Source organism: Allofournierella sp., assembly GCF_048388525.1.
Lineage (GTDB): Bacteria > Bacillota > Clostridia > Oscillospirales > Ruminococcaceae > BQOK01.
Window position 1 is genome coordinate 56,643 of record NZ_DBGCTQ010000004.1, and the last position, 44,066, is coordinate 100,708.

Annotated in this window: 34 protein-coding genes and 1 tRNA gene (1 of these 35 only partly in view); 8 read left to right on the top strand and 27 right to left on the bottom strand. The window is 60.8% G+C overall.

Features of this window, described 5'->3' with window-relative positions; genetic code table 11:
- Nucleotides 1-77, top strand: the 3' portion of a protein-coding gene (locus ACMLHZ_RS00615) for a DUF3842 family protein (RefSeq protein WP_177563373.1). It extends 328 nt beyond the left edge of the window; 77 of the gene's 405 nt are visible here — the last part of the coding sequence; its start codon lies beyond the left edge, outside the window; the stop codon is at nt 75-77.
- Between the two features lie 137 nt (nt 78-214).
- Here the strand turns inward: ACMLHZ_RS00615 and ACMLHZ_RS00620 are convergent, their stop codons facing one another.
- The 17 genes from ACMLHZ_RS00620 to ruvC all read right to left on the bottom strand — a co-directional run bounded on the left by ACMLHZ_RS00620 (nt 215) and on the right by ruvC (nt 15,653).
- A complete protein-coding gene (locus tag ACMLHZ_RS00620; protein WP_418665916.1) occupies nt 215-556 on the bottom strand; it encodes a phage holin family protein in 342 nt (113 codons plus the stop codon).
- 189 nt (nt 557-745) lie between these two features.
- Entirely contained in the window at nt 746-1,264 is a 519-nt protein-coding gene (locus tag ACMLHZ_RS00625) for a CarD family transcriptional regulator (RefSeq protein WP_418665884.1), read from the bottom strand.
- 143 nt (nt 1,265-1,407) lie between these two features.
- Nucleotides 1,408-2,571: a DUF2974 domain-containing protein gene (locus ACMLHZ_RS00630; protein ID WP_418665885.1), complete on the bottom strand. Its 1,164-nt coding sequence runs from the start codon at nt 2,569-2,571 to the stop codon at nt 1,408-1,410.
- A gap of 123 nt (nt 2,572-2,694) precedes the next feature.
- Nucleotides 2,695-3,069: a hypothetical protein gene (locus tag ACMLHZ_RS00635; RefSeq protein ID WP_418665886.1), complete on the bottom strand. Its 375-nt coding sequence runs from the start codon at nt 3,067-3,069 to the stop codon at nt 2,695-2,697.
- Nucleotides 3,062-4,102: a hypothetical protein gene (locus tag ACMLHZ_RS00640; RefSeq protein ID WP_418665887.1), complete on the bottom strand. Its 1,041-nt coding sequence runs from the start codon at nt 4,100-4,102 to the stop codon at nt 3,062-3,064. The genes ACMLHZ_RS00635 and ACMLHZ_RS00640 overlap by 8 nt, the downstream gene beginning before the upstream one ends.
- Nucleotides 4,089-4,604, bottom strand: coding sequence for a sigma-70 family RNA polymerase sigma factor (locus ACMLHZ_RS00645; RefSeq protein WP_418665888.1), 516 nt, complete (start codon nt 4,602-4,604; stop codon nt 4,089-4,091). Before ACMLHZ_RS00645 ends, ACMLHZ_RS00640 begins: the two co-directional genes overlap by 14 nt.
- Nucleotides 4,605-4,798: 194 nt before the next feature.
- Nucleotides 4,799-7,099, bottom strand: a complete 2,301-nt coding sequence (locus ACMLHZ_RS00650; RefSeq protein WP_418665889.1) for an AAA family ATPase — start codon at nt 7,097-7,099, stop codon at nt 4,799-4,801.
- Nucleotides 7,100-7,166: 67 nt separating this feature from the next.
- Nucleotides 7,167-7,853: a hypothetical protein gene (locus ACMLHZ_RS00655; protein ID WP_418665890.1), complete on the bottom strand. Its 687-nt coding sequence runs from the start codon at nt 7,851-7,853 to the stop codon at nt 7,167-7,169.
- Nucleotides 7,854-7,886: 33 nt separating this feature from the next.
- Nucleotides 7,887-9,095, bottom strand: coding sequence for a DUF5711 family protein (locus tag ACMLHZ_RS00660; protein WP_418665891.1), 1,209 nt, complete (start codon nt 9,093-9,095; stop codon nt 7,887-7,889).
- A 22-nt stretch (nt 9,096-9,117) separates the two neighbouring features.
- Nucleotides 9,118-9,864 (bottom strand): tRNA pseudouridine(38-40) synthase TruA, encoded by a 747-nt coding sequence (gene truA / locus ACMLHZ_RS00665; RefSeq protein ID WP_418665892.1) that lies wholly within the window; start codon nt 9,862-9,864, stop codon nt 9,118-9,120.
- Between the two features lie 2 nt (nt 9,865-9,866).
- Nucleotides 9,867-10,685: an energy-coupling factor transporter transmembrane component T family protein gene (locus ACMLHZ_RS00670; RefSeq protein WP_418665893.1), complete on the bottom strand. Its 819-nt coding sequence runs from the start codon at nt 10,683-10,685 to the stop codon at nt 9,867-9,869.
- A complete protein-coding gene (locus ACMLHZ_RS00675) occupies nt 10,679-11,560 on the bottom strand; it encodes an energy-coupling factor transporter ATPase (RefSeq protein ID WP_177563392.1) in 882 nt (293 codons plus the stop codon). The genes ACMLHZ_RS00670 and ACMLHZ_RS00675 overlap by 7 nt, the downstream gene beginning before the upstream one ends.
- A gap of 70 nt (nt 11,561-11,630) precedes the next feature.
- Nucleotides 11,631-12,461, bottom strand: a complete 831-nt coding sequence (locus ACMLHZ_RS00680) for an energy-coupling factor transporter ATPase (protein ID WP_418665894.1) — start codon at nt 12,459-12,461, stop codon at nt 11,631-11,633.
- Between the two features lie 34 nt (nt 12,462-12,495).
- On the bottom strand, nt 12,496-13,365 hold the full coding sequence (locus tag ACMLHZ_RS00685; protein ID WP_418665895.1) for a class I SAM-dependent methyltransferase: 870 nt from the start codon (nt 13,363-13,365) through the stop codon (nt 12,496-12,498).
- Between the two features lie 117 nt (nt 13,366-13,482).
- Nucleotides 13,483-14,529 (bottom strand): Holliday junction branch migration DNA helicase RuvB, encoded by a 1,047-nt coding sequence (gene ruvB / locus ACMLHZ_RS00690; protein ID WP_418665896.1) that lies wholly within the window; start codon nt 14,527-14,529, stop codon nt 13,483-13,485.
- Between the two features lie 3 nt (nt 14,530-14,532).
- Nucleotides 14,533-15,141, bottom strand: a complete 609-nt coding sequence (gene ruvA, locus ACMLHZ_RS00695) for a Holliday junction branch migration protein RuvA (protein WP_418665897.1) — start codon at nt 15,139-15,141, stop codon at nt 14,533-14,535.
- Between the two features lie 14 nt (nt 15,142-15,155).
- Entirely contained in the window at nt 15,156-15,653 is a 498-nt protein-coding gene (gene ruvC / locus ACMLHZ_RS00700; protein ID WP_418665898.1) for a crossover junction endodeoxyribonuclease RuvC, read from the bottom strand.
- A gap of 284 nt (nt 15,654-15,937) precedes the next feature.
- Here ruvC and ACMLHZ_RS00705 point away from each other — a divergent pair.
- A tRNA-Val gene (locus ACMLHZ_RS00705) sits at nt 15,938-16,013 on the top strand.
- A gap of 112 nt (nt 16,014-16,125) precedes the next feature.
- Here the strand turns inward: ACMLHZ_RS00705 and ACMLHZ_RS00710 are convergent.
- A complete protein-coding gene (locus ACMLHZ_RS00710) occupies nt 16,126-18,354 on the bottom strand; it encodes a helix-turn-helix domain-containing protein (protein ID WP_418665899.1) in 2,229 nt (742 codons plus the stop codon).
- Between the two features lie 55 nt (nt 18,355-18,409).
- Nucleotides 18,410-20,026, bottom strand: coding sequence for an extracellular solute-binding protein (locus ACMLHZ_RS00715; RefSeq protein WP_418665900.1), 1,617 nt, complete (start codon nt 20,024-20,026; stop codon nt 18,410-18,412).
- A 204-nt stretch (nt 20,027-20,230) separates the two neighbouring features.
- On the opposite strand from ACMLHZ_RS00715, the gene ACMLHZ_RS00720 reads away from it, so the two are divergent.
- From ACMLHZ_RS00720 to ACMLHZ_RS00730, 3 genes are read left to right on the top strand one after another with little or no spacing between them, the layout of a single operon-like run.
- Nucleotides 20,231-22,117: a hypothetical protein gene (locus ACMLHZ_RS00720; protein WP_418665901.1), complete on the top strand. Its 1,887-nt coding sequence runs from the start codon at nt 20,231-20,233 to the stop codon at nt 22,115-22,117.
- Complete coding sequence (locus ACMLHZ_RS00725) at nt 22,114-23,982, top strand: family 20 glycosylhydrolase (RefSeq protein ID WP_418665902.1); 1,869 nt, start codon at nt 22,114-22,116, stop codon at nt 23,980-23,982. Before ACMLHZ_RS00720 ends, ACMLHZ_RS00725 begins: the two co-directional genes overlap by 4 nt.
- Nucleotides 23,983-23,993: 11 nt before the next feature.
- Nucleotides 23,994-26,534 carry a glycoside hydrolase family 3 C-terminal domain-containing protein gene (locus ACMLHZ_RS00730; protein ID WP_418665903.1) on the top strand — a complete coding sequence of 847 codons (2,541 nt, stop codon included), beginning with the start codon at nt 23,994-23,996 and terminating at the stop codon, nt 26,532-26,534.
- Between the two features lie 126 nt (nt 26,535-26,660).
- On the opposite strand, the gene ACMLHZ_RS00735 is transcribed toward ACMLHZ_RS00730, so the two are convergent.
- From ACMLHZ_RS00735 to ACMLHZ_RS00770, 8 genes are all read right to left on the bottom strand, one after another.
- A complete protein-coding gene (locus tag ACMLHZ_RS00735; protein ID WP_418665904.1) occupies nt 26,661-28,544 on the bottom strand; it encodes a beta-N-acetylhexosaminidase in 1,884 nt (627 codons plus the stop codon).
- A 14-nt stretch (nt 28,545-28,558) separates the two neighbouring features.
- A complete protein-coding gene (locus ACMLHZ_RS00740; protein WP_418665905.1) occupies nt 28,559-29,980 on the bottom strand; it encodes a serine hydrolase domain-containing protein in 1,422 nt (473 codons plus the stop codon).
- 176 nt (nt 29,981-30,156) lie between these two features.
- A complete protein-coding gene (locus tag ACMLHZ_RS00745; RefSeq protein ID WP_418665906.1) occupies nt 30,157-31,017 on the bottom strand; it encodes a carbohydrate ABC transporter permease in 861 nt (286 codons plus the stop codon).
- A 16-nt stretch (nt 31,018-31,033) separates the two neighbouring features.
- Entirely contained in the window at nt 31,034-31,984 is a 951-nt protein-coding gene (locus tag ACMLHZ_RS00750; protein ID WP_418665907.1) for a carbohydrate ABC transporter permease, read from the bottom strand.
- Nucleotides 31,985-32,204: 220 nt separating this feature from the next.
- Nucleotides 32,205-33,539 (bottom strand): extracellular solute-binding protein, encoded by a 1,335-nt coding sequence (locus ACMLHZ_RS00755; protein ID WP_418665908.1) that lies wholly within the window; start codon nt 33,537-33,539, stop codon nt 32,205-32,207.
- A gap of 399 nt (nt 33,540-33,938) precedes the next feature.
- Entirely contained in the window at nt 33,939-36,968 is a 3,030-nt protein-coding gene (locus ACMLHZ_RS00760) for a DUF4855 domain-containing protein (RefSeq protein WP_418665909.1), read from the bottom strand.
- 205 nt (nt 36,969-37,173) lie between these two features.
- Nucleotides 37,174-38,463 (bottom strand): Gfo/Idh/MocA family protein, encoded by a 1,290-nt coding sequence (locus ACMLHZ_RS00765; RefSeq protein WP_418665910.1) that lies wholly within the window; start codon nt 38,461-38,463, stop codon nt 37,174-37,176.
- 331 nt (nt 38,464-38,794) lie between these two features.
- A complete protein-coding gene (locus ACMLHZ_RS00770) occupies nt 38,795-40,717 on the bottom strand; it encodes a sensor histidine kinase (RefSeq protein WP_418665911.1) in 1,923 nt (640 codons plus the stop codon).
- Nucleotides 40,718-40,875: 158 nt separating this feature from the next.
- Between ACMLHZ_RS00770 and ACMLHZ_RS00775 the strand changes: the two genes are divergently transcribed.
- The 3 genes from ACMLHZ_RS00775 to ACMLHZ_RS00785 form a co-directional block, all read left to right on the top strand.
- Nucleotides 40,876-41,598, top strand: coding sequence for a LytR/AlgR family response regulator transcription factor (locus ACMLHZ_RS00775; RefSeq protein ID WP_418665912.1), 723 nt, complete (start codon nt 40,876-40,878; stop codon nt 41,596-41,598).
- Between the two features lie 382 nt (nt 41,599-41,980).
- The gene (locus ACMLHZ_RS00780; protein ID WP_418665913.1) at nt 41,981-43,039 is read left to right on the top strand and encodes a tyrosine-type recombinase/integrase; all 1,059 of its coding nucleotides are present in this window, start codon (nt 41,981-41,983) and stop codon (nt 43,037-43,039) included.
- A gap of 148 nt (nt 43,040-43,187) precedes the next feature.
- A partial coding sequence (locus tag ACMLHZ_RS00785; protein WP_418665914.1) for a signal peptidase I occupies nt 43,188-44,066 on the top strand: 879 nt, incomplete at its 3' end.

Consider the following 44,066-nt stretch of genomic DNA (forward strand, 5'->3'; position numbering starts at 1 on the left):
CAATCGCGGGGCTGCCGGAGCTGCCCCTGGCCGACTACATTGCCGACGCCGCCAAAAAAATCCTGGCGCTGCTGTGACCCGCAGACAAGATACCAAAAGCCCGGCCCGCTGCGTTTGCAGCCGGCCGGGCTTTTGGTATGCTCTTCCAATAAAAAGCAGCTTCAAACGCATCTTCATCCACCCCGGGGCGCGGGCGGGCCCAAACGGTCCTCCCCTATTTCAAGGGCCTCTGTGCAGGGTTTGGGGCCGCCTGCCCGGAGGATTGTTTTGCTTTTTTGTGCTGATGCCCCAGCTGGTGCACATACACCGACTGCCCCGCCACCAGAATGCCCTGCACAATGGCTGTGAACCCTGCGGTGGCCCATTCCTGCAAGGTGGCCGGCGCAGTGGTCGAAATCACCCACAGCAGCGCTAAAAACACCCCAAACGCCCCCAGCAGCAGCGGAATTAATGAATCCGGTACCTCCCGGCTGCGCTTGAGCGCGCTCCCCACCAGATACAGCACCGCCACCAGAAGCATCAGCTCCGGCCGGATATACCCTTCCAGCAATTCCATCCCCACGCGCAGCGCCCCTCTCCGAGTCTCTTCTTTTCAGGATATGAGGCGCCCGCGGAGGTTATGCCGCAGGGCGGCCTGCCCTGCGGTCAGCGCCGCTTTTGCTGCGGCGCGGCAGTACTGTATTTTTAAGCGCAGCGCAAAGAAAAGCGCCGCCCGGCAAAACAGGGCGGCACAGCACAAGATAGATCATTGGGGGAACATCCCGCTCTCCACGCGGCTTCGGATATATTCCTCCACCTCGTCCACCGGGATCTCCAGCGCCACGGCAAGCTCGCCGTGCAAAAGGCCCTCGGCCCGCTTCATATACTCCTGGTCGGTCTTGCCCGGTTTTTTACCACTGCCCACCAGGGCCTGGTTTTTGCTGTACACACTTTTGATCAGCTGTACCAGGTCGGCGCACTCGTGGGTATTCAGGGTGGCGCGGTATTTCTCCGCCAGAGCGCGGGGATCCAGCCCCTGGCTGCTCTCCTCCTTGATCTGGGGGATCTGTTCGATCAATGCCTCGGCCTCCGCCCGCGTGAGCACCGGCCGCATGAACACCTCGGTCTCCACCGGGATATAGATAAAACCGGAACCATACAGCGGCGCAAGCTTGTAATACAGCCGCTCCTTATCCCCCGAAGAGAGGTGGGCCGCCGGGGCCACATCCTCCACCCGGCACACGCCGGTATTGCCGTACACGATCAATTCACCTTTGCAGAACATCTTTCGCTCCTTCCGCCTCGCTTGCCTGCGCGCCGGGGCCAGTGCCCGCGCGTTCTTTTGATCTTGCATATGCTTCTATTATAGCACAGTCCAGGGGCAAAATGTAAGCCAAAAGGATAACAAAACCCTGCGCGGCCCGCCCTTCAGCCGGGCTCTGCCGGTTCTTGCTGCCCGGCGGCGCCCCCCGGCAGCGCCGCGCCGTCCCCCGTTTCCGGCCGCAGCCGGTGGCCCGGCGCAGCCGCCTGCCGCACTGCGCGCCCCGCACTGGAGGCCAAGGCACTCAGCACCCGCAGCAGCATCGCCCGGGTTTTTTCGTCCACCCCGGTCATGGCGCGCACCAGCACCCGCGCATTATGCGGGTCCACCAACTGGCGCACCGTCACCGCGCCGGTGGCTTCAAGCACCCCGAACACCGCGTCCACAAACCGCTCCCGCTCCTCGCGGGTAAGGCCGGCCAGCCAATCCTTTAAGGCGCGGTCCACCAGCCGGCTGCCCGCCGTGACCTGTTCCAGCCGCACAAAATCCGGCCCCAGCACCTGCCAGGTATAGGGGTCGTGCTGCATGATTCCCATCTGGTCGCTGCGCACCACGGTATAATCGTCGCCGTGGCCCATCAGCATCCCCACGATCGAGGTTTGGGGCACAAAGGTCTGCACCCGGGGCAAAATGTTCCGGTACCCCCCGGCTTCCAGCACCTCCGGCGCAAAGCCGGGCCCGTCGTTATTGAATACCGCCTCAATGCGAGCCTGGGTTTCGGGCGCGCAAAAAGCCCCGGCATACACCGCCAAATTGCCTCCCTTCGAGTGGCCACCCAGCCGCAGCGGTCCGGGCGCCATGCCAGCCGCCCGTTCCAGGTATTGCACGGCGCGGCGCTGCCCCGCCACCACCGGGGCAAAGCTCATATTGAGATCCTCTTTCCAGCCCACCAGGGTGTTGTCGGTACCCCGGTAGGCAACAAACACCGCGCCGTCTCCCGTAAGGGCGGTAAACGCGCCGAACTGCATTTCGCGGCGGGGGTCCACGCACTCCTCGCAGGCCAGCAGCCGCATCCCGCAAAACCTGGCCGAGCCTGCAAGCGCCTCCAGCAACCGCCGGTCGGTCCTGCTGCGTGCGCCCGGCTCGCCCTCCCCGCGCGCCAGCAGCGCCTGTGCGGCCGTGCCAAGCTCCACCGCTTCCCCGTCGGGCGCCGCATCCCCAAAGCTCATATAGGCCAGCACGCTCAGGATCAGTGCGTCCACACAATTGAAAGGGCTCTGTGCCAGGGTCAGCTCGCCCCGCCATGCCAGGTAATCAAACACGTCAGCCATATTCTCTTCGCCTCTTTCCGCGCCCTTGCACCGCTGCTTCCAGCATAGCACTGCCGGGCTCTTTGTGCAACGAAAAAGCGCCGCCGCGTTCGCGGCGGGCGCTTTTTTAAATCAACGGCTTTTTTATGAGGCCGTCCGCTCCATGGGCAGCTCCCTGCCGTTCAGCAGCACCCGGTCCACCTGGGCAAGGTCAATCACCTCGTCGAACACATTGTGGCACACGATGTCCTCCCCGTTGGTACTGGTGCTGGCGCTGCTGGCGCGCACCTCGGCGCCGTTTTTCAGGAACACCCGCACCTCGGCGGACTGGCTCTCGGCGCGCATTTCCCCTGTGCCGGTCATGGTCACTGCCACGGGCGACACCTGCACGCTGGTCAGGATCCAGGGCTGCATATCCTCATTGCATTCAAAGCGCAGCGCGTCGCTGGCCTCTTCCAATTTAAAGGTAGTCGACCAGTTGCCCTCCACAAAGCTGCGGTAGGTTATGCGGTCAACCATGATGCGCAGGCTTCCGGGATCTGCAATCTCCCTTGGCGGGATCAGCACATATTCGGTCAGGTCGTTGTAAGACTGAAAGCGCCCCATCTCGTGCCGCTCGCCCAGCTCCATATTTACCTGGGTGCAGTCCACCGGCTCCCCCGCTGCCGTTTCCAGCGAAAAATACAGCCGGTTTACCCGGCCCATGCCCTCGTCCGGCGCCACCTGAACATGTACCTGGCCGTCCACCACACCGGCGGCGGTCACAGCAGCCCAATCCACCCCCGGCAGGCTCACCGGCTCGCTCCAGGCCTTCAGCGCGGGCATCTTGCCGGTTTCCAAAAGCCTGCTGAACCGGTCCATCTCCGGGCCGCCCACCATGCTGCCCGCCAAATTCTGGGGGGTACTGAATGGCCGCGTCGCCCGTGGCGGCCCGCAGGCTCGCCACCGTGTAACCGCTGTAGGTGGGCGCATGCCGGTCCTCCCCGCTCAGGATGGACTTGCTGCTCACCGTGATCTTCTTGCCCGCCATGCTCTCGCTGGCGTCGGCCACCAGGCGCAGCACCGTGGTGCCTGTGGCGGCGTCGTAGTCCACCACCTCGCCCCGCGTAAAGTTCGCGCCGGATATCTCAGAATCATACAGCTGGCTGGTGGGTTCCACCCGGCCCTGGCCCGCGGTGTCCTGCAAACTCAAAAACACCACTGCCACCTGGCCGTCGTTCACAGCCGCCAGCACTTCCATGCGGATGCCCTGGTCCTCGCTGACCTGGTTGATGGGCTGCAGCTGCTGCAGCGTTTCAGCCCCCAGAATGGAAAGGCTTTGGCGCAGCTCCGGCGCAGCGGCCAGCACCCCGCCTCCAATCGAAAAGGCCACGGCAAATGCCGCCGCCACGGCCAGCACGCGGCGCAGCGGGCGCGCGGCGCGCCGGGGCGGCGCCACCGCCACAGTAGGCCTGCATTGGGCCAGGATAGCCTGCTTTTGGGCGGCATCCAGCTGGATGCCGCCGAGGCCGCTGTCGACAGCGGCGCGGACGGTTTCGTCACAAATCTTCATACGGCCCTCCTTCCAAACGTTTTCGCAGCGCTTCGCGCGCACGGCGAAGCCGGATGCTCACGGTCGACTGGGGCGCCCCCAGAACCTCTGCGATCTCATTCACCCGGAGCTGCTGGTAATAATGCAGCAGAACCACTTCCCGATATTTGGGCTTCAGAGCCATGATCTCGGCCAAAAGCCGCCCCTCCTCGTTTTTCGGGGGATCCTCCGAGGCGGGCAGCTCGGGATACTGCTCCACCAGATTCACCTTTCGCTTCCAGGCGCTGCGCAGGTAGTCCTTGCACACGTTCACGGTAACGCGCATCACCCAGGCTTTTTCCGCGGCGGGCCCATCCATGGGGTGCCAGGCGCGGTAGATCTTGATAAAAGAGTCCTGCACCGCATCCTGCGCGAGATGCTGGTCGCCCAGGTAAACGCAACACATGCGAAGCATCCCTGTGCCGTATTGATCCACCATGCGCTCCATTTCAGAGGTAGGGCATACCTGCTCCTGCACCAACATTTCTCACGCTCCCCCGCACGGGGACCCATACGCACTAAGAACGTGTGAGCCCCGGGCAAATATTTCAATTTTCTAAAACTTCTTAACGCTTTCTGAACATTTTCGATACCCGGCCGTTACAACTTCGTTACAACCCCGGTTTCCGCCCCAAACGGCAGTGCCCCGGCCGGGTTTTCCCGGCCGGGGTCGCTGCGTTATTCTTTAAAGATCAGTTGGCCGTCCTCGGCGTCCAGGGTCACCGCAGCCCCCAGAACGCCCGCCACAAACCGCCCGGCCAGTTCGTCCTCGACCTTTTTGCGGATCACCCGGCGCAGATCCCGCGCGCCGAACTTCACCCCGCCGCACTCTTTCACCAGCGCCGCGCAGGCCTCGGGGGTATAGCTCAATTCAACCCCCTTGTCCAGCATGGGCTGCCTGTACTCGTCCAGCATCAGGCCCGCGATCCGGCAAAGGCTCTCTTCCGACAGGGGCTTAAAAGCCACCACCTCGTCCACACGGCCCATAAATTCGGGCCGCAAAAATTCCGAAAGAGCCTTCATCGCTTTGTTTTCGCTCATCTGTGCCGCCGTTTTGTTAAAGCCGGTCTCGCCGCCTTTCTCGGTGCTGCCCGCGTTGCTGGTCATGCACACGACCGTGTTTTCAAAATTCACGGTGCGGCCCTGGCTGTCGGTGATGCGGCCCTCGTCCAAAATCTGCAGGAGAATGTTCATCACGTCCGGGTGGGCTTTTTCGATCTCGTCGAACAGCACCACGCTGTAAGGCCGGCGGCGCACCTGCTCGGTCAGCTGGCCCGCCTCGTCAAACCCCACGTAGCCCGGCGGCGCGCCGATCAGCCGGCTCACGGCATGTTTCTCCATATATTCGCTCATATCAATGCGGATAAGCGGGTCCGGCGTGTCGAACAGCTGTTGGGCCAGCTGTTTTACAAGCTCGGTCTTGCCCACCCCCGTGGGCCCCACAAAGATAAAGCTGGCCGGCCGCCGCTTGCCCGAAAGGTCGGCCCGGGCGCGCTTCATTGCCTTTGCCACGGCCTCCACCGCTTCGTCCTGCCCAATAATATGCGCCTTAAGGCCCTCTTCCAGCGCAAGCAGCTTTGCAAATTCGCTCTCTTTTACCTTTACCGCGGGGATGCCGGTCCACAGCTCAATGACCTTGGCCACGTCCTCCATCTCCACTTTAATGCCGCCCGCCTTGAGCTCCAGCTCGGGCAGGCCCTCCCGCAAGCGGGCCAGCTCGGTCTTAATTTCGGCCAGCTTCTCGTAGTCCGGGCCCTTTTCAGCCTGTTCCTGGCTCAGCTCCTGGGCCTCCAGCATGGCCATCTGTTTGCGCGCCACGGCCAGGTCGCTGATCTCCGGGTGGCGCAGGTTGCAGCATGCGCAGGCCTCGTCCAAAAGGTCGATGGCCTTATCCGGCAAAAACCGATCCGAGATATAGCGCTCGGCCAGGTTCACCGCCGCGGTCACGATGGTGTCCGGCACCTCCACACCATGGTGCTTTTCGTAATATTTTTTGATGCCCCGCAGCACGCCGATGGCGTCCGCAATGCTGGGCTCGCCCACCTTCACCGGCTGGAAGCGGCGCTCCAGCGCCTGGTCTTTTTCGATATACTTGCGGTACTCTGCAAAGGTAGTGGCCCCGATCACCTGGATCTCCCCGCGCGACAGCGCGGGCTTTAAGATGTTTCCCGCGTTCATCGCCCCTTCGGAATCGCCCGCGCCGGTGATGTTGTGGATCTCATCAATGAACAGGATCACGTTGCCCAGGTGCTTGACTTCGTCGATCAGGCCCTTGACCCGCTGCTCGAACTGGCCGCGGAACTGGGTCCCAGCCACCAGGGCGGTCAGGTCCATCAAATACAGCTCCTTACCCTTCAAACAGGCGGGCACCGCGTCGCGCACAATGCGCTGGGCAATGCCCTCGGCAATGGCTGTTTTGCCCACGCCCGCCTCGCCGATCAGGCAGGGGTTGTTTTTCTGGCGGCGGGCCAGGATCTGAATGGTGCGGTAGATTTCCTGCTCCCGGCCGATGATCTCGTCCAGCCTGCCCGCGCGGGCCTTCGCCGTCAGCGACTCGCAGTATTTATCCAGGAATTTGGTCTTGCCGCCGCGCCGGCCGTTTTCCTTCTCCTGCTTTTTTTCCCGGTTCGCGCCAATGCCAAAGGGAAAGGTGGCGGACCCGCCGGGGGTAAAGCCCTCTTCGCCGCCGTCCTCTTCGCTGCCCTCGCCGGTTTCTTCCTCCCCGCCGCCCACCGGGCCGAAGGGGAACATGCCGGCCATGCCGTTTTCCCCGGCTTCCTCCATAAAGCTGCTCATGCGCTCCTCCATGCTCTCCAGATCCTGGTCGGAAACGCCGAACTGCTTCATCAAGTCATCCACCGGTTTGATGCCCAGCTCCCGCGCGCAGGTAAGGCAGTACCCCTCCTGCTTGGGCTGGCCGTTTTCCAGTTTTTGCACGAACACGATGGCCGTGCGTTTTTTACAGCGTACACAAAGCATAATCTCGATTTCCCTTTCTTTGGGGCGCCGGGCGTGCCGCCCGGCGGTATAGTGATAGTATAACCCTTTAATAGAACGGATTCAACCGCCCAAAGATTCCGTAAGCCACGCTGCCGGAAAGGGCCGTATCATTCAAAAAGCTGATGGACCCACCGGTGATCACAATAATGGCCCATACCGCGCACAGCAGCAGGTACAGATCCACTGTGCCCGCCAAAATCCCCATCGCAAATCCCAGCATCCGGTTCACGCCGCCCACCAGGGGGATGCGGTTGAAGTTGGTGAGCACCGCCACCACAAAGCTCACCACCAGCCGGCACAGTGCAAAAGCCACAAAGAACACCACAATGGCAATGATGGGGGTCAGCAGCGGGGCAATGATCTCCTCCACCAGCTTTGCGGCAAGATCCGGCGCGGTGCTACCCAGCATGTTCTGGGCAGAATCCAAAAGGCTTTGCTTCACGCTGGCCGGCAGAAAGCCCGCGTATTTTTCGATCGTCTGCCCCAGATCCACCGTGCCCTCGGCGGTGAGGGTCTTTTCAATGCTGCTCACAAACCCGCCCTCAAAAAAGCGCGCGAACACCAGCGGGGCAACCTTGTTGCTCAGCAGCACTGCGCCCACCAGGCTGGCCAGGTTGCCCACAAACTGCACCAGGCCCGCCGCAAAGCCGCGGCGGGCATAGGCAAACGCCACCAGCAGCAGCACGGCCAGAAGCACCAGGTCAAAAATATGGGCTGTCGTCAAAAAATCCATTGCGTCACACTCTCTCCCTTTGGGCGGCGCGGGCTATTCCTGCGCGCCGCCGGTCTCGGGCCCGGTAAGGGCCCGTGCCTCGCCGCCGGCAAACACCAGCAGCTGTTTTGCGTCCAGCACCGCCAGGGGCGGCGCATCCAGCGCTGCCTCCCAATCGGCCTCGCCTGCCAGGGTATAGGCGGCCACGCTGCTCTCCCGTAAGATATATGCCGCCGTGCGGGTACACACCACCCCCCGTGCCGGGGCCGGCACCCGTGCGTCGGCCAAAAGCTGCATCTGCGGGTCCAGCACCACCAGCCTCGCGGGCGAATCCGCCAGCTCCGGCCCAAACAGCAGCGCCGCGTTCTGCCCGCACACTGAGGCGCTCACCAACTGTTCGCCTCCATAGCTGAACACCGCCTTCTGCTCTCCTGTGGCGGGGTCGTACACAGCCGCCATGTGATCATAGATCACCAGCAGCTTGTCCGCTGTGAGCCAGTGCATCTGCAGCACCTGGCCCCCGCTGGCGGTAATGCGGGCGCTCACCTGGTCGCTGCGGGTGTCCAGCAAAAAAATATTGCTGGTCAGGCTGCCGTTCTCTGCGGTAAGGCAGGCCACGGCAAAGCGCTTGTTGTCGGCCGCAAAGGCAATGCGGCTGGGCAGCCCTTCTTTTTCGGTGGGGTTCCACGCATAGCGGAACCGGAACGCCGGGTCGTAGATCGTCAGCTCCGCCATGTACCGGCTGGAATCGGTCACCACCGCCAGGCTGCCGTTGGGGCTCATCTCGGCCAGCAGGATGGGCCGGTCAAAGGTCTGTGTCGAAAGGGTGCGGCTGCGGCTCTCCACCCGCAGCTCATACCCCGCCCGGCTGTAAATGCAAAAGCGGCTGTTGCCGGCGCTCAGGGCGGGGCGCGCATAGCCGTGCTGGATGCTGCGCAGCCGGTTTCCCCCGCCGGAATAAACCACCAGGTCCTGCTTGCCCAGCTCCACAAAACCGCCGGCCAGCCCCTCCAGCTGCACCACCTCGGGCACGCCGGTCTTCACCGGCCAGCCCGCCGCCGGCGCCAGCGCGATCCGCACCGAATCAAACGCCTCTCCCGCCGCGGCCAGCGCCTCACTGTAAACGCCTGTAAAATACGCCGCCACCGCCAGCACTGCCGCTGCCAGCAGCAGCGCGCTGCGCAGCTTGCGCGCCCTGCGCCGCCGGCGCAGCTCGGTAATGCGGGTCAGGTTCGCGCCCTCGCCGTGTGTCTGTTTGCTCAAAGCGCGCAGGCCCTCCCTCGTGTCAGATTTCATATTCCACGCTCTTTAAAAACAAGCCCTGGGCAGGCAGCGTGGGGCCCGCCTTCGCCCGGTCCCGGGCCTCCAGCAGCGCGGGCACCGCCCCGGGCTCCAGCTTGTGCTGGCCCGCCCGCAGCAGGGTGCCGGCCAAAATGCGCACCATGTTGTATAAGTAGCCGTCCGCGGTCACGGTAATGCTCACCAGCGCACCGGCCCGTTCCACCTCACAGCGGGTGATGGTGCGCACCGTGCTGCCCCGCTTTGCCGCCTCGCAGTTCGCCGCGCACAGGCTCAAAAAATCGTGCCTGCCCACAAAGTGGTCCGCCGCCTGCTGCATGGCCGCAACATCCAGCGCTCCGGGCGCCCTGTAATAATACCCGGCCTCAAAGGGGCTGTCGATCGGGCTGTTCCAGATGCGGTACACATAGGTCTTGGCGTGGGCGGCGTACCGGGCGTGAAAGCCCTCCGGCGCCTGCCGCGCGCTGTTCACCCGAATGGCCGGGGGCAGGTTCTGGTTCAGCGCCAGTGGCAGCTTTTCCAGCGATACCGCGGGCGCGGCGCAAAAGCTCAGGGCATAGTGCAGCGCGTGCACCCCGGCGTCGGTGCGGGAGCAGCCCTTTACGTCCGGCCGCTCGCCCAGCACCGCCTCCAGCGCGTTTTGCACCGCCTCGCACACCGAGCGGCCGTTTTTCTGCACCTGGAAGCCGCAAAAGCCGCTGCCGTCAAAGCTCAGATCAAGCAGGATGTTCATGGCTAGATCACCCGTGGCAGCAGATAACGGGTGGCCCATACCGCCCCGAACGCCGCCAGGCACACCGCCAGCACCAGCCAGTCGCGCCCCTGGAATTTAAGCACCTTCAGCCGGGTCCGGCCGTCGCCGCCCCGGTAACACCGGCACTCCATGGCCATGGCCAGCTCGTCCGCCCGCCGAAAGGCCGAGATGAAGAGCGGGATCAGAATGGGCACCATCGCCTTGACCCGCTCGGTCAGCTTTCCGGTGTCCAGCATGGCGCCCCGGGCCTTCTGCGCGTTCATGATCTTGTCGGTCTCCTCGATCAGGGTGGGGATAAACCGCAGCGCGATGGTCATCATCATGGCCAGCTCGTGCACCGGCAGGTGCAGCTTTGCAAAGGGCTTCAGCAGCCGCTCAATGGCGTCGGTCAGCACAATCGGGCTGGTGGTGTAGGTCAGCAGGCTGGTTCCCGCGATCAGCGCCACAATGCGCACGCTCATAAACACCGCGTACACAACGCCCTCTTTGTAGATCTTGAATACCCAGAACTGCCACAGGGGCTGCCCCTCGCCCCCCATAAAGAACAGGTTCAGCACCGCCGTGAAGATCACGATGGGCAGAATGGGCTTCAGGCTTTTCAGAATAAGCTTCAGGGGGATCTTTGCCACCAGATACAGAACGGTCAGCAGCGCAAGGCTCAGCGCCAGCCCCAGCAGGTTCGTCACCGTGAACAGCAGCACGATATAGCCAATGACCAGCAGGATTTTCAGCCGCGGGTCGGTGCCATGCACCACCGAATTGCCCGGGAAGTGCTGGCCGATGGTGATATCCCTCAGCATCCGGCCGCCCCCTTCCCGCGTTTTTGCTCCAGCGCGGCCAGAATGGTCTTCACCGCATAGGGCACGGTATAAACGTCCTGCGGCAGCGCAAGGCCCATCTGCCGCAGCTTCAAGAACACCTTGGTCACCTGCGGCACCGAAAGCCCCAGCCCCAGCAGCTCGTCCGCCCGGGCAAACACATTCTCCACCGTGTCGTACATGGCCACGCTGCGCTGATCCATCACCAGCACCCGGTTTGCGTATTTTGCAATGTCTTCCATCGAGTGGCTCACCAGCAGCACCGTGGTGCCGGTCTCCTTGTGGTAGCGCTTCACCTGGGTCAAAATGGTGTCGCGACCCTCCGGGTCCAGGCCCGCGGCGGGCTCGTCCAGCACCAGGATGCGCGGCTCCATCGCCATGACCCCTGCGATCGCCACCCGGCGCTTCTGCCCGCCCGAAAGCTCAAACGGGCTGCGGCCAAGGTATTCCTCCGGCAGGCCCGCAAAGGCGGCGGCCCGGTGCACCCGGCGATCCACCTCTTCTTCGTCCAGCCCCATGTTTTTGGGCCCGAAGGCAATGTCCTTGTACACCGTTTCCTCAAACAGCTGGTATTCGGGGTACTGGAACACAAGCCCCACCATAAAGCGGAACCGGCGGATGTCGCCGGGCTTTTCCCAAATATCCTGCCCAGCCACCAGCACCTGCCCGCTGGTGGGCTTCAAAATGCCGTTGAAGTGGGTGATGAGGGTGGATTTTCCCGACCCTGTGGAGCCGATGATCCCCACAAAGTCGCCCTCCTCCACCGCAAAATCCACATGTTCCAGCGCGGTGGTGGCGTCCGGCATCCCTGCGTTGTAAATATGGGTCAGGCCCTTTGTTTCAATAATGGCAGCCATATTGCTCACGTCCTATCTCTTTCCCACGGGGCGCCCGCGCCCCCTCTGGCCCGCCCCGGGCCCTTTTTGGCTATTTCAGCAGCTCGTACAGCGCCGCCGCGCACTCGTCCTCGTTGATGATATCCCCCGGCAGCTCCACCCCGGCCTTTGCCAGCTCACAGCACAACTCGGTGGCCTGGGGCACGTCCAGGTGCAGCCCCCGCATGCGCTCGGTCTGGCGGAACACCTCCTTGGGGGTACCCTCCAAAACCACCCGGCCCTCGCTCATCACCAGCACCCGGTCGGCCTGGGCCGCCTCGTCCATATAATGGGTGATCGCCGCCACGGTGATGCCAAAATCCCGGTTCAGGCGGCGGATGGTCTCCATCACCTTTTCCCGGCCCCGGGGGTCCAGCATGGCGGTGGCCTCGTCCAGCACCAGGCAGTCCGGCCGCATGGCGATCACGCCCGCAATGGCTACCCTCTGCTTCTGCCCGCCCGAAAGCTTGTGCGGCGCTTTTTCCCGGTGCTTGTAAATGCCCGCCATCTGCATGGCGTCGTCGATGCGGGTGCGGATCTCGGCCGGGGGCACGCCCAGGTTCTCCAGCGCAAAGGCCACGTCCTCTTCCACCACGGTGGCCACGATCTGGTTGTCCGGGTTCTGGAACACCATGCCCACCTTCTGGCGGATGTCGTACAGGTGCGCCTCGTCCGCGGTGTCCATGCCCTCCACCAGAACGGTGCCGGCCTCGGGCAGCAAAATGGCGTTGAAGTGCTTTGCCAGGGTGCTTTTGCCGCACCCGTTAGCTCCCAGCACCGCCACAAACTCCCCCTTCTTCACCGTCACGCATGCGCCGTCCACGGCCCACGGGCTCTCGGGTGAATAGCGAAAGCGCACGCTGCGCGCCTCGATCATCTCCATGCTTTTCCCGCCCCTCTCTCGTTGTGCCGCCCGCTCAGGTTTCGTCCTGCCAAAGGGCGGTGGCCCCGCAGGGCACCACCCCGCCGGTGCTGGTCACCGGCAGGCCGATCTCGTCGCAGCCGGTCGTGCCGCCGTGTTCTTCACACAGGGTGTCCCGCAGCATGTATTCCATCACCGCGGGCGAAAGCCCGGTGGTGTAGCTGTTCACCGCCACAAAGAGCGGCCTGCCGCTCAGTACCCCCGCGCACAGGCGGATCAGGTCGTAAATGCTGTCCTCCAGCTTCCAAACCTCGCCCCCCGGGCCGCGGCCGTAGCTGGGCGGGTCCATAATCAGCGCGTCGTACCGGCTGCCGCGGCGCGCCTCCCGCGCAACAAATTTGGCGCAGTCGTCCACGATCCAGCGGATGGGCGCGCCCGCAAGGCCGCTGGCCTGCGCGTTCTCCCGCGCCCAGGCCACGATCCCCTTGCTGGCGTCCACATGGCATACGCTGGCCCCGGCGGCGGCGCAAGCCAGGGTTGCCCCGCCGGTATAGCCGAACAGGTTCAGCACCCGCACCGGGCGGCCGGCGCCCCGGATTTTCTGCCCATACCAGGCCCAGTTCACCGCCTGCTCGGGGAATACGCCCGTGTGCTTAAAGCCGGTGGGGCTTACCACCAGGGTCAGCTCCCCGCAGCCGATCTTCCATTTTTCCGGCAGGCGGCGGCGGTACTCCCACTGGCCGCCCCCCTTTTCCGAGCGGTGATACACCGCGTCCGCCTTTTGCCACAGGGGGCTTTTTTCAGCGCTCTTCCAGACCACCTGGGGGTCAGGGCGCACCAGCAGCGCGCTGCCCCAGCGCTCCAGGCGGTTACCGCAAGTGGCGTCGATCAATTCATAGTCCTGCCAGGTGGTGGCGGCGCGCATAGGCACTTCTCCTTTTTATCCCGCGCCGCCGGGGCCGGCTGGCCCGCGCCGCGGCGCTTTGAAAGAATTATTGTAAGCGATAAATGTGAATTTTTCTTGTTGGCGCCTTCCCGCGCTTTAAAACAAGGTCTGCTGGCCGCCGGCCTCGTCCAGCCCGCGGGGCAGCTCCAGGCCCAGGTGGGTCCAGGCCAGGCGGGTGGCGCAGCGCCCCCGCGGGGTCCGGGTCAGAAAGCCCATCTGCATCAGGTAGGGCTCGCACACATCCTCCAGGGTCACGGCTTCCTCGCCCAGGGCGGCGGCCAGGGTATCCAGGCCCACCGGGCCGCCGTTGTAAAGTTCAATGATCGCCCGCAAAAGGCTCCGGTCCAGCTCGTCCAGCCCCAGCGCGTCGATGTCCATGCGCTTTAAGGCCACCCGCGCGGCCTCTTCGTCAATGGTGCCGTCGCCCAATACCTCGGCAAAATCCCGCACCCGTTTCAGCAGCCGGTTCGCCACGCGGGGGGTGCCCCGGCTGCACTTGGCCAGCTCCAGCGCTCCCTCGGGGGTGCAGGGCTGGTTCAGAATGCCCGCCGAGCGCAGCACGATGCGCGCCAGCTCCGCCGGGCTGTACAGCTCCAGCTTTAAAAGCACGCCGAACCGGTCGCGCAGTGGGCCGGTCAGCTGGCCCGCACGGGTGGTCGCCCCGATCAGGGTGAACCGCGGCAGGTTGATGCGAATGGACTGGGCGCTCGGCCCCTTGCCGATCATGATATCCAGCGCGTAATCCTCCAGCGCGGGATACAGCACCTCCTCCACCTGGCGGGAAAGGCGGTGGATCTCGTCGATGAACAGCACGTCGCCCTCCTGCAGGTTCGTGAGCAGCGCGGCCAGATCCCCCGGCTTTTCAATGGCGGGGCCGCTGGTAATGCGGATCTGCACCCCCATCTCCTGGGCCACAATACCGGCCAGGGTGGTCTTGCCCAGGCCCGGCGGGCCGTACAGCAAAATGTGATCCATCGGCTCGCCCCGGCGCTTTGCGGCCTCCAGGTAAATGCGCAGGTTTTCCTTTACCTTTTCCTGGCCCACATAGTCCGCAAGGGTGCGCGGGCGCAGGCTCAGCTCCTCGGCCTCGCCCTGGTTCACCTCCGGGTTTACCAGGCGGGCGGCCGCTTCAAAGTCTTCCATGGGTTACCTCCTTGCCATGCCCCGCAGGGCCAGCTTGATGATCTCTTCCACCGGCAGGCTTTCGTCCAGCTTGGCTACCGCCGCCGCGGCCTCGCTTGCGCTGTAGCCAAGGCTGGCCAGCGCGGCGATGGCCTGGCTCAGCGCGCCGCCGGCGGCCGCCGGCGCGCCCATGCCGCCCACGTCCCCCAGCGAGAGGCCCTCCGCCAGGCCCTTGCCCACCTTGTCCTTCAGCTCCAGGGTGATGCGCTGGGCCAGCTTCGGCCCCACGCCGTTTGCGGCGGTGAACGCCTTGTGATCCCCGGCCGACACCGCCAGCGCAATGCGCTCCGGGCTCAGCACGTTCAAAATGGCAAGGCCCACCTTGGGCCCCACGCCGGAAACAGCGGTGAGCATTTTAAAGCAGGTTTGCTGCTCCTCGGTGGCAAACCCGAACAGGGTCACGTCGGTTTCGGTCACGTTCATCATGGTGTACAGCATCGCTTCGCCGCCCACAGCGGGCAGCGCGGCCGCCACGCTGGTGGGCACCAGCACCTGGTAGCCCACCCCCCCGCAGGAGATCACCACCATATCCAGTGTTTTCTTTATAAGCTTGCCATTCAGGCAGTAAATCATTTAAAAGCGCCTCCTTAACGGATGGGTGTGCCCTGCAGCCGGCTGCGGCTGCAATGGCAGTGGGCAATGGCCATGGCCAGCGCGTCGGCGGTGTCATCGGGCTTCGGCACCTTTTCTAAGTGCAGCAGGATGCGGGTCATCTCCTGCACCTGCTTTTTCACAGCCTTGCCGTAGCCGGTCACCGCCTGCTTCACCTGCATGGGGGTGTACTCGAACACCGGCAGCCCGCATTGGGCGGCGGCCAGCAGAATGACCCCGCGGGCCTCGGCCACGCCGATCACCGTAGTCTGATTGTGCTGGTAAAACAGCTGCTCAATGCTCAACGCCTCCGGCTGGTGGGTACGCATGACCTCCAGAACGCCGTCGTACACCTGGGCCAGGCGCCGCTCAAACGCCATCCCCGCTTCGGTGGTCACCGCGCCGAACGCCACCGGCGAAAAGCGGTTGCCCGTGTAATCCGTTACCCCCCAGCCCACAATGGCATACCCGGGGTCAATGCCCAAAACTCGCATAGCTGCACCTCTCCATATTAACCGATTTAGTATACCACAAAACCCGTGCCGGGGCAACAAAAACCAGGTCGGTTTTGGGCGCCGCCCGGCCCGGCAGATCCTTCCAGCCCGGCCGGGGCCGCGGCGTGCCCCGGCCCTTTGCCCGCGCCCTGCCATGCGCTTTCCCCCGCCGGCCCCGCCCCCAAAAGCGCGCCTCTTTCAAAAGATTTTTGCAAAACCCCTTGCTTTTTGGCGGCGGATTCGTTATACTATTTTAGCGCCGTAGTTTCCATGGGCATTTTTATGGGCGGTTAGCTCAGCTGGTAGAGCATCTGCTTGACGTGCAGAGGGTCAGGGATTCGAGTTCCTTACCGCCCACCAAAACAAAAAGCCCCGCGTACAGCTTGATTTGCAAGCCTGTACGCGGGTTTTTTTTATGTCTCGGCGCGGAGCATGGGCGCGGATCGTTTTGCCAAAAGGGCGGCCGCGCTTTTTATGAATCCTGCGGCAATCCGCTTTCCTGGCTGTTTTCGAACGATTCGGCACCGTTTTGCTGCTCCACATATTCTCTTGGGTTCATGCCAAAGGTGCGCTGAAATGCCCGCTTAAAAGAATATTCGCTGTCGTATCCAACTTCTGCCGCGATTTCCGCCGGGCAGTAGCCCCGCAGGCGCAGCAGCTCTTTTGCGCGTTCTATGCGCTTTTCAGTAATGTAGCGGTAAAAGTTGCTGCCCGCAGTCTTTTTAAAAATACGGGAAACACTCGCGTTGGAAACGCCAAAAAGATCGCTCAGCTGGTTCAGTGAAAGATTGGGGTCAAACACATTCTCATTCACATAGCCCACCAGCGACCGGTTCACATTTGTGGCCGCCTCTTCCTTTTTGCGGATCATCTCCTCGCACAGCTTTTTCACCAGACTCTCGGCGCTGCGGAACATCTGTTCCAGGCTCACCGCATACTGCGGCTCGGTGAGCTCCTGGAACATCCGGTCCGGCAGCTTTGCCTCAATCACGATGCGGCGCATGGTTTCATACAAAAGTGTCGCCACCCGCTTGACCAGGTCGCGCCCCAGATCCAGCCGCTTGTTTTCTTCATACAGCTGGTGCAGGATCACCTTTGCCTGTGTCACATTGCCCTCGCGGACCGCGCGCGCCAGTTGCCCCTCCCAGTCCAGAGGATAGTAATATTCCATCTGCGGGTGTGCATAAACAACACCGCGCACATGTTCCTCCCTGCGGATAGTTTCCATGGCCGCCTGATACGAGGTGCTGATGCCCGCCAGCCCTTTGCAGGGCCGCCCCACATAAATGCAGCATTCAATGTCCTGCTCTGCAAGCGCATCGTACATCGTTCCCGCCAGATCCATCACCGCGTCTTTGTCCGGCAGGGTTGGAAACTCTGCAATAACAGCGGTATTACCCTCCACATTTTCCACCAGCTCGCAATGGCTCTGGCCCAGATGCAGGTTTTCGATGATCTGCTCCACGATCAGTACAAAGCGCAGATTTGCCTGCGTTTCTTCGGTCACGCTCTCCATCCCATCGTGCCTGCGGTGCAAAACGAGCACTGCATAGGCATAATCGCACACGAACGGAATCTCCTGAACATCCAGCAGATCGGATACATCGTCGCCAAAAAAGCCTTTTAAAAGCTGAACATTTCTTTGTTCGCGCAAGGTGTAGCGGTAGGAAGAAACAGTCTGCTCCAGTCTTTCTTTGTCGTTGAACAGCTCGTCGATACAGGTTGCAATTGCATCCATGTCCTGCTTTACATTCTCGCCGTTTGTTCTTTCCTTGACCTTGCACAAAAGCTGGTTCACCGGCGAATATTGAACGATCGCCAGCACATATGCAAGGAATGCGCCCAGCATGGCAAACAGCAAAAGCAGCAGATACCCGCCTGCCCCCTGCATAAAAGGCAGCGGGCGGTTTTGAAAAACGACCTCATAAGTAAGCAGCATGTTCTGGCTGGGGACCGTTTGCCGCACGACCTCTGTGCCCGGTTGTGCAAACTGGCCGGTCCAGCATTCGTTCCCGTTCTCGTCCAGCACGCGCACGCCCGCAACCTGCTCGCTGCAAACCTGGCCCACCTTTTTTGCCAGGCTCGATTTATCCAGATACATCACAGCGACCACCCGGGGCGGATCCATGATGTCCAACTGGCACACATAGACCAAATGCCCCTCGTTCACACCGGCAAACCCGCCGGGGCGCTGCTGCCCAAAGCCGCCTTGCAGGCCCAGCACATTGTTTTGAATAAAGCCGTCTGCCACCTGCAAGCGCTGCGCGGCATAGGCTTGATAGTCGCTCAGGGAAAACCAGCCCTTGGGTGTAACGGCAACATCCTTTCGGTGGTATAGAACCGAAATATCCCGGATGGTGGTGTTGAAAGTGCACACCTCCCCCAAAAACTGCGATATCTCGCGCTTTTGCAGCACATCAAATTCCGCGTCGAACACACTCGTATCGGATTTGTATTTCTCCACCCAAACCGCATTGTTTAAAATATCCCCGATTGAGGCGGCCGACTCCCAGGTGCTGTCCAGCACTTCCGTGATCTTTTCCGTCTGCGCTCTTCGCTGCTGCTCCGCCGCGCTGTTGCGCGCTTTTTGCGAGATATGCGCCACCAGAATAACGCCCGCCGTCAGCATACCTGTAAACAGCAGAATATACGTTAAAAAGTAGCGTTGAAAATCCTTGGATTGCCAAAAGGACCGACGCATTGTAACTCCCCTTTCCGTTGACCGTGATTGTTTTTATCCTGCGCCCACGGCCTTGTCACGGCATTTTTTCCAGATACCGGTCGTAACGGGCCTGCGCGATCCCCATCAGCTCTGTCAGTCCCAGTTGATCCAGCTTCTCCACCTCTTTTTCCAGCTCAGACAGCGGGATCTGCCCCAGGGTAAGCTTCCATGCAAGCTCTTGGGAAGCAATGTCCAGGTTTTCCTGCAGCTCGTTGATCCGCGCCGATTCTTCGCTGGTTGGCAGCGCAAGGAAATTGTTGATCTGATCCGGGTAGGTCTTTTCGTAACCGACCAGTGCCAGGGCGACGTTGCGCTTTTCCGCATCACAGGTATCGCTGCCGGTCCCCATGTTCACATATTGCACACGGGGCAAAACGCCATTCCACAAAATCGCCCCCTCGGCAATGCGCTGTTTTTTCAGCACATCGAAAGTGAGGTTGGGCAGGGGCTTTATCTCGCCCTTTTCGTAAACAAAGTTGATTCCCTCCTGCCCATACGTTGTGAGAATGCTGTATTCTTCAGAACAGATAAGGTCCAAAAGGCGCGCAACCGCTTTAAGGTCTGTGCATGCCCGCGTAACGACATACCGTTCCCACACCATATCGCCCGGTTCGCTCATTGCCGCAGGTTGAACGCCCGGCACGGCCGGCAGCGGCATTAAAGGCACATACCGCGCCTCGGGTGCCACCGGCTGTACCGCGGCGTCGTTCCACATTGCGTCGGGGTAATCCCAGATAGCCGATATCTTGTTTTGTGCCCGCTTTTGTTCCAGCAGATCATAGTTTCCTGCCACATCGGGGTCAAGGATGCCCTCGTTCACAAGGCCGTTCAGATATGCAAAATAATCCTTCACATAAGGGCTCTTCCATGGGCTCGCGATTCTCTGGTTTTGCGGATCCAGCCCAATGGTCCCGGTGGGCAGATCAAACCATTGTGCGATGGCTGTTCGGAACGAGCCCGGGTCAATAAACAATATCTCATCTTTTTCCTGGTTCCCGTTGGCGTCTTTTTCCCGGAAGGCCCGCAGCATTTCCGTAAACTCTTCCAGCGTTTCCGGTTCGGGAATGCCCAATTGATCCGCCCAATCGCGCCGGTACTGAATGGAAAAGCTGCCGTTCGCATTTGGGTTTCCATTATAAAATTTATTCTGCATGTTGCAGAACCAATAGATATTTCCATCCTCCGCCGTGGTGAGCGGGCGCACAGTGGGAAACAATTTATCAAACGCTTCCCGCGCGGGGCCTGCCGAATATTCTTCCACGATCTTGTTGATGGGCAGAATAACCCCCTGCTTTGCCAGCTCCAAAAGGGCCGCATCGTCCATGGTGTGGGCCTTTGCAATATCCGGCAGATTTTTGTCTGAGGCAAGGCGCGTCTGCAGCATCATGGGATATTTTTCTGTGGGGATCACCTCCCACTCAATTTCCAGGTCTGCCTGGGCCAGAAGCCCCTGCAATTTTTGAAAAGCGCTGTATTCCTCCACCTCATTCCAGTTGTTGCAGGGCACCCACCCCTCTGTTCCCAGTATCTTAAGGTGGCTCATCCGCTGCCCCTCCGGCGCCTCCTCCGCGGGCCCCCTGCCGCATCCTGCCAGCGGCAGGGCCGCAATGCAGCCCGCAAGAACGAGCGCTGCAAGTTTGGTTTTTTTCATAGCGTCCTCCTTTGATTCTTCTCTTCGCCCGCATTCTTTTGGGCCTGCATCTTTTTTTATCCGGCCCAAAACAACGCGAAAAAATTGTGTTTTACGGCGCGCAAAATTTCCATTTCAAGCATTTTTTCCATTTTATTGACTTCCGCTTCCCCCTGTCTATAATGAAGCTAACACTGAGTGGCTTCATGCCGGAGAGGAAAACATATGCCCATTTCTATTGCTGTGCTCACCCGGGACCAAAACGATCTGTTGTCCCTGCTGCAAAATTGCAGTGCGGTAAACGTTACAGTGTTTGCGCCCGACGCGCTTATCCCTCATTGCCTGGATAAGTTTGATTGCGCCTGCGTGTTGGGCGGCACCCAAACCGAACCCTTGGTTCTTTCTGTGGGCTGCCGAGAAATCGTGGAGGATTTTTCAGCCTCCGGAAAGAGAGTGTTTTTTGAATACACCCTCAGCTTTTGCCAGAACTACTGCATGCCGCCCCAGTCCACGCGTTTTCTGCGCTTGGTCTGCGCAGACAGCACGCTGGCCGGGCTGCCAGAGGGCACCCTGCTGGACGATCAGTGCAACCTGCACGCCGCTCCCTATTATTCCTGTAACCTGGCAAAGCCCCTTTTGGTGTACAAAAAAGGCTTGTCTGAGCACTCCCGGCAGCTGCTTTCCACCCAGGACCTCGCGGATCACCAGCAGTACGGTCTGTGGCTCGAAACCCCCACCGTGGCTGTCTGTTCGTTCTGTCTGTGCAATTTTGTCCGCGCGCGTTTTGCCCCCGTCGGTGCATGGCGCCGCGTGATCGCCGCCCTGCTCACCTGGCTGTGCGGCGCCGAAATCGCCCTGCCCACAGCCGGCTGCTCCTATTATAGCACGGATCGGCCGGGCAGTATAAACGACGCGGCGGCCGCGGCCATTGGCTGGTTCGAGCGCTCCGGCGTCCTGCTGAACGAGGGCCGCGAAGGCGTGCTGGAGGGGCTTGCCACCGAGATTCTGCCAAACGGCGTGCAAAAAAGCGCCACCCCCATTCGGACCGACTGCGCCGGCGAAACCGCCCTCGCCTATTTCTTCCATCACCTCGCCACCGGCAGCGAAACAAGCCTGCGGCGCGCCGATGCCCTGGAAGCCTTTGTCTATGACAAGATGCAGATCAAAACAGGCCGCTTTGCCGGCATGTTGCGCTGGACCAACATCGCCTGGGAGGTGTGCTACCAGGACGATATGGCCCGCGCCATGTTTATCACATTGTTCAAGGCGTTTTACGGCAAGAGCCGGGAATATCTGCCCCAGTGCCATGCAGCTCTTGAATTTTTAATGAACACCACCGGTCCCGACGGCCTGCGCCCGGCGCGGACCGACAACCTGAACATGACCGAACAGGACTTTGCCGGCCTTTCGGCAAAGGACGGGGCGTTCCCCTGCGCCCACTACAACGCGTTTTACCTTGCCTGCCTGTTATTGTACGGCAAGATGGAAAACGACGCCCGCTGCCTGGCGGTGGGCGAACGGGGGATGCGCTCACTCATGAAGGCTTACCCCGGCACGGTGCGCGAACAAAGCGAAACGCAGGAGCTGTGCCGCCTGCTTCTGCCGCTTTCCTGGCTTTACCATGCCACCGGCCGCGAGGACGACAAGCAGCTTTTGTACACCGTTGTAAACGATCTGGAAAAGATGCGCCATTCCTCCGGCGCTTACCTTGAATGGGACAGCGACTACTCCGCCGCATGCAGCAAGCAGGAGGGCGGCGAGTGTTCCCTTTTAAGCCGGAACGGCGATCCCGTGGCCGATCTTCTTTACAGCAACAACTGGGTGCCGCTGGGGCTGATGCAGGCCTATTTTGTAACAGGCGACGAAACCTTTTTCACCCTGTTCCGCGCCCACGCGGACTTTTTGATCCATTCTCAAATTCACAGCGCCGACCCCCGCATCGACGGCGCCTGGGCACGGGGCTTTGATGTGAATCTGATGGAAGTGTACGGCCTGCCCAACGACGTGGGCTGGGGCCCCTGGGCCATCGAGAGCGGCTGGACCGTTGCCGAAATCGCCGCCGGCCTTTACAGCGGCTTGCTCAAAGAACAGCTGAAAGGATTTTATCAATGAAGATCGTTCGGGTTTGGCCCTGCGGCCTGCCGCAGGAACTGCAGGCCGGCTTCGCGGAAATGACCGCTCACGAGGGCTTTGTCTGCGCAGAAAACGGCATTCGCATTACCGCGCACCGGGCCCTGCAGTTTTCCGCCCGGTGCCAGGACCGCTGCCTCACGGTGGGTTACCAAAATATCGTTCAGTTTTTTCGCGCCCTGTCTTATTTAAAGGGAAATGGATCCGCCCCTTTTTTCGTCGACCGCCAGCCGGTTTTCAGCGAAAACGGCGTCATGCTGGACTGTTCCCGCAACGCCGTTCTTGCCCCGCACTCGGTCTGCCTGCTGCTGCGCAAAATGGCATTGATGGGGCTCAATACCGCCATGCTCTATACCGAGGATACATACGAGATTCCCGGGCAGCCCTATTTTGGATATCTGCGCGGCGCGTACACCGCACAGGAGCTCCGCGCACTGGACGCTTACGCCGCCTGCCTGGGCATCGAGCTCATCCCCTGCATCCAGACCCTTGCCCACCTTGAGCGGGCGCTGCACTGGCCTCAGAACGACCCCGCCCTGCGCGACACCGAGGACATTTTAATGGTGGGCGAAGAAAAGGTCTACGCCCTCATTGAGCAGATGATCCGGGCAGTGAGCGGCGCGTTCCGCACAAAGCGCATCCACATCGGCATGGACGAAGCCTGGTCGCTGGGGCTGGGCAATTACCGCTTTAAAAACGGTTTTGTCCCCTCTGCCCGGCTGATGAAAGAGCATCTTGCACAGGTGTGCGCCATCACACAGAAATACGGGCTGCAGCCCATGATGTGGAGCGACATGTACCTGCGGGCCGCTTCCCCCACGGGCGAGTATTACCACGTGCCCGACCGCCTGCCGCAAGAGGTGCTGAATGCCGCCTCCCCCGGCGTGGCCCTGGTCTACTGGGACTATTATCACCAGGACCCCGCCGTGTACCGCCGGCTGCTTGAAGTGCATGCACAGTTTGCCTGCCCCACCATCTTTGCGGGCGGCCTCTGGACCTGGACCGGCCCCGCGCCCGCAATGGGCAAGATGCGCAGCAGCAGCCTTCCCGCGCTGCAGGAATGCCGGGCCCGGGGCGTGCGCTCGGTCTTCGCCACCGCCTGGGGCGACAACGGCGGCGAGGCAAACCTTTTGACCGCTCTTTACGGAATGCAGTTTTACGCTGAATACGATTACACCGGCTGCACCGACGAACCCGTGCTGGCCGCCCGTTTCACTGCCTGCACCGGGGAGATTGCCGATGCCTTTTTCCAGCTGTCGGCCTTTAACACCCCACCCGGTGTCCTGCCCAAAACCGAAGACCCCGTGAACGCCGCAAAATTCCTGCTGTATGAGGACCCCCTGCTGCCCCTGTTTGCCGCCGACACGGCCGGAATGGACTTTGTCCGGCATTATCGTGATCTGGAAACGCTGTATGCCTCGTTTTCCAGCCAGGATTCCGTGTTTGAAGCTCTGTACCGCTTTTATGAGCAGCTCGCCCGCCTGCTGGCGCTGAAGAGCGCCTGGCGCAGCCAGGCCCCCCTCGCCCAAAAAGCAAGCGCCGCTGCCGCCGGGCTGGCACTGCTTGCCCAGCAATGTGCCCGCCAGTGCCTCGATTGCAAGCTGGCCTGGGAACTTGCCTGGGAAAAGACCAACAAGCCCTTTGGCTTTGAGATCATTGATCTGCGCCTTTCCGGCCTGAAGGGCCGCTTTGAAACCGCCGCCCGCCAGATGCAGCGTCTTGCAGCGGGCGAGATCGAACGCATTGAAACTCTCGCCTGCCCAAAGTTGCGCTATCTGACCAATCAGGAGGGCCGGTTTTCCGGCTGCTATTCCTGGGGCGAGTGCATCTCTGCCTGCCGTATTTAAAAGGAGATTCCATGCAACAGTTTTTTCAGACCGCCCCCTTAACAGGCTTTCCCGACCCCGCGCCCCGCAGCTACGAGGCGCGGCACGCCGCACTGGCCCGCCGGGCCGCCGCCGAGGGCATAGTCCTGTTGAAAAACGAGAAAAACGCGCTGCCGCTTGCCCCGGGCTGCCGCGTCGCGCTGTATGGCATGGGCGCCTTGCATACCGTCAAGGGCGGCACCGGCTCGGGCGACGTGAACGCGCGGGCGAGCGTGAGCATCTGCAGCGGCCTGCGCGCGGCCTCACTCACCATTGCCAACGAGGCCTGGCTCGAGCGCTGCGAAGCTATCTATGCAAAAGCCCGCGCCGGCTGGCGGGCCCTCATCTGGAACAAGCTTGAAACAAAACAGCAGCCCCACTTTTTTGCCTCTTATGTGAACACCCCTTTTGAAATGCCCCCCTGCCCCCCGCCCGAGTTCTGTGAGTGCGACGCCGTGTTTTATGTGCTCAGCCGCACCGCGGGCGAGGGCGCGGACCGCCGGCTCCGGCCGGGCGACTACCTGCTCTGCGCCGCCGAGCGCCGTGATCTCGAGCAGCTGTGCGCGCTTTATTCTTCGGTGATTCTTGTGCTGAACACCGGGGGGATTCTCGATCTCTCTTTTCTGGACGAAATGCCCCGGATCCGGGCGGTCCTGCTCCTTTCCCAGCCGGGGATGGAGGGCGGCCACGCCTTTGCCGACGTAGTGCTGGGCAAGGTATCGCCCTGCGGCAGGCTCACCGATACCTGGCCGCTGCTGCCGCAGGACCACATCTGCATGCGCCCGGAAAACCGCAGTGCCGTCTGTGCCGGAGCCGTACCCTACCGCGAGGGCATCTATGTGGGGTATCGCTATTTTGATACCTTTGGCGTCCCCGTGCGCTACGGCTTTGGGCATGGCCTTTCTTATACAGAGTTCACGGTGGAAACGCAGAGCATCTCCCTGTGCCCTTCGCCCCAGGCCAGCGCAGAGCTCACCGTGACCGTGCGCAACACGGGCGCGCGATATTCCGCGCGCCAGGTGGTTCAGGTCTACGCCACCTGCCCGCTGGGCGGGCTTCACAAAGAAGCCCGGCGGCTGGTCTGCTACGGCAAGACCCGCACCCTCGCCCCGCAAAGCGCCCAGTCCCTCACGCTGCGCTTTCCCCTTGAGCGCTTGGCCTCTTATGATGCAGCGGGGGGCGGAAAAACGCTTTGCGCCGGGAATTATCATTTGTGGGTGGGCGCCTCGCTGGCCGGGGCGCGGCACATCGGCGCGCTTTCCCTGGGCCAGCCGGTGCTGGTGGAAAAGCTTGATCGCCTGTGGCCCGAATTTGACGGTGTGGACACGCTCTTTCCCAGCGCTGAACGCTGCGCCGCCTGGCGCCAATCGCTGGACGAAGCCCTCCTCGCGCGGGCGCTTCCGGTGATCCGGGTGGACCCCTGTGTCTTTTCCGAAACGCCAAAAATGCCTCACACGGAACCGGGCCCTGGCGCTCTGCAGCGTGCCGGGGCAATCGCCGCGGCCCTTTCGGATGAGCAGCTCATCCGCCTTTGCGTGGGGCAGTGGAGCCGCGAAACCGAAAGCCAGCTTGGCGCCGCCGGTGTAAGCGTTCCGGGTTCCGCCGGCGAAACCAGCGCCGCCGCCGGGGATGCGGGCGTGCCGCCCATGGTCCTGGCCGACGGCCCCGCCGGGCTGCGCCTGAACAAGGTCTATTTCGAAAAGAACGGCGTTCCCATCATTGCCCCGCTGGAGCAATGTTTTGAGGGCGGTTACCTGGCCCTCTCCGAATACGACCCCGGCGGTACCCGGCGCTACCAGTATTGCACCGCTTTCCCCATCGGCACGCTGCTGGCCCAAACATGGGATACCGCGCTGCTGGGCGAAGTGGGCAGGGCGGTGGGCCGCGAGATGGAGCTGTTCCGCGTAAGCCTGTGGCTGGCGCCCGGCATGAACATTCACCGGGACCCTTTGTGTGGGCGCAATTTCGAATACTTTTCCGAAGATCCCCTCCTTTCCGGCCTCACCGCGGCGGCCGTTGCCGGGGGCGTGCAGTCCTGCCCCGGCCGCGGCGTGACCATCAAACATTTTGCGTGCAACAATCAGGAACAGCTTCGCACCGAATCCAACAGCATCGTAAGCGAGCGCGCCCTGCGTGAAATTTACCTGCGCGGTTTCGAGATTGCCGTTAAAGCTGCCCAGCCCATGGCCATCATGACCGGCTACAACCTTGTAAACGGCGTCCATGCGGCAAACAGCCGTGCCCTGTGCACCCACATCGCGCGGGAGGAATGGCGCTTCAGCGGCCTGTTCATGACCGATTGGGACTCTACCTCCAGCCTGCGCTGCACCCCCGAGGGCTGCATCCTTGCGGGCAATGACCTTATGATGCCCGGCAGCCGCCGTGAGTGCGCGGCCCTTGCCAGCGCCCTGGAATCCGGCGCGCTTTCCCGTGCCGCGCTGCGCCGGTGCGCCGCCAATGTGATTTGCGCCGCACTGTGTTCGGGCGCTGCACCGGGCGGTTCCCGCCATGCGCATGGCCCCGCCGGGCAATGACCGGCGGTTCAGGGCCTTCCATTTTATTTCAAAAAGTCCGGGGCTGGCATTTCACACCTTGCCGGCCCCGGTTTTTATTTTCAAAGGCCCCTCCCCCTTCCCCCTTGTTTTTCCGGCGGGCCGCCGCTAAACATCGATCTTGCAGGCCGAAACAATCTCCCCCACGGCGTAGCTGCCCATCAGCGCGCCCCCGGCTGTTCGGGTATAGGGCAGCACCCGCTCCAAAAGCTCGGGCGGGGCCTCGCCTCCCTCCACCCATGCCTGCACACGGGTGCAGGCGGTTTCCATGCGGGCGCAAACGGCGCCCATGCGCCCGTCGATCACCTCAAAGCCAAAGGGCTTGTTGGTGCTGTTCCACAGCTCCCTCCAGGTCGCGCGCAGCCGCTTGGCCCGGGCTTCGGCCTCCCGCAGCCGCTCGGTCATTCGCTGCGCCGTTTGCTTATCCCCTCCGCGCACCGCGGGGCCGATCCTTTCATGCCACTCGCATTTGCATGCCAAAACCCCCGCCAGCTGCCGGTAGAACTCAAAAAGCGGTTTGTATGTTTCGCTCGCCTGGGCATACGCGGCATACTCCCTTTCCAGGGCCGCAAAATGCTCCCCCATGGCGATGCCCTGGGTATCGCCTTCGTAAAGCTGCACCAGCGGGTCCTGGTAGAGCATAAATTTTACCGTGTTTACCGGCCGCATGGGGCCGCTGCGCATCCCCGGCGCCGTGTTGAACGCGCTCAGCCGCAGGAACGCCCGGGCGTCTGCTCCGCAGCACACCTCAAAACGCCGCGCAAGGCGTGTTGCGTCGTAATTCCCGCCATAATTGAACTCGGCATAGAGCTGCATTCCAAGCAGCGCCGTTTGCAGGTTGGCCTCCGCGCCATTATCGCCCCATGCCGTTGCCAGCACCAGCGGAACGCCCGCCTCTTTTGCGGCCTCCAGGCCGGGCACGGCACAGGCAAGCGTTTTGTCGTAATCGGCGGCCGGGCCGGCCCAGGTCCATATTCCCCCGGCAAAGGCTGTGGGCGCCCCCAGCGCCCGGTGCTTTTTGAACATCTGCGCATAGTCGGCCTTGTCCTCGTGGAAATAATCCCAATACACCAGCGTTACGCCTTTTACCACCGCGTCCATGCTCTTTTGCGAGGGCATTCCGCTGTCATAATAGTCACCCGTGGGCGAATCGGGGCGGAAATACATGTCGCTCCACATCATGGCATTCAGCCCCAGCCGGTCGGTGATCGCTTTGACCCGCTCAAGATGGCGGCGGATGATCGCGTGCGGGTCCTCGTACCCAAAGCGGGCGAGATGCGTGCCAAGGCCAACGCCGTCGGCCTCGTCCATGCCAATGTGGATGCGTCTGGAGTGGTAAGGGGCCGCTGCCGCGGCAATGGCTTTTTCCAAAAAGGCATAGGTGTGCTCATCGTCGGCCAGAATGACCTCTTCGTTCTCTTTCAGATGCGCCAGCGCGGGCCAGTGCAGCGCCCGGTTCAGGTGGCCCAGGGTCTGAATGCAGGGGCACAGCTCTATGCCCAGCGCAGCGGCATAATCGTCCAGCTCCTTCAGCTCGGCAATGGAATAGCGGCCGCGCATCCAGCCAAAATACGGCTGCTCCGGGATCTCGTAGGTATCCTCGGTGTACATCATACCCAGATCCATGCCCATCAGCGCCATTCTTTCCAGCATCGTCTTAAGGCTCTCCGGGCGCAGCACCGCATTGCGCGAAACATCCAGCATCATGCCAAGCGTTTCAAAGCAGGGCTTTTCTTCCACGCGGAACTCCGTTTCGTTCCAGCGCTCGCACAAAATGGAAAATGCACGGTACAGCTGCACCGGTTTTTCCCAGCGCAAAAAAATGCCCTGTGCCGATTTTTTTACCAAAAGCCCGTTTTCCCCCTGTTCAATCTGCACCCGCTCGCCCCGCTCCGTGCGCACAAAGCCCAAATGCCTTGCCACGGCCTCAAACGCCTCACCGAACCTGGGCGGCAACGCGCCGCAGGGAAAAATACTTTTCTCCTGTTGCATAAACATTTCTCCTGTCACTGTGTATTTGTCCGCTTTTTCTCAGCGTTTTTATAAACGGCGTTCCACGCCCTGGCGCCGCCCATGGCTCCCGCCAGGGTGTCAATGTTCATTGCAAGGCCGTTTTCGGTGCGCCGGATGCTCCACCGCAAAAGATGCGGGGTGTTTCGGGTGCGGCATTCCAGCACCCAAGCGCCCTTTTCCCGGTGGCACGCCACCGCCATTTCCAGCAGGGTGTTTTCGTGGCGCGGCATCTGCCGGAACAAAAGCGGGCGGAATTCCTTTGCCCAAAACCGGTTCTCTGTCCACCCGCCCTCCCGGGCCTCAATGGTCTGAAAGCGCTGTGCGTCGCAGATGAAAAGCTGCCACGCGTCGCTTTGCGCCCTAAGCCGCACCCAAGAAAAGCCCATGGGGTTTTCCTCGCAGCGCAGCCAGCCGCTGTCCCATGCTTCTCCCTGATCGCCGCGCTGCGGAAGGTACTCCAGGGGCAGGCCGCCGCCCCGCCCCACCGTCTTATATTCCTCCAGCAGGGCCCACACGGCGTTTAGCTCGGCGCTCATGTCGCCGCTTTCTGCCATAAGGCAAACCACCGTTTCCCGCTCGGGCAAAACAGCGCACAGCTGGCCGAACGCACCATCCGCGCGGTAGCCACCGGCACTGTTTTGCCAAAAGTGAAAGCCATAGCCCGCACACCAGTCCGGCGTGCCGTTGTCCGGGGTCCCGGTCTGCCGGGCAGTTGCCATCTCCACCCACTCTTCCGAGAGCAGGCGCCGGCCTTGCCACATCCCTTTTTGGCAATACAGCAGGCCCAGCTTTGCCACATCGTCGCAGGAGGCTTTAAGGCCTGTTCCGCCCTGGCAGCTGCCGTCGGCACAGCCCTCCCACCAGATATTGCCGATCTCCATGTGGCAAAACAGTTCCTGTGCCAGCAGTTCGGCCGCCGTCCGCCCCGTGGCGCGGCGCACAAGCTCTGCCAGCACACAGCTCGCACCGGTGCTGTAAACAAACCGTTCCCCCGGCTCGTACGCCAGGTCCGTTTCAAAGAAGGCCCGCACCGGATCCTGCGCATGCGCCATACCGGCCATGGGGCATGCCGCGTGCCCGGTGGTCATGGTAAGCAGATGCCGTACCCGCACCCGCCGCCAGCGCTCATCGTACTGGCAGGCAACATGCTGCGGGAAATAGCGGCTCAGAAGGTCCTCGGGGTCAACAAGGCCCCTGTCGTACGCAAGCCCCACCGCCGTTGCGGTAAAGCTTTTGCTCAACGAATAAGCCTCTCTTTTGTCCCCGCAGCGATAGGGCTCAACGCCCCAGCGCACAAGGCAGTTTCCCCTTTCAAAAATTTCCATGGCGTGCAGCTGTGTCCGCCCCTCTTTTAAGCGGTTTACAAACCGCTCAAGTGCCACCGTGCTCACGCCCGGATCGATCCATCGTTCCATTTGCACCTGTCCTTTTTATTTTATTGGCGGCCCCCTGCGGGGCGTTTTGCCCCCGCCGCCGTTCTTTCCAGCGCCGTTTCTGCGTGTTCTCCCTCCCGAAAGCCGCGCTGTGCCTAGACCAAAAAGCCCCGCGTACGGCGAGGCTTTTTGAAAGCGTCTGTTCAGGAAAACTCATTTTATTTCAAACCCGAGGTTGTGGAAATGCCGCCCAGGATCTGCTTTTGCGCAAGAAAGAAAATAACCACAAGCGGCAGCGTAAACAGAGCGCTTGCCGCCATGAGCAGATCCCATTCGTTCTGCGTTCCGGTAAGGAACATCTGCAAACCGATCGACAGGGTGTATTTGCTGCTGTCCTGCAAAAACAGCAGGGGGCCGTTCAAATCGTTCCAGCAGCCCATAAAAATCAAAACGGTAATGGTTGTTAAAACCGGCTTGCACATGGGGTACACAATGGTGTACAAAATGCGCACCTCGCCCGCGCCGTCAATGCGGGCCGCCTCAATCACGCTGTTGGGCAGCCCTTTGATAAACTGGCGCATCAAATAGATGTAGTACGCCCAGCCGAAAAACGCCGGCAGGGTAAGGGGAATAAAGGTGTTTACCAGGCCCAATTTGCTCCATGTCGCAAACATGGGGATCTGGGTGACCTGCCAGGGGATCATCATGGTTGCCAGAATGATGGGGAAAATGTATTTGGGGCCTTTCCAGGGCACCTTGGTCAGGGAATAGGCGATCATGGGCGCCGCAAACAGTTCCCCCAGCACCGGTATCACCGAAACGATCAGGGTGTTCACAATGTAATCGTTCAGCGGCATGCGCTTGAAAATCTTTATAAAGTTTTCCCAGTGCACGGGATCGGGGATCCACTGCGGCGGATTCAGAAAAATCGCATTGGGAGATTTCAGGGCCGTGGTCACCATCCAGTAGAACGGCATAAAAAAGACAAATGCAAAAAACGCTAAAACAAGGTATGTAATTGCCTTTTTTGTGTTCTTGATCAATCGGGGAGAAAAAAGGCCGCATTTTTTTGTCTGCATCGATCCTGTCCCTCCTTTATTCCACATCATAGTTCACTCGTTTTTCCATCACGCGCAAAGCAAAGAAAGAAACGAGCATAACAATCACAAACAGGATCAAAGCCATTGCGCTGGCGTACCCCATCTTCAGGTAGCTGAAGCCCTGCTGATACAGGTACAGCGAATAGAACAGCATGGAATTGCGGGGGCCGCCCGGTGTGAGCACATTCGACTGCGAAACGCTGCCGAACACAAACGCCTGCGTAAAATATTGAAACGAGCTGATCAGCCCCATGATGGTGGTAAACTGAATGGTCGGCGAAATATAGGGAATTGTGATCTTCCAAAACTTTGTCCACCCGTTGGCTCCGTCCAGATCCGCCGCCTCGTAAAAGGTGTCGGGAACGCTTTGCAGCGCCGCCAAAAAAATAATCATCGTGCCGCCGCAGCGCCACATATCCATCATAATCAGCGACAGCTTGGTAAACCGCGGGTCGCTCAGCCATGCGGGGCCCTCAATGCCAATCGCGTGCAGCGCAACGTTCAAAATACCGTATTCCGGGTTCAAAACCCACATGAACAACATCGCGCTGGCCACAATTGGCACAACGGTGGGCAAATAGAACATGGTGCGGAAAATGGGCAGCCCTTTCACCTTTTGATGCAAAAGCAGCGCCAGGCCCAGCGAAGCCGCAAGGGTCAGCGGCAGGCCGATCACCGTGATGTATGCCGTGTTCAGCAGGGATTTCCAGATCAGCTTATCTCCAAAAAGCTCCTTGTAGTTTTCCAGGCCGATCCATTTGGGTGCGGTGAAAACGCTGTAATCCGTAAAGCTGTAATAAATTGCCGAGCAGATCGGGAAAACGTTAAACACAAGAAAGCCGATCAGCCAGGGGGAAACGAACAGCATTCCAAGCCAGAAGAAACGGCGTTCCCGCTTGGTGGCCCTGGGTTTTATATGAGGTTTTTTTGCAGCCGACAGTTTCAAGGATAAAGCCTCCTTTTTGTGATGCGTGTTTTTCTTTTCGAGGCACATCTAAAACGCGCGCAGCCTTTTATTGATTTGCAATGCGTCGCGGCCCAAAACAGCCCGCTTGCCCTTTTTACAAATCAACAAAAACTGCGCCCGAACCCCTTGTGGAAACAGCAGGGGCCGACTGGAAATTTGCCGGCCCCTGCGATCACGCTCCACGTTCAAAACAGCATTCTTACTTTATAACGGCTTCTACTTGCTCCTGAATATTTTTTGCCGCGTCCTCAACGCTCACATTGCCCATCATGGCCTCGGTCATCTCAGCGCTGATAATGTTCAGGTATTCGCCGATGTAGCTCAGCATGGGGAAGTGCGTCAGGTTATCGTTCAGCAAGGTTTTGGCATTCTGCTTGGTGTAATCGCCCACATCCAGGTTGTCGATCAGGTGGTTCAGCGCGCTCCTGCGGGGCATAAAATTGCCGTTGTTGTGCTCGCCTTCCGCCATGTACTTCATGTTCTCTTCACCGGTCAGGGAAGCCAGCACCTTCCAGGTGGCCTCGGCGTTTTTGGTGCGGGCGTTCACTTCCCACACGCCGCAGGTCAGCATCTGCGCGCCCTTGCCGTCCGCCGGGTAGGGCATGGGGGCCATTGCCCAGTCGATGCCCTTGCCGTTTTCCACCATTGCCGCCAGGCCCGAGTCAGGCAGCCAGCGCATTGCAACCTTGTCTTTAAACAGGGGATCTTCGGAGGTGCCGCCCGCGCCGAAGGAATCCACAAAGCGGCGGACCTTTTCATAGCCGAACTCATCAAAAATGGCGCGCTGGAACTCGTAAGCCGCCAGTTGGCGCTCGTTCACAAAGTCCGGCTTGTCACCGTCCACCCAAGTGCCGCCGAACGCCGCGGGCCACAGAATGGTGTCCAGCCAGTAATAGTCCGGCACAAGGCCCATCTGAACGATGTTGCCCTTGTCGTCAAGCTTGGTGCAGTCGATCGCGCACTGCAGCAGCTCATCGGTATCCTTCGGGAAGTGATCCCAGCCATTCTCCGCCAACAGGTCGGGGCGATACACCATAAAGGTGGTGCTCATGCTGTAGGGCACAGAGAAAATCTTGTCGTTGTAGGTGCACAGGCCCCAGCAGGCGTCCACAAAGTCGCCTTTGTTCCACTCCTCATCGCTGTTCACAAACTCAGTCAGGTCGTACAGCGCGCCCTTATCCGACCAGGTAGCCGCGTTGTTCCAGTAGTTCATAAAGATATCGGGGGTGCTGCCGGAAGCAATGGTTGTCAGGATAACCTCAGGCGATTTTGCGCCCGCAACCTCCACGGTAATGTTGTCGGTGTTTTCCGCATTGAACTTTTCCGCCCAGCGCAGCAGCCGCTGGTGCTCGCTGGTTTCCTCGGTGTCTTCGGGCTTCAAGTGCCACACGGTAACGGTAATGGGGTCTTTCGTGCCCCCCTGCTCCCCGCTTGTTCCCGATGCGTTTGCCGGGGTACTGGAAGCGTTGTTTCCGCATGCGGCCATAGCCAGCGCCATGGCACAGGCAAGGATCATTGCCAGCAATTTTTTCATGATGTTTTCTCCTTTTCTATTTTTCAAGGCACAAGCTCCGGTCGGTGGCCAGCGCCTTAAATTCCACATGCCGCGTTGCACAAATCACGTGTTTGTATGGGTCGCGCGCCCCCTTGCTGCGGGGTGGCGGAACAGTCAACTGTTTTTTCGTTGTGCCGGGCCCAAGAATCACTATACAGGCTGTTTTGGCCAAATACAATCAACAAAATTTTCATTCCGGCAAGCAATTTTTTTGCGCCCGATTTCTCGGTTTTCACCATTTTTGCAGTGTCAAAGGCATTTTTTGCAGGCGCTTTTCAGGGCCTCCAACATACAAAAAAACCGGAGAACGGCCTTGCGGCAATTCTCCGGTTTTTAATCTCCCCGCCATCCGGGGCTGTCCTCTCCCGGCTGTGCGGGTCAGAACCCGCCTCTCACCACCACCTCGTCCAACCCGATCCAGCTCCAGCGGGCGGGCTGCTGAGCCCCGGCGGTTGGGTCGTTGGGGGCGAGCCCCCGCTCAAACACGGCTTTTACCGCATTGGCCCGAACCGCAGCGGGCAGCGCCAGCTCGTAATAACAACTGCTGTCCACGTCGCTCAGCGCCGTTTCAACGGCCTGTTCCTTTGTAACCTCGCCCGCCTTTGTCCAGTTTGCGCCGGCATCGGCAGAGTAGTAGTAAGTCACCTGTTCCGGTGCGGCAATGCCCCAGCTGGTGCGGTCCAAAAAATCAATGCCCAGCACATTCACCGTCACCAGGCTTTCAAACCTGGTTTCAACGGTGTAGGGGCCCGCTGCGGTATCGGCGTGCAGGCCAATGTAATCGGCCGCCCACTCGCCTGTTTGCATCCTGCCGTCTTTCAGCAGGGGATTCGCCTTGCTCTGAAGTTCTGCAAAGGCGGCCTCATTGCCCACCTTCTCGCTGCGCAGCGTCACAGTGCCCAGCGGCGCCAGGGCTTCCGGCGCTGCGGCGGGCGGGCTGCCCTCCAGCACAAGCTCGTCCGCCCCCATCCAGGTCAGCAGCTCGCCGGGCTGGTCTGCCGGCGCATAAGCAAACTCGGCCTTTACATACTGCGCCGTCACCGGCGTGGTGACCTGGAAAACCAGATCCGCCAATCCCTCGGCGGATTCGATCCTTGCCGCCTGCTCCCGCGCAATGGTGGCAAGCGGCTTCCAAACGCTTCCGTCTGCCGAGGTGCTGAACGCTACCTGCCCCGGCGCGCCGATGCCCCAGCTCAGTTCTTCCATCATCCTCAGTTCTATGTTTGTCAGGTTGCTCAGGCCGTTCAGGTCGGCAACAATGGAAACCCGCCCGCCCAGCTCGTTCTTATTCAGCTGCACACAGCCGCTGTTCCAATTGCCGGTCTGCCCGTCGGTAAGAAGCGAAAGATCCAACTGCTCCACCGTCCCCTGGTTCCAGATATGTTCCGCCGCCAGGGTGATTTTGCTGTTTTTGGCAAGGTTCCCGCCGGGCTCTTCCAGATTCGTTTCCCTGCCCTTGAAAAAATCGAACATTGCATCATAAACATAACGGGTGCCCGCTTTATTCCTGCATGTTTCGTAAATGCCGGAAGTGCTCGTATACCAGGCGATCAAGCTGTCATGCTGGTATTGCTTTTTATCCGCCTGCCCTTTCACAAGGTAATCGCGGAAGCTGGCGATGAATTGGTCCGAAATACCGCCAAGCTCCATTTCAACACCCAGGCCGTACTTCTTGCACAAATCCGCGCAGTCGTCCACCCGCTGGCCCGTGGCGTTTGCGTCGAACGCATAGTTGGGTTGCATAATCGCATAATCAAAGCCCAGGTTCTTCCACTCGCGGAAGCCGGGTGCCTGGTAAGAGGGAATCCAGTAAATTTTGCGGGCGGGCGCTAAACTGTGCACATACTCGGTAATGCTTTTAACGGAATCGGCCGCCAGGGGATCCACATCGTAGTCAATGCTCTCGTGGTGCCAGTAAAAGCCGTCCAGCCGCAGGTTCTGGTAGTTCTTTGCATTAAACCGTTCAATCACCGTATCAACATACCATTTAACCGCGGCCAAACGGTCTGCCCCGGCCTGCGCGTAAGAGTTTGTTTGCGATACCTCAAAGTTCAAAGACCGGGTGGTGCCGGGCAGCGCCCCAAAATCGTTTTGGCACAAAATAGGCGCCAGAATGGAGACCTTCACGCCAATTTTGTAGTTGGGGTCGTTTGTTGCAGCCTTCACGGCCGCCGCGGCCGCCTCCAAAGCGTCCAGGTTGCAGGGGTTCCCGTTTTCATCCTTAAAATCGAACAAAAAATCCAGCCACAGCTGCCATTCATTGATGCGGGCGCACATCTGCGCGGCATTGGGGTTCCCCACCATATCGGTGATCGAATACACCACATAGCGTCCGTCGGTGGGGTCTGCGGTGGTGGTATCCGGCAAAAGCAGATGGGGCAAAAAGGTAATGGACTCAAAGAACTTGTCCCGGATCGTTCCCTGTTCATCCAGATAGGCCACGACCGGCAAAATCTGTTCTTCCGTTTTGTGTGTTGTGATAAAGGGCCCGCCCGCTTCCGTCTGCTGGTAGCCCGCATACACCAGGCTCTCGTGCTGAATGCCGCCGGAAAGCGCGGGCGTGGGGTAAGCGTTCACTTTTTCATACTCACTGCCGGGCGCGTCGGGCAGCGGGGCGGCGTCAGCAGCCGGTTGCTCCAGGCCGTTCACCCTCATTTCGTCCATAAAGGCCCAGGTTCCGGTCAGCTCAAAGGCCACCTTAACATAGCGGGCGTTGTAGTTGATTCCCGTAAGGGTAAAATCAAAATTGACCAAAGAGTTTTGGTCGTCGCCCCCGGTGTGTTCGGGGGTTTCGTCCCGGGCCGCGTCAAATCGGCTCACACGGCCCACACGGTTAAAATTCATCCCGTCAGCGGACAGATAGTAGGTAAACACAGCCGGCGCCGAAATGCCGTACATGGGGTGCTCCTGCACATGCATCGATATCTCTTGGATGTTCCGCTCCGCGCCCAGGTCCAAAATAATACCGCGGTCAATGTTGCGGTACGCTTCGTAATACTTCGAGCGCTCTCCCGTGCCGTTCCAATTGCCGTCCAGGATCGCGCCGTTGCCGTATACCCCGTCCGTCAAACGGCAAAGAATAGCTTGCTCTTTATCCCGGATGGATATATCGTTGGTCGCCGGGTCATAATCGGTGCCGGGGCCCTCCATGGTCAGGGTAAAGCGGTCCACCCCGGCTGCCAGGTTTACAAGCGCCTGGCCCGGCTGCGGCGCGGTCAGGGCCTCCGGGGCTCGGCTTTTGCCCTGGGGGGCGGGCGCGGCGGCGCAGGCGCCTTGATCTGTTTGCGCAACGGTGGGCGCGCACGCCCCCCTCTCCCCGCCGTCGTTTTCCAGGGCAAAAACGCCGTAAGGGCAAAGGCATGCCATTGTCAGGCAGCCTGCCAGGAGCATACTGATGATTCTTCGCATGGGTGGTGGTTCCTCCTTTTTTATTCTGTGCCTCCGATCATAGCACAGCATTTCGGCAATTGAAACAAACATTTTTTCCACTTGAAACAAAATACTGTGCAAAAATTGTGAGCCCGCTTTTTGGCGCAAACCCAAACGAAAAACTTCCTGTAAAAAACAAAAAGCTCCTCCAAAGAAATTTCCCTTTTCTTTGGAGAAGCCTTGGTCAGCATTCAGAAAAACGATCCAGCTCTATGCTTGCGCCGCCCGCCAGGCGGGAGGCCTCTGCCGCAAGCGCCATAATATGGCTGTCCACCGAAGCGTCCACATTGGTGAGCGCTTCGCCCTCCGGCTCCCCATCCCGGAACAGGCTGCAAACATATTTCATCATCTTTGCATCGCCGCCGCCATGGCCTGCAAAACGGTCGGTGATGGGGTCCAGGCCGATCGCGCGGTCCGGCTCGCCGAAACGCCGCAGCACCAGCGTGTTTGTGTCCATATTCCCTTCGATCTCCCCCACGGTGCCCATAATTTTAAGGGTGCGGTAGCACCGCCTTGTAAAAGCGCTCATGGTAAACACCGCGGTCGCGCCGCCCTCAAATTCCATGTTCACGGTTTGGTGATCCACCACATCGTTGTCGCAGTGGTAAACGCAGCGGCCATACGCGCCCGTGCGCAGCGCCTGGTAAAGCTTTTCCGCGGTTGGGTCGGCGCACAGCGCCGTAAGCGGCCACTCCCGGTTGCCGCACCCATAGCCGCTCTTTTCGTTGTGCAGGTAGATCTTCTCCGCGTCATAGGGGCAGCTGTCTTTTGCCTTACAGCCGTCCAGGCAGCGCTTTGCGGCGCCCCTGGGGGCATTTTCCCGTTTAAACCAGTCCAGGCCACCGTAAGACGAAACCCGTTTGCAGGGCGCGCCCACAAGCCAGCGGAGAATATCCATGTCGTGGCAGCTTTTTGCAAGGATCATGGGGCTGGCCGCATCGGTGCGGCGCCAGTTGCCCCGCACATAGCTGTGCGCGTAGTGCCAGTAGGCAACATTCTCGGCCGCCTCAATCGCCTCAATGCGGCCAATGGAGCCCCCGGCAAGCAGCTGTTTAACGGTTCCGTAAAACTGCGTATAGCGCAGCACATGGCACACAATAACGGCCCGGTTGGTTTCATGCGCTTTTTCGCGCAGGGCAATGCATTCCCTCAGGCTGGGCGAAATGGGCTTTTCAAGAACCAGATGGTATCCCTTTTCCATGGCGGGAATGGCCTGTTCCACATGCTGGCGATCCTGGGTGGCAACAATCAGCACATCCGCCAGCCTGGGCTGCTGCAAAAGCGCCTCTGCCGTTTCGTAACAGCGCATGGCCGGCACCCCATACTCCTGCTGTGCAATCGCCCGGCGCGCCGGGTCAGGGTCCGCCACCGCAACAATGCTCATTTCGTCGGGGTGTGTTTTTTGATAACTGGAATACGCTTCCATTCCACGGATGCCAAAACCGCAGACGGCAAAGGTAACGGGACGTTTCATTCCGTTCTCCTCCCTTTCTGAAAAACAGATTTTTTGTATGCTCCGTCCAATCCTGGAACAGGGGGGCGGCTTGAACTGGGAGCCTTTGCCCATTATCCACCAAGCCTTTTTTGTTTTCAATATCTTTTTGGCAATTTGCCGCAAGCAATATTTTCACGGCCCGCACAGGGCAAAAAAATTGTTTTAATCCGCCTTTTTCCCGCTTTTCAACTTTAAAAAGGTTCCCGCGCAGGCCTTTTTTCCTGTTTGTGCATTGCTTTTTGTTCCTCTTGCCCTGTGCGCTGCGCCCATCGCGCCCATATATAACAAGCCTTGCATGCCTCGTTTTTTCTCAAACGCTTCCCTTTTTCGCAAACAGGTCGGGCCTGTCTTCCCCTTCCCATGCCTCCTCATCCCTGTCGCGCAGCGGCAGCACCGCCCAAACGCTGAACTGCTCGTCGGAATATTCGACCGCCATGTCCCCGCCGTATTTTTTGACCGCCCGCCGCACCAGCATCAACCCAAGGCCGTGCTCCTGTGCCTGTGGCTTGTCCGAAAGCAGCCTGCCGCCCCGCCGCTTTACCGGGCTCGCCTTGGTGTTGCCGCACCGCAGCCGCAGCGCCGCCCCGCCGTATTCCAAGCCGAACCGGATGCTCCGCCGTTTGCCCGCGGGCAGCTTTTCACAGGCCTCCACCGCGTTTTGAAGCAGGTTCATCAGCAGGCAGCACACATCCTCGTCTTCGCAGGGCAGCTGGGCGGGCAGGCCGCTCAGCTCGGTCTGCAGCTCGATCCCCCGTTTTTCGCACATGGCGGCAAAATCCGTAAGAACCGCGTTCACCAGCGGGTTGGCCGAAAGCGCCCGGGGCGGCGCCGTCTGCTCCAGCAGCTCCCGGAAAACACTCTCGCATTTTTCCGGCCTTCCGCTCTGCCGGTAATACTCAAGCAAAAACAGCTTGTGCCGCACCTCGTGCTGGAATTCGCGGGCCTTCTTCTGGCGCCGTGCCAGCTCGTTGTAATAGTTTTTTTGGCTGCGCAGCAGCCGGCGGGCGGCCTTTTCCCGCTCGGCCGCCTCGATCCCCTCGTGGAACCTGCGCACCCCGTGCGCGCACAGCACCGCCGTCAGGGTCAGCAGCAGCAAAAAACTGCACAGCGAAAACGGGTCCGGCAGCCGCGCGCCTCTGTACGGCCCCCCCAGCCGCTGCGCCGCAAGCGCGCAGCCCAGGCCGGTAAAGGCTGCCGCCAAAGGCAGCGTGAACGGCCGGCCCCTGTAAGCCGAAAGCACAGTGGCCCCCGCAAGATAGATGCAAGCCGCCGGCAGATACAGCTCCAGCCCCTTTTCGCATATCCACAGCAGCCCCCGCGGCAGCGCCGCCCCCTGCAGCGCCGCCGCCCCCACCGGCAAAAGGCCGCTGTAGATCAGCCAGGGGGGTAGCTCGCCGCACAGCTCGCACAAAACGCCCGAGATCCATTGCAGTGCAAAAATCATCACATAGGGCGCCAGCCTTTGAGCCATCACGGCTGCCCCGCTCCCCGGCCACAATGCCAGCAGCACTCCGCCGCCCACCTGGGCCATACAGCCCGCACAGAACAGCCCAAAGGTCACCCCCAGCTCCGGCGCGCGCACCCGCACGCTCACCGCCGGCACCACCACCCCCAGCAGGCCCGCCACGCTGCAAATGGCAACGCACACCGCCAGCCGCGCGCTCAGCAGCGCGTGAACGGCGGCGGGCGTTCCCAGCGCGGGCGGCGCGGCGGTCCGGCCCCTTGGGTCCTTCCCGCCCCCGGTGTAGACCACAATCTCAATGCGGCCGGCCGCTTCAAACCGCACAGCCTGCCCCTCGGCCTGCGGCGGCTGGGCGGCCGGGCCGGCCGCGCCGTTGACCCACACCTCGCTCGCCGCCTCCCCGGGCAGTTCCAGCATATAGGCGGCCGGCTCTTCGCCCGCCCGCAGCACCAGGCGGTAGGTGCCCGCCCGGGTCGTTTCCTCCCGCTCCGGCAAAACAGCACGGGTGAAAAGCGCTTTTTCCTCGGCCCCTTTCTCCGGCGCAAAATCGGCCGGCGTCAGCCGCACGCCGGGGTAAAACTCCCACCCCTCGCACAAAAACACCACCCCGTTCTGCGCCAGCTGTTCCGGGCTCACCTCGTAGCCTCCCGGGGCGGCCGCGGGCCGGGGCAGCCGGTACCGGTTGTCCGCCCGGTCCAGCCAAAACCACCCGGCGGCGCAGGCCAGCGCCGCGCACAGCACCGCCGCCCAGGTTTTTCCTGCTTGTTCCACCCGCTTCCCCCTTTCCACGCGCGGCAATGTGGTATATGATAGGATCGTTCCTTGCCCGCATCTGCGTTCGTTTTTAACCTTAAATATTATAAAATAGCAGCGCTTAAAAAGCCGCAGGGAATGTTTTCCACTTGCATTGTCAGGGAGTGAACCACTGCTTGTACCGCATTGCGATTTGTGACGATGAGCCCGAGGCCCGGTCCGCGATCCGCGGTTTGGCACGGCAGATCCTGCTGGCCGAGGGCCAGGCCTGCGAGATCACCGAATACGCCGCCCCCGAAGCCCTGTTGCAGGCGCTGGGGCAGGGCTCCGGCCTGTGCGACCTCATCCTGTTGGACATCATGTTTCCCGGCCCCGGCCAGGACGGCCTGGCGTTTGCCCGCCGGCTGCGGGAGCTCAGGCTGGGGGTGAGCATCGTTTTGATCTCGGCCAGCCCGGACTACGTGCTGGAGGGCTATGGTGTACAGGCGGTACGGTATCTGTTAAAGCCTCTGGAGCCAGAAAAGCTGCGCGCCGCCCTTCTCTACGACCTTCACAACCACTTTCCCCACCGCGCCCTGACCCTGTTCACAAAAGGGGGGCAGGTCACTGTGCACCAGCAGGACATTCTTTACCTCGAGTCCCACGGGCACTCCACCTGTGTCCATCTGCTGGGCGGCCGGGTCATCCCGGTGGCGCAAAAGCTCTCGGCGCTGGAGATCCTGCTCGACAGCCGGCATTTTTGCAGCTGTCACAAGAGCTTCTGTGTGAACCTGAATCATGCCGCAAGCCTGCGGCGGTACAGCCTGACCCTGCGCGGCGGGGAGATGGTGCCGGTCAGCAAGGCCAAATTCTCCATGTTTCGCGGTGTGTTTATAAAATTTTCCTCGCTTTCCAGTTAGGGCCATTCACAGCTATAGATAAAAAGAGGAAGCCGCTTTGCGGCTTCCTCTTTTTTGATCCTGTCTGTTCCTGAATTTGCTGCTCTCCGGCCTAATTCTGCTGCGGCCCTTTTGGGCTGGCCGGCACGCTTCTATAATATAAAAAGCGGCCGCCAAAGCCGCCTCTGCGCCCCGCTGTGTCGTAAAGTAAGATACTTTACGACGGGCTCGGCACGTTATATTGCATTTTTATGATAGCATGCTTTTTCAGAAAAATCTACATTTTACAGTGTTTTTTTCACATCGGTGGAAAAACAGGCGGTAGAAACGCGGCCCATTTTTACAGATCAGGATTTTTCTGGAAATCAGTGACGCGGCGCGGGGGAAAGGAAGGATCATGTTTTTGCACACAAAAGAATCGGAATTTTCTCCACACGAAAGCTACCCTGCAAACAGCTACGGAGCGTGGCTTATTTATTGGATCGAGAATTTTCGCCAGCCGGGCGATGTGGTAAAAGAGTCGACCTATGTGAATTACCACTATCTTGCCCGCGCCTATATCCTGCCCCGCCTGGGGCGGCTTTCGCTGGATGCGCTGGGCCCGGAACAGCTTCAGGAATTTTTCTTTTTTTTGCGCCGGGCCGGGCGGCGGCAGCGCGAGGGCGGCATTTCGGTAAAGTTTTTACACGACATTTACAGCCTGGTGAACCTGTCGCTTCAGCAGGCGCTGATCTATGGGCGGGCGCGGTGCAACCCCTGCGCCCAGGTGGTGCTGCCCCCTTTAAAGGAAACGCACTCCCGCGTGCTGGACCTGGGCGAGCAATATCGCATCGAGGCCGCGCTGGCCCAGAACAGTGACCCCCGTGCCCTGGCCGTGTGGATCGCGCTGTACGCAGGGCTGCGGGTGGGCGAGGTGTCGGCCCTGACCTGGGGCAGCGTGGATCTGGAACGCCGCTGCCTGTGGGTGACCCAGACCATGATCCGCCTGCAGGTGCCGGGCAACACCGCCGGGGCCCCGAAAACAAAGGTCGTTGTGAGCGCCCCCAAAACCAAAACGGGCAAGCGGCGCATCCCTTTGCCCGAAACGCTGCGGGCGCTTTTGGCGGCCCGCCGAAAAACGCTTGCCCCCGCGCTGGCCCAGCCCGGGTGCTTTGTGGTCTGCCAGCGGAACGGCCGGTATTGGGAGCCCCGGGCGCTGGAACGGTATTTTGAAAAGGTGGCGGCGCAGGCCCAGGTGGAAAGCGCCCACTTCCACTGCCTGCGGCACACCTTCGCCACCCGGTCGTACGAGCTGGGCATGGATCTCAAGACCCTGAGCGAATTGCTGGGGCACGCCCGGCCGGAGACCACCCAAAAGCTTTATGTACACTCGCTGGACGAGCACAAGGCCGCCGCCATCCAGGTGCTGGACCACCTGCCCTGGCGCGAGCGGGGCGCAGTGCCCATCCCAGCCGCCATATAACTTCCCCGCGCCGGGCAGGCAAGCTGCCCGGCGCATTTTTTTGGGGCGTTTTGTCGTAAAGTATCTTACTTTACGACAAAACGGCGACGGGCTGTGTTAGGGCGCACCTGCTGGCGCAAATTTACTCAAGATCAAAGGAGACCGCAACATGTCGAGAGCCGTAAAAACCAGGCAGCGCCTCGCAGCTCCCCCGCAAAAGTTGTTCAACGCCATTGTGGCAGTGCTGGGTGCGGCGCTGACCGTCTTTTTCCTTCCCCTGCTGATCCTTAACACTATTATAGTCGTAAATTCCTATCTTCATCCCGACAAAGTGCCTGATGCGTTCGGTTTCAAGCCCTTTATCGTGCTTTCCGGCTCCATGGAGCCCAATATCATGACCGGCGACCTGGTTATCACCCGCGAGGTGGATCCCGCCGGCCTGCAGGTTGGCGACGTGATCGCGTTCCGCGAGGGGCAGTCGGTCATCACCCACCGCATCATCGAGACCCAGCAGGTCGACGGCCAGCGCCAGTTTGTGACCAAGGGCGACAACAACAACACGCAGGACAGCCGCCTTGTACCCTACAGCGCGGTCGAGGGCAAATACCTCATGCGCATCAGCAGCCTGGGCGATTTCGCCATGTTTTTACAGACCCCGGTGGGCCTGATCCTGTTCGTGGGCGTGCCCCTGATAGGGTTTATTATATACGATATCCTGCGCCGCAAATTCATCGACACCCTCGACACCCAGGAAAACGCCCGCCTTCGGGCCGAGCTGGAGGCCCTGCGCGCGGGCCATGGCTACACCCCCGCGCCTGCCGGTGTCCCCGCGGGCGCTCCCACAGGCGCATGGCCGCAGTCTCCTCAGCAGCAGGCGCAGCGCCCGGCCCCCGCGCCGCAGCCCCAGCGTGACCGCTCGGCCGAGCTGGAAGAGCTTTTGCGCCGCACCGGCGGCAGGCCGGCGGCCCAGCGGCCGGTGGCCCAACCTCCCCAAACAGCTCAGCGGCCCCAGCCACAAACCGCCCAAACGCCCCCGCGCCCCGCGGCC

What these genes read in the sequence shown, in the direction of transcription:
- ACMLHZ_RS00630 (WP_418665885.1), bottom strand. Translation starts at nt 2,571, where the DNA reads ATGGCTGACGTGTTTGATTACCTGGCATGGCGGGGCGAGCTGACCCTG.
- ACMLHZ_RS00685 (WP_418665895.1), bottom strand. Translation starts at nt 13,365, where the DNA reads ATGCGCGCCGCCACCACCTGGCAGGACTATGAATTGATCGACGCCACT.
- ACMLHZ_RS00725 (WP_418665902.1), top strand. Translation starts at nt 22,114, where the DNA reads ATGAAGATCGTTCGGGTTTGGCCCTGCGGCCTGCCGCAGGAACTGCAG.
- ruvC (WP_418665898.1), bottom strand. Translation starts at nt 15,653, where the DNA reads ATGCGAGTTTTGGGCATTGACCCCGGGTATGCCATTGTGGGCTGGGGG.
- ACMLHZ_RS00735 (WP_418665904.1), bottom strand. Translation starts at nt 28,544, where the DNA reads ATGCAACAGGAGAAAAGTATTTTTCCCTGCGGCGCGTTGCCGCCCAGG.
- ACMLHZ_RS00635 (WP_418665886.1), bottom strand. Translation starts at nt 3,069, where the DNA reads ATGGTTGACCGCATAACCTACCGCAGCTTTGTGGAGGGCAACTGGTCG.
- ACMLHZ_RS00645 (WP_418665888.1), bottom strand. Translation starts at nt 4,604, where the DNA reads ATGTTGGTGCAGGAGCAGGTATGCCCTACCTCTGAAATGGAGCGCATG.
- truA (WP_418665892.1), bottom strand. Translation starts at nt 9,864, where the DNA reads ATGAACATCCTGCTTGATCTGAGCTTTGACGGCAGCGGCTTTTGCGGC.
- ACMLHZ_RS00620 (WP_418665916.1), bottom strand. Translation starts at nt 556, where the DNA reads ATGGAATTGCTGGAAGGGTATATCCGGCCGGAGCTGATGCTTCTGGTG.
- ruvB (WP_418665896.1), bottom strand. Translation starts at nt 14,529, where the DNA reads ATGGAAGACTTTGAAGCGGCCGCCCGCCTGGTAAACCCGGAGGTGAAC.
- ACMLHZ_RS00640 (WP_418665887.1), bottom strand. Translation starts at nt 4,102, where the DNA reads ATGAAGATTTGTGACGAAACCGTCCGCGCCGCTGTCGACAGCGGCCTC.
- ACMLHZ_RS00670 (WP_418665893.1), bottom strand. Translation starts at nt 10,685, where the DNA reads ATGCTGAGGGATATCACCATCGGCCAGCACTTCCCGGGCAATTCGGTG.
- ACMLHZ_RS00680 (WP_418665894.1), bottom strand. Translation starts at nt 12,461, where the DNA reads ATGGAGATGATCGAGGCGCGCAGCGTGCGCTTTCGCTATTCACCCGAG.
- ACMLHZ_RS00710 (WP_418665899.1), bottom strand. Translation starts at nt 18,354, where the DNA reads ATGCGTCGGTCCTTTTGGCAATCCAAGGATTTTCAACGCTACTTTTTA.
- ACMLHZ_RS00745 (WP_418665906.1), bottom strand. Translation starts at nt 31,017, where the DNA reads ATGCAGACAAAAAAATGCGGCCTTTTTTCTCCCCGATTGATCAAGAAC.
- ACMLHZ_RS00675 (WP_177563392.1), bottom strand. Translation starts at nt 11,560, where the DNA reads ATGGCTGCCATTATTGAAACAAAGGGCCTGACCCATATTTACAACGCA.
- ruvA (WP_418665897.1), bottom strand. Translation starts at nt 15,141, where the DNA reads ATGATTTACTGCCTGAATGGCAAGCTTATAAAGAAAACACTGGATATG.
- ACMLHZ_RS00765 (WP_418665910.1), bottom strand. Translation starts at nt 38,463, where the DNA reads ATGAAACGTCCCGTTACCTTTGCCGTCTGCGGTTTTGGCATCCGTGGA.
- ACMLHZ_RS00715 (WP_418665900.1), bottom strand. Translation starts at nt 20,026, where the DNA reads ATGAAAAAAACCAAACTTGCAGCGCTCGTTCTTGCGGGCTGCATTGCG.
- ACMLHZ_RS00740 (WP_418665905.1), bottom strand. Translation starts at nt 29,980, where the DNA reads ATGGAACGATGGATCGATCCGGGCGTGAGCACGGTGGCACTTGAGCGG.
- ACMLHZ_RS00625 (WP_418665884.1), bottom strand. Translation starts at nt 1,264, where the DNA reads ATGTTCTGCAAAGGTGAATTGATCGTGTACGGCAATACCGGCGTGTGC.
- ACMLHZ_RS00650 (WP_418665889.1), bottom strand. Translation starts at nt 7,099, where the DNA reads ATGCTTTGTGTACGCTGTAAAAAACGCACGGCCATCGTGTTCGTGCAA.
- ACMLHZ_RS00655 (WP_418665890.1), bottom strand. Translation starts at nt 7,853, where the DNA reads ATGGATTTTTTGACGACAGCCCATATTTTTGACCTGGTGCTTCTGGCC.
- ACMLHZ_RS00720 (WP_418665901.1), top strand. Translation starts at nt 20,231, where the DNA reads ATGCCCATTTCTATTGCTGTGCTCACCCGGGACCAAAACGATCTGTTG.
- ACMLHZ_RS00760 (WP_418665909.1), bottom strand. Translation starts at nt 36,968, where the DNA reads ATGCGAAGAATCATCAGTATGCTCCTGGCAGGCTGCCTGACAATGGCA.
- ACMLHZ_RS00730 (WP_418665903.1), top strand. Translation starts at nt 23,994, where the DNA reads ATGCAACAGTTTTTTCAGACCGCCCCCTTAACAGGCTTTCCCGACCCC.
- ACMLHZ_RS00755 (WP_418665908.1), bottom strand. Translation starts at nt 33,539, where the DNA reads ATGAAAAAATTGCTGGCAATGATCCTTGCCTGTGCCATGGCGCTGGCT.